This is a genomic window from Streptomyces sp. NPDC056987 (assembly GCF_042673865.1).
Taxonomy (GTDB): Bacteria; Actinomycetota; Actinomycetes; order Streptomycetales; family Streptomycetaceae; genus Streptomyces.
The window spans coordinates 1-57,671 of record NZ_JBHURV010000004.1 but is presented as its reverse complement, the minus strand read 5'-3'; the positions used below and the strand labels follow the sequence as shown (position 1 = coordinate 57,671).

Sequence of the window (57,671 nt, the reverse complement as noted above, 5' to 3'; positions counted from 1 at the left end):
ACCAGCGGCAGGATGTTGTACGACGCGTCCAGCTCCGACGAGAAGGCGTCGATCCCCGGGATGTTCCAGAGCTGGTCGATGAGCGGGTACGTCATCATGATCAGCAGGTTGTGCCAGAGATAGATCGTCACCGCGCGGTTGTTGGCCAGGGTGATCGTCGAGTCGAACTGCTTCAGCTTCCCGGGCAGTTCCCGCCAGGACGGCGAGTACTGGAGCAGGATCACCACGAACCCCAGCGACCAGGTCGCCTGCGCCAGCGGGATCTCGTCCAGGTTCCAGCCCTCGTCCGTGAGATGGCCCGAGGCCCACCACAGGCCGAACGCCATCGTCATGGCGGCCACCGAGACCGTCAGATAGCGCGGCACCTTCTGGAACATGCCGTCGTTGTGCGCGAAGCCGAGCACCCAGCAGGCCCCGTACACCGCGAAGTCCGTGAGGGCCTCCCCGAACTCCCCGGGGATCTCGACCAGTCCCGTACCGATGACCGCCGTCAGCACGACGGGGAAGACCAGCGTCGCCCACGGGGCGCGGCGGAACGCCCGTACCAGCAGCGGCGAGAGGAGGACGAACCACAGGTAGGCGCGGATGTACCAGAGCGGGCCCGCCGAGTCCTCGGCCCATGTCGTGTCCAGCAGGCCGCTGCCGTCACCGCTCTCGAACGGGTACGGCGGGGCGCCGATCGGCAGGAAGTAGTTGAGCAGCTTGACGATGCCCCACGCCCCCTCCTCCCGCATCGGCTGCCAGCCCATCAGGAACATCACCGGCACGATGACCAGGGCCAGCGCCCACATCGGCGGCAGCAGCCTGCGCAGCCGGCCCCGCAGGACGCTCCACGGGGGCCGCTTCTCCAGGGATCTGGCCATGAGCGAGCCGGCCAGCGCGAACATCACGCCCATGGAGGGGAAGAGGATCGTCAGCCACGCCCAGCCGAAGATGTGGAAGACGACGACACGGACCAGCGCGATCGCCCGCAGCAGGTCCAGATAGCGGTCCCGGCCCGAGGGACGTACGGGCGCGGGCTGCCCGGCGGACTTCCCGGCAGCCCCGGCGGGCTCGGCCGGTTGCGGGGCCGCTTCGGGTGACCACCCGGCGGGTCCGTCCGGTCTCGTGGCGTCCATGGAGTGGCGGCTCATCCGACAGGCCTCCGGTCCGCGCCCTGCCCGGCGCCCTGCTCGGTTCCGTGCTGCGCGCCCCGGCCACGTTGGCTGGGAATCGACCCCGGCGCCTCCACCGCGCCGGTGCGGCGCAGTTTCTGCCAGCGCAGCCGGCCGCCGGTGAGGGCGGTGATCCAGGACTGGAGGAGCACGACGTACATGAGTTGCCGGTAGAGGATCTGCTGGAGGGGCAGCGAGATGAGATGGGTCATGCGTTCCCCGTCGAGCCGGAAGGCGTACGCGGCACACACCGCCTGGACGAGCAGAACGCCCAGCCACGCGCCGATCGTCTTCTGCGTGGGGCCGAAGACCAGGCCGTACACGAGGAAGACGTCGATCAGCGGGGCCAGCAGCGGCGCCAGCACCATGAAGAGGGAGACCAGCGGCAGGCCGACGCGGCCGAACCGGCCGGAGGGGCCGCGTTCGACGACGGCGCGGCGGTGCTTCCAGATCGCCTGCATCGTGCCGTAGCTCCAGCGGTAGCGCTGGGACCAGAGCTGCTGCACGGACTCCGGGGCCTCGGTCCAGGCGCGGGCGCGCTCGGCGTAGACGACGCGCCAGCCGTCCCGGTGCATGGCCATGGTGATGTCGGTGTCCTCGGCGAGGGTGTCCTCGCTCATGCCGCCGACGCGTTCCAGCGCCTGGCGGCGGAAGGCGCCGATGGCGCCGGGGATGGTGGGCATGCAGCCCAGGACGTCGTACATCCGGCGGTCGAGGTTGAAGCCCATCACGTACTCGATGTGCTGCCAGGCCCCGATGAGGGTGTCGCGGTTGCCGACCTTGGCGTTGCCCGCGACCGCGCCGACGCGCGGGTCGCCGAAGGGCTGCACCAACTCCCCCACGGTGGACGGCTCGAAGACGGTGTCGCCGTCCATCATCACGACGATGTCATGACTGGCGTGCGCGATGCCGTTGTTGAGGGCGGCCGGTTTGCCGCCGTTCTGCTGGCGTACGACATGGACGTTGGGGAGCCAGAGCGCCTCGACGATGTCGGCGGTCCCGTCGGTCGAGCCGTCGTCGACGACGATGACCTCGATCGGATGGTCGCTGGCCATCAGGGAGTTCACCGTATTGGCGATGCACTCGCGTTCGTTGTACGCGGGGACGAGGACGGTGACCGGTTCGGTGACCTCCGGACCCCAGCTGAAGTCGCGCCGGCGCACCTTGCGGGAGTGCGCGAAGGAGAGCACCAGCATCAGCCCGAACCGCGAGATGACCAGGACGCCGATCACGGCGAGCCCGGAGACCAGGACGGCGGTGAGGTTGTCGGAGAGGGTGACGGCGGCGACCCACGCCTTGCCCTTCCACAGCTCGAAGCCGGTGACCGGGGTGTGGGCGCTGGGCGCGCCGAGCGCCTCGGTGAGGTTGGCGAAGGTGAAGCCGCGCTGCTGCATCTCCGGCAGATAGCGGCCGAGCGCCGCGACGGTCTGGGAGCGGTCGCCGCCGGAGTCGTGCATCAGGACGAGGGCGCCCTTGTCGCCCTTGGGGGTGGCCCTCTTGATGATCTCCTCGACGCCGGGGCGCTTCCAGTCCTCGCTGTCGCGGTCGTTGAGGACGGTGATGTAGCCGCGGCTGCCGATGTACTGGGTGACCGGCCACGACTTGTTGTCCATGGCGTCGGCGAAGGAGGAGTACGGGGGCCGGAAGAGCGAGGAGCGGACCCCGGCGGCGCCCGCGAGCGCGAGCTGGTTCTGCGTCAGCTCCCAGTTGATGCGGGACCGGGTCTGGAAGGAGAGGTCGGGGTGGTTGAAGGTGTGCAGGCCGATCTCGTGGCCCTCGTCGACCATGCGCTTGACGAGGTCGGGGTGGCGGGAGGCCATGGTGCCGGTGATGAAGAAGACGCCGTGGGCGTTGTACTTCCTGAGTTCGTCGAGGACCTTGGGGGTCCACTCGGGGTCCGGGCCGTCGTCGAAGGTGAGGACGAGCTGCCGGTCGGGTATGTCGATCGACTTGGCGGCGTCCGTGCCGCGCGCGTCGATGACGGGGCCGCCCTTGAGGATGGACTCGGGGACCTGGTCGGTGGCGTCCGGGGGGCGGACGCGGTGGTCGGCGAGGATCTCGCTGTGCACATAGCCGCGGAGCATGAGCATGGCGGCGAGGGCGACGAGGACGAGCGAGGGCAGCAGGTAGCGCATGGGCAGTCTGCGCCGCCGGACGGGCCGGGAGTTCTTACGGGGCTTGGCTCTGCTCGGCCCGGTGCTGCCGTGGTGGGTGCTGCCGCGACCGTTCTTCGGAGCCTGGGCGTTGCGAGCCTGGGCCTTGCGCGGCTGGGCGTTGCGAGGCTGGGCCCGCCTGCCGGAGGACATCATCTACTGCGCGCCTTCCACGACCCGCGGGCCGCCGTCGTCGCCCGGCGGTGATTCGACGGACGTGCTGGGATCGGGGGACTGCGAGGTCCCGTCGCCGGCCGGGGCCGAGGCGCTCTCACCGCCGGGGCCGGCGGAGCCCGCGCCGGCGGCGGTGCCGGGATCGGGGTCGGGATCGCCGGGTGTGTCGGGGTCAACGTCGGGGCCGACGGGGGAGTTGGAGACGACGGGCGCCTTCGCGGAACCGGAGACGCCCGGTGCCGGGTCGCCCGACGTGCCGGTGGTCACCGTCTCCGAGGTACGGGGGCCGGCGCCGCCGGTGCCGGTCTCGGTGGGCGACGCGCTGGGATCGCCGCCGGCGGCCGTCTCGGACGGGGAGCCCGAGGGGGCCGGCTGTATCTGGACGGTGTCCGGCTTCTTCTTGTCCGCGAGGCCCGGTATCTGGAGCCAGGGGGCCGAGGAGTCGCCTCCGACGAGCGCGGCGACCACGGTGACGGCGTAACAGGCGCAGGCGATGGCGACGACCCAGCCGGCCCGGCGGAGCTTCTTGCTGCGGCGGCCGCTCTCGTCGACGAAGACGGGACCCTCGGGCGCTTCGGCCCCGTCGCTGCCGTCGACGCCGTTGACGCCGCCGCTGTTCGCGGCCCTGTCCTCCGGGCCGGGGGCCCTGAAGGCAATCGTGTCCCCGCCGGTACCGGTGCCCGTGCCGGGCCTCGCCTCGGGCCGTGTCCCGGCGGGCAGTTCGGAGAGCTGACGGCCCAGACCGTCCAGCTCCACGGTGACGTCGTTCGGCTCGTACATGTGCCCCGTTCGGGCATCTTCGCGCCATTGGTCCACTGAAGTACGCACATCCCCCACCACAGAACGATTTGGGTGCATACATAGAACTGGCTGATTTTGTCGGCCGGGTCCCCGTCCCGAACCGCGCGCCCCTATCACACCGCACCCGGGTCATGAATGTAGCGCACCGAGAGAGTGTGTGGATCCGGTTCACAAGTTGTGATGCATCAATGCAATGAGAGTGGTAGGAGGAGGCCGCGGGGGTCCGGATCGAGCCATCCTTCTTCGGCTCCCAGCTCGGCAGCAGCAGCTCGGAGCGCCTCAACCCCCGGATGACGCAGCCCTTTGCGCCACACCAGCGAGAGCGGTGACAGCGGTACGGGATCGACGAGCGGTCGCAGCACTGTGTCCGGCATCACCGGGAAATCTACGACGGCCAGGACCGGGTTGCGATGTTTGGCCATGACTCGCCGGAACTCTTCCGCGCCGACGGCCATCGGCGCGGGCGCGGCGACCTCGATGGAGCGGCCCGCGAAGAGCCGCCGCGCCAGCCCGGTCCACTCCCCCGTCCCGGGATTGCCGGCCCCCGCGTACACGCTCTCCCCCGCGAGCGCGTCGAGCGGCACCTCGGGGAGGCGGGCCAGCGGGTGGTCGGCCGGCAGGAGCACGGCCATCGGCTCGTACCGTACGAGCTGGTGGGAGAGCGCGTCGCGCAGAACGGGCGCGAGCCCTCCCGCGTAGCCGAAGGAGGCGTCGAGCCGGCCCGCGAGGATCTCGGTCGCCGCCCCGGTGAGACCGCTCTGGAAGCGGGCCATCAGCTCGTGGCGCGGGGCGAGTTCACGGGCCCGCGCCAGCACCCGTCCGGAGACCATGCCTTCGGTGTTGAGGTCCACGAGCAGCGGCGGCGCCCCGCCCGCACAGGCGGCGAGCAGCTCGTCCTGGGCCGCCAGCACCCGCCGGGCGTACGGGAGGAGCCGCTCGCCGTCGGGTGTCAGGGTCACCTGGCGGGTGGTGCGCAGAAACAGCTCTACGCCCAACTCCCGCTCCAGCCGCCGCACATCACGACTGAGGGCCTGCTGGGCGACGTAGAGCCGGGCGGCGGCCCGGGTGAAGTGCAGCTCTTCGGCGGTAGTAGTGAAGGCGCGCAGCAGCCGGGGGTCGATGTCCTGGGGCACACCGCATTCAACCGCCCACCCGCGGCATTGACAACGCGATGGCGTGAATGGCCGTTCATCAGGTGTTGGACCGGGTACGGAGCGGGCGGCGAAGGTGAGGCCATGCCGCAACCACACTTCTCCCGTACGGGAACGCACACCGCCCCCTTTGACAGAACTGACAGAACTGACAGAACTGACGGAACTGACGGAACAGACAGACCAGCCCGACCGGACGGCAGGAACCGGCGGAACACACCACTGATGGCGACGACCGGCTCCACACTGGTCCTGGCCGCGCGCGACGAGGCGTACGGGGACGGCCGCGGCGGGATACGCCGCCCCACCCCGCGCCGGAGCGTACGGGAGCGAGGGCGGCGGCGCATGCGGCGGCGTGTGCGGGACTTCACCGCCCCGTACGCACGCCTGTTCGCGCCGCCGAGCGCCCGCGCGTTCACCGCCGGGAATCTCCTCGCGCGCCTCCCCATGGGGATGTTCAGCGTGGCCGCCGTGATCGTGATCGCCGGGTCGCGCGGCTCGTACGCCCTGGCCGGCGCCGTCACCGCCACCGGCCTCGCGGCCACGGCGCTGGTAGGGCCGTGGACGGCGCGCCTCGTCGACCGGTACGGGCAGGCCCGGGTCGCCGTTCCCGCCACCGCGATCGCCGTACTCGGCTCGCTCGCCCTGCTGCTCTGCGTACGGTACGGAGCCCCCGACTGGACGCTCTTCGCCGCGTACGCCGCGACCGCCACCACCCCCAACACGGGCGGCATGTCCCGGGCGCGCTGGGCCCATCTGCACCGGGGCGACGCCACCGCCCTGCACACCGCCAACTCGTTCGAACAGGCCGCCGACGAGCTGTGCTTCATGCTGGGGCCGGTGGTGGCCGCCCTCCTGTGCACCGCGCTCTTCCCGGAGGCGGGCACCCTGACCGGCGCGGTCCTGCTGCTGACCGGCATCCTGGTCTTCGCGGCGCAGCGTGCCACGGAGCCGCCCGCCGCCGGCCGGGGAGCGGGTTCGCCGGCCCGGGCCCCGCTGTACTCCCCCGCGCTGGCCGCCCTCCTCGCCGTCTTCCTCGCCACGGGCGCGGTCTTCGGCGCCACGGAGGTCGTCACCCTCGCCTACGCGGACGACCGGGGACACCAGGCGTGGGCCGGTGCCGTACTGGCGCTCCAGGCCGCCGGTTCCTGCGTCGCGGGCCTGCTGCTGGGCTCCCTGGGCCCGGCCCGCCACCCGCGCGCCCGGCTGCCGCGCTGTGTGGCCGCGATGGCGGCGCTGCTGTTCCTGCCGCTGCTCGCGGCGCGCGCGGGATCGCTGCCGCTGCTGGCCGGCGCGCTGCTGCTGGCGGGCGCGGCGACGGCGCCGACGATGGTGACGGGCATGACGCTCGTCCAGCGCCTCACTCCCGAGACGCGGCTGAACGAGGGGATGACCCTCGCGGTGACCGCACTGCTCGCCGGCATCGCGGCGGGCGCGGCCACGGGCGGCTGGGCGGCGGAACACACCACTCCGGCGCTCGCCTATGTGATCCCGCCCGCCGCGGCGCTGTCGGCACTGCTGCTCGCCTGCGCGGGCGCCCGGGGGCCGCGGCCCGAGCGGGCGCGGCGCATACGAAAGCGGCACCCCCGCGAGGGAGGTGCCGCTTTCAACAAACATGGGTGGAGATGGTGGTGAGTGGAGATGGCGGGAATCGAACCCGCGTCCAACGGTGCGGAACCAGGGCTTCTCCGAGCGCAGTCCGCTGCGATTTTCTCGGCCCCGGAGATCACACGGACAAGTCTCCGACGGGCTCAGTCACTGTTTGATTTCCTTCTGTGCCCCGTGACCGGGCTCAGAAGTTTAGTCCCCTAGTTGATGCCAGGATCCGGGTCGGGAACAGCCCCGGGCTGACACTCCGCAGAGTCTTCGCTAGCTGCTAATTAGGCAGCGAGGGCGAAGGCGGAGGAATCGCGCTTGGAATTGGCGATTATTGTTTGCGACATATGGTTAACGAGATCATTGCCGCTTCCTCGGCTCGCTTCCCCTGCTTCGACATCCGCTGTCGAAACCGATCATCCCCATGTTTATTTTTCAAACGTGCACCCTCTGTGGGGTACGTGCTCCATCGTACGTGACCAACGCGTCCGGGGGCCAGTCCATTCCCGCCGCCACGGCGCCCCGCCGCCCGGTCGGGCCGTACGGGCCGAGTCGGTCAGTCCGGTCAGGCCCGCTGGCGCCGCTTGACCGCCGCGATCGCCCGGTCCGTCTCGCGCCGGTCCTGCTTCTCGCGGAGCGTCTGGCGCTTGTCGTACTCCTTCTTGCCCTTCGCGAGCGCGATCTCGACCTTCGCCCGGCCGTCCTTGAAGTACAGGGCGAGCGGCACGATCGTGTGCCCCGTCTCCTGCGACTTCGACTCCAGCTTGTCGATCTCGGCCCGGTGCATCAGCAGCTTCCGCTTACGGCGGGCGCTGTGATTGGTCCAGGTCCCCTGCGTGTACTCAGGGACGTGCACGTGGTGCAGCCACGCCTCGTGCCCGTCGATCTGCACGAAGCCGTCCACCAGCGAGGCCCGTCCCTGGCGGAGTGACTTCACCTCGGTACCGGTGAGCACGAGACCGCACTCATAGGTGTCGAGAATGAGGTAGTCGTGCCGCGCCTTCTTGTTCTGCGCAATGATTTTGCGCCCTTTTTCCTTAGCCATGGTCTCCCCATTTTCGCACCCCCGCGCAACTCCTTTACGCGGCGGCCCGGCCCCGGGCGGCCGTTACTCCGTCTCCGTACCGCCGAGGCCGCTCAGCACCGTCCTGGCCCGCTCCTGGGCGCCCTCGCCGACCTGGAGGTCGGGGGTGACGCCCTGGCCGTCCACGCCGTGGCCGGCCGGGGTGCGGTAGTGGCCCACGGTCAGCTCGGCCACCGAGCCGTCGGGAAGCTTGCTGGGCATCTGGACGGAGCCCTTGCCGAAGGTCCGCGAGCCGACCGTGACGGACCTGCCGCGGTCCTTGAGCGCCCCGGTGACCAGCTCCGCCGCGCTCATCGTGCCGCCGTCGACCACCACGACCACCGGCCGCTCCGTGTCGCCGCCGGGATCCGCGTACAGCGCGCGCTGCTCGCCCCGTATGTCGTACGTGGCGACCAGCCCGCCGTCCAGGAACGCGGAGGTGGCCCGGACGGCCTCACTGACCAGCCCGCCCGCGTTGCCCCGGAGGTCGAGCAGGACACCGGCGCCCTTCGGCGCCTCCAGGACCGCTTCCCGTACGCGCTCGCCCGTGCCCTTCGTGAACGCGCCGACCTTGATCCGCAGCGCGCCGCCCTCGATCGTGTCGACGGTGACGGACTCGGTGGTGAGCCGAGCCCGGCTCAGGTTCTCCGTCCAGCGCCGGCCCTCGCGCTCCAGACCGAGCGCCACGCGGGTCCCGACGGCGCTCTCACCGGACGCGTCGGGCCGGTCGGGAGCTCCGGGGGCGCCGGGAGCGCCGGGAGCGTCGTCGGGGGAGTTCTGCGCGTCCGCGGTGTCCTCCGCCGCCGCGGATCGGGTGTCGCCGCGCAGCAGCGCCATGACCTCCGTCACGGGGCGCTTCGCGACACCGCGGCCGTCGACCTCCCGGATGATGTCCCCGGCGCCGATCCCGGCCTTCTGCGCGGGCCCGCCGGGCTGTACGCGGGTGACCTCGACCAGGCCGCCCGCCGTACGTCTCGCCCAGAGCCCGACGCCGGTGTACTCACCGTCGAGGGCCTGCCGGAACTCCTCGTACTCCCGCTTGTCGTAGACCGCGCCCCAGCGGTCCCCGCTGCGGCTGACGACCTCCTCCGCGGCGTCCGTGGCCGAGGTGCCGTTGGCCATGGCGTCGGCCGCGGCCCGCGCGACCTCGTCCCGGTCGGCCGTCGAGGAGACGGGCCGGGCCCGCTCCGCCGGGGCCTCGTCGCCGGTGCGCGGCAGCGAGTTCGTCGCCGCGGCCGTGGCGAGCACGGTCGCGAACACCAATGTCAGGGCCGCCCCGCGGCGTAAACCGCGGGGCCTCTCAAACGACTCGGAACCCGACATGGCGTTGAGTCTAGGACAACACGACCCGACCGGACGGTGCTTGCCGCCACCGTGCCAGGGGCGCTTGTCACACCCGGAGGTACTTGCGCAGCGCGATGAAAGCGGCCACGGCGGGCATCAGCAGACCGATCGCGATCACCAGCGGAAGCTTGGCGAGCACCGCGTCCCAGCCGATGAAGTTGACCAACTGCATCTTGTCGGCGAGGGCGAGACCGTGGTCGATCAGGAAGTACCGGCCGAGGAGCAGCATCACGCACGCGACCCCACCGCCGATCAGTCCCGCGAACGCGGCCTCCATGATGAACGGCATCTGGATGTAGAAACTGGACGCGCCGACGAGCCGCATGATCCCGGTCTCCCGGCGCCGGCTGAACGCCGATACGCGCACGGTGTTCACGATCAGCATCAACGCGATGACCAGCATCAGCGCCATCACACAGAGTGCGGCGATGTTCATGCCGTTCATCAGGTCGAAGAGGTTCTGCAGGATGTTCCGCTGGTCCTGGACGGACTCCACCCCGTCCCGGCCGGCGAACGCGGTCGCGACCACCTGGTACTTCTCCGGGTCCTTCAGCTTCACCCGGAAGGATTCCGGCATCTGGTCCGGAGTGATGGTCGCGGCGATGGGGGTGTCGCCGTACCGCTCCTTGTAGTGCTTGTACGCCTCGTCCGACGTCTCGTAGTGGACGGTCTCGACGATGCTGTCCATCTTGGCCAGGTCGGCCTTGATCTGGTCCTTCTGCTGACCCGTGGCCGCGCCCTTGGCGCACTTGGGCGCGGTCGCCGCGTCGTTCTTGTTGCAGAGGAAGATGGAGACGTTGACCTTGTCGTACCAGTAGTCCTTCATCACGCCGACCTGCTCGCGCAGGAGGAGCGCGCCGCCGAACAGGGCGAGCGAGAGGGCTACGGAGACGATGACCGCGAAGGTCATCGTGAGATTGCGACGGAGACCGACGCCGATCTCCGACAGGACGAACTGGGCGCGCATGGCGTCCTTTCAGCTTTCGTTTCTCAATGCTCGGTGACGCGGTGGGGAGCCGGTGGTCAGTGCTGGTATCCGTAGACGCCGCGTGCCTGGTCACGCACGAGACGGCCCTTCTCCAGCTCGATCACGCGCTTGCGCATCTGGTCGACGATGTTCTGGTCGTGGGTCGCCATCACGACAGTCGTACCGGTGCGGTTGATGCGGTCCAGCAGCTTCATGATGCCGACGGAGGTCTGCGGGTCGAGGTTGCCGGTGGGCTCGTCCGCGATCAGCAGCATGGGGCGGTTGACGAAGGCGCGCGCGATCGCCACGCGCTGCTGCTCACCACCGGACAGCTCGCCGGGCATCCGGTCCTCCTTGCCGCCGAGACCGACGAGGTCGAGGACCTGGGGGACGGCCTTGCGGGTCTCACCGCGCGGCTTGCCGATGACCTCCTGCGCGAAGGCCACGTTCTGCGCGACGGTCTTGTTGGGCAGCAGCCGGAAGTCCTGGAAGACCGTGCCCAGTTGACGGCGCATCTGCGGCACTTTCCAGTTGGACAGGCGGGCGAGGTCCTTGCCGAGGACATGCACCATGCCGTGGCTGGTGCGCTCCTCGCGCAGGAGCAGTCGGAGGAAGGTCGACTTTCCGGAGCCGGACGAGCCGACGAGGAAGACGAACTCGCCCTTCTCGATTTCGAGGGAGACATCGCGGAGGGCGGGACTGTTCTGTTTCGGGTAGGTCTTGGTGACGTTGTCGAATCGGATCACGGGTGCACCACGGTCGGCCGGGAGTAGGTGAGCGTGACCTTACGCGAACCCGACTGGCGCGCGCAGTCCGCGTCCGAAGTCGGCCCGCCCGCGGAGGTGCTCGGCCGGCCGTTCCGGGACGGGTTTGGGGTCGGCTTGGGTGGTTTAGCACGGATACGGAGCCACCGCCACCGGGAAGGGTCCGGCCGGAATCCGTCCGGCCGCGCCGAACCGGCCGGAAACTGGCACAGTGGGGGTGGGGAACGGTCGTGTTCCCCCGAGCGTTGGGCGGAGAGACACTTTTTGCGGCTCCGCCGCGCGGTGAGGAGGAATGCGCATGACCTACGACCGATTGGTGTGCGCCAACTGCGCGGGACCGGTCACCGAGGGCAGATGCCGGGTGTGCCGTGCTCACCGGGAGCGCCTGGAGCAGCAGGGCCCGCTGGGGGCGCTGAGCCCGGTGGCACTGCTGACGCTGGTGGTGCTGCTGCTGGCGGCGGTGGCGCTCGTCGCGACGCATCAGCCGGCGTGAGGCATCACCCGGAGTGACATCTCGCACACACGTGTGCATGACGAAGGGCCCGGACGCGGAGAACGCGTCCGGGCCCTTCACTGTGATCAGGCGACGGTACGACCGCCGCTGACCAGGCGGGGCAGCATACGGAAGCCGATGCCACCCGCGATCATGGTCGCGGCGCCGATCAGCAGGAACGTGGTCTCGGCGGCGCCGGTCTCCGCCAGCTCCTCCTTGGCCTCACCCTGCTGCACCGGCTTGGAGCCGGCATTGTCGGTCTCGGTGTTGTCGGTGCACGCGGCGCCGTCGAGGTCGACGGTGCAGGTGCCCGCGCCGTTGTCGCCACCGGTGGTCGAGCCGCCGGTCGCACCCTCGGAACCGCCGGACGCACCCTCCGAGCCGCCGGTCGCGCCGCCGTCGGTCGAACCACCGTCGGTGGTGCCGCCGTCGGTCGTGCCACCGTCCGTGGTCCCGCCGTCCGTGGTCCCGCCGTCCGTGGTGCCACCGTCGGTGGTCCCGCCGTCCGTCGTGCCACCGTCGGTCGTACCACCGTCCGTGGTCCCACCGTCCGTGGTCCCACCATCGGTGGTCCCGCCATCGGTCGTGCCACCATCGGTGGTCCCGCCGTCCGTGGTGCCACCGTCCGTGGTCCCGCCGTCCGTCGTACCACCGTCGGTCGTACCACCGTCCGTGGTGCCACCGTCCGTGGTCCCACCATCGGTGGTCCCGCCGTCGGTCGTGCCACCATCGGTGGTCCCGCCGTCCGTGGTCCCGCCGTCGGTCGTGCCGCCGTCGGAGGTGCCGCCGCTGTCGACGCCACCCGGGTCGCCGCCGCCGTCCGTCGCACCCTCGGTGGTGTTGCCGATGCCGAGGCCGACATCGACGACGCCCGTCTCCACGGACACGCCGATACCGGCGGCCTGAGCGGCGCCCGCGATGGTCAGCGAGGCACCCGCGGCGATAACCGCACCGGCCGCCACGCGTGCCACGCGGATCCGCGTCTTTTTGGTCATCTGCTTGCTACCCCCAGTAGCTGATACGTCAGTGGTGCAGCGTCCGGGGCCGCGGCCGCTGGGGGTCCGTGCTCGCCGCCCCCGGTCTCACGCGCCCCGGATATACGCATGCCAAGCGTCAGAGTTCCCGGTTTTCATATACGCGTCAAGGTCGTTGCGCGTGCGATGACCGATATCGCGGGAGTTGTCCGGCGTGCGGGGATGCAACTGTGACGTAAAAGGGAACTGCCGCCCACCGGACGGCAGTTCCCTTGTCGACAAAGCGCGAATTTACTTGTCCTGCTGCTTGCGCCAGCGAATTCCCGCCTCCAGGAATCCGTCGATCTCCCCGTCCAGCACACCCTGCGGATTCCCGACCTCGAACTCCGTCCGCAGGTCCTTGACCATCTGGTACGGGTGAAGGACGTAGGAACGCATCTGGTTGCCCCAGGAGTTGCCGCCGTCGCCCTTCAGGGCGTCCATCCTGGCCTGCTCCTCCTGCCTGCGGCGCTCCAGCAGCTTCGCCTGGAGGACGTTCATCGCGCTCGCCTTGTTCTGGATCTGCGAGCGCTCGTTCTGGCAGGAGACCACGATGCCGGTCGGGAGGTGCGTGATACGGACCGCGGAGTCCGTGGTGTTGACGCCCTGACCGCCGGGGCCCGACGCGCGGTACACGTCCACGCGCAGCTCGGACTCGTCGATCTCGACATGGTCGCTGGACTCCACGACCGGCAGCACCTCGACGCCCGCGAAGGACGTCTGGCGGCGGCCCTGGTTGTCGAACGGCGAGATACGGACCAGGCGATGGGTGCCCTGCTCCACGGAGAGCGTCCCGTACGCGTACGGCGCCTTCACGACGAAGGTGGTCGACTTGATGCCGGCCTCCTCCGCGTACGACGTCTCGTAGACCTCGGTGCCGTAGCCGTGCCGCTCCGCCCAGCGCAGATACATCCGCTGCAACTGCTCGGCGAAGTCGGCGGCGTCCACGCCACCCGCCTCGGCGCGGATGTTGACCAGCGCCTCGCGCTCGTCGTACTCGCCGGACAGGAGCGTACGGACCTCCATCTCGTCCAGCGCCTTGCGCACCGACTCCAGCTCGGTCTCCGCCTCGGCGCGCGCCTCCGCGTCGTCCTCGGACTCGGCCAGCTCGAACATCACTTCCAGGTCGTCGATGCGCCCGCGCAGCGCCTCCGTCTTGCGGACCTCGGCCTGGAGGTGCGACAGCTTGCTGGTGATCTTCTGCGCCGCCTCGGGGTCGTCCCAGAGGGACGGCACCGCGGCCTGCTCCTCAAGCACGGCGATGTCGGCCCTCAGCCTGTCGAGGTCCAGGACGGCCTCGATCGACCCCATGGTCGAGGAGAGGGACTTCAGCTCTTCGGATACATCGACGACTGCCACGGCACCAGCCTAACGCGTATTTTTTCGGGGCTCGGTTCGCCTCCGGGGCGCTGCAAGTCGGCGCCGACGGTCGACCGTGCTCGGTTCGCTCGTTCCTCACGAACCTGCGCGCGCTCTCTCTTACGGCGCCGACGCGCCCCTTCGGCTCACTCGCCGGCGGCGGTGAAAGCCGACGGAAGAACCTGGTATCGGGCATCGGACGGCCATCCGGCGAGGCCCGGTCACCCCGTGTCCAGGGACTAGGGCACCGGGGACGTGGTCTGTTTCGAGTCCTGCGGGGTGCTGTCCGTGCCGTCGCCGCCCAGGGTCAGCCAGCCGCCCACGCCCAGCGCCGCGATCAGCAGGACCGCCGCCGCGCCCAGCGCGATCCGGCGCTTACGGACCGCCTCCGCCTTGTGCCGGGCGCTGCCGGGGCGGCGCTGGCCCGGGGAGCGGGGCGCGCGGGCGGTGCCCCGGGCGCCGCCCGCCAGCTCGTCCGGGGCCGGGACGCGCATGCTCGTATGGGTGTCCCGGTTGGAGTCCGGGGCCGCGCCGGGCACCAGCGGGACCGAGCCCCTGCGGCGCGGCTCCTCGGCGGCGGTGCCGGGAGCCGATTCCCAGGGGCGCGGCTGCTCCGTGGGCTCCGCGTCCGGCTCGTCCACGTCCAGCGGCGGGATGCCCGCGAGGAGCGGCAGCTGCTCGCGCAGCCGCGCGGCCAGTTCCGAGGCGCGCAGCCGGGACGCGGGGCCCTTCGCCAGGCACTGGACGAGGAGCTGCCACAGCTCCTCGGGGATACCGGGCAGCGGGACGACGGTCTCGGTGACATGGCGGCGCAGTACGGCCCCGGGGTGGCCGCCCCCGAACGGGGTGAACCCGGCGAGCAGCTCGTACAGGACCGTGGCCAGCGCGTAGATGTCGACGGCCGCGCGCGGCGGCAGCCCCTCGACGATCTCGGGCGCCAGATAGTCGGGGGTGCCGATGATCTTGCTGGCCTTGGTGCGCCGGGGGGTGTCGATCAGCTTGGCGACGCCGAAGTCGGTGAGCAGCGCGGGGTGCGCGCCGCCCGGGCCGAGCGGGCCCTCCATGTCGAGCAGGATGTTCTCCGGCTTGACGTCGCGGTGGACGACCCCGGCCGCGTGCGCGGCGGCAAGCCCGTCCGCGACGTCGGCGACGATCGCGACCGCCGCCTCGGGGGCGAGCCTGCGCTCGCGGTCGAGGCGGGTGCGCAGGTCGGTACCGCGGATCAGATCCATCACGAGCGCGAGGTCGTTGCCGTCCACGACGAGGTCATGGACGGCGACCACCCGGGGGTGGTCGAGCCCGAGCAGGGCGGTGCGCTCCTGGACGAAGCGTCCGACCAGCTCCTGGTCGGACGCGAGGTCCTCGCGCAGCAGCTTGATGGCGACCGGGCCGTCGGGCCCCTCGCCGAGCCACACCGTGCCGGCGCTGCCCCGCCCCAGGATCTGATGGGCGGTGTACCGGCTGCCGATATTCCGTGCCAAGACTGCTCCCTCAGCGGCTGGCGTTGCCCATCAAAGTACGCGGAAGTCGGGGCGCTCCGTGCCCCGGTCGGCGCCAACTCCCGCCGCCGACAGGGGTAATGAGGCGATCCGAGCGGATATGTCCCCTCGGATCGCCGGGGACTACGGCGATCCGTACAGCTACCGGCCGCTAGTTGCCCGAGGCGCTGTCGCCGCCGAACTGGGAGAACCAGTCCGTCACCGTGGAGATCCCGTCGCCGATCGCCTCCCAGTAGCCCTTGCCCTCGTCGATCCAGCCCTGGAGCGGGGTCAGCTCCCAGATGAGCCAGCCCGCGATGACGAGCAGGACGATCGTGAAGAGACAGCCCTTGAGGCAGCCGAGGCCCGGGATGTGCATGGGGTTGGCGCTGCGCTGCCGGGGCGGGCGCGGCTCGCGCGGCTGACGGGGCGCGGGCTGCTGGGGCGGCGGCGCCTGGGGCGGCGCGTACTGCTGTTGCTGCGGGGCGTAATGCTGCTGCTGTTGCTGCGGGGGCGGCGGAGGCGGCGCGTACCGCTGCTGCGGCTGACGCTGCTGGGGCGGCGGAGGCTGCTGCCGGGGGCCCTGCGACCGCTGCGGGCGGCGGCGCAGCGGGTCCTGGCTGGGGTCGAGGTACTGGACCTGGGTCTGCTCGTTGCGGTCCCGCGCGGCCTGGAGCTGGCCCTGCCAGGGGTGCGGCCCCTCGGGGTCCTGCGGTACGGGCGGCATCATCGCGGTCGGGTCCGCCGCGCCGGGGCCGCGCCCGGCGCCCGGTCCGGTGGAGGGCATGACGCTGGTGGGCGCGGCCGGGTCGTACGAGGCGGCGTTGCTCGGCAGGACCTGCGTCGGCTCGGCGTCGCCGCCCGCCGTGCCGGGTACGGGCGCGGGCGACGGGTCGGGCGCGAGCAGCGCGGCGACCCCCAGCGCGGCGTCGACCTGGGCGGGCGTGGAGTGCACCCCGACCCCGGCGGCGACGGTCCGCAGGGCGCGGGCCAGGTTCTCGGCGCTGGGCCGCTGGTCCGGCTCCTTGCGCAGGCAGCGCTCGATGACGGTCCACAGCGGCTCGGGCACGGTGGTGGGGCGGCGGGGCTCCTCGCTGAGGTGCCGGTGGAGCACTTCGAGGGCGGTCGCGCCGGCGAACGGCGGCTGCCCCGTGACCAGTTCGTACAGCAGGATGCCCGCGCCGTAGATGTCCACGGCGGAGGTCTGCGGGCGGCCCTCGGCGGACTCCGGCGCGACATAGGCCGGGGTGCCGACGAACTCGTGGGTGCGGGTCAGCCCCGGGGAGTCCGCGAGGCGCGCGATGCCGAAGTCGGTGAGCATCGGGTGCAGCCGCTCGCCGTCGTTCCTCAGCAGGACGTTGGCGGGCTTGAGGTCCCGGTGGACGACGCCGTCGGCGTGGCTGGCGGCGAGGGCGTCCGCGATCTGGGCGGTCAGCAGCGCGGCGGCGACCGGGGTGAACGGGCCGTTCTCGCGCAGATACCGGTGCAGGTCGGGGCCGTCCACCAGGTCCATGACGAGCGCGAGGAGATCGCCCTCGACCACCAGGTCACGGGTGCGGACGATGTTGGGGTGGGTCAGGCGGAGCAGGACGGAGCGCTCGCGCAGGAAGCGCATCACCACGTCCGCGTCGTTCGCCAGCTCCTCCTTGAGGACCTTGATCGCGACGGTCTCGCCGGGCTGGCCGGCGACGGCCGCCTCGGCCCCCGCCGTCTCCCGCTGACTCGCTCGCCAGACGGTGCCCGTGGCGCCGCGTCCGATCGGCTCATCGAGCAGGTACTTGCTGCCTACGGGCCGCACGTCATGGCTCCCTGCTGATCGTGGTCGTCTCGCTGGTCGTGATCATCATCGCCCGGCGGGGCCGGGCCTCGGACCCACTTTAAACCGGCCGGTCGGCTCCCTGGTCAGGACGCCGGTCGGAGGCCTGGTCAGGGGGTGGCCGAGGCTTGGCCAAGAGGTGGCCGGGGAGGTGGCCGTCGGGCTGGATGCTGCTTCTTGATCGGGTCGGACCGGGTCGGATCGTGTTCGAAAGGAAGACGCACGCATCGTACGGCTGGTTGCCGCACCGCGCGGCCGAGGACATCACACCCGGTCCCAACCCGCCGTGAAGAAGCGCCCAAGCAGGCACTTTTACGCCAACAGCCGACTATTCAAGATCACTTGTTGCCGGTACCCGGGCGTGTTGTCAGTGGCAGGTGCGAAGATGCCCTCAAGCACGTGACGTGTGGAGTGGGGGATTCTCGCCGCCCCGTGCCGACCTGTACCGGACGACGCGTCCGTGCGTGGCGTGGGGGGAGATCACCGTGCTTCCCCCTCTGCCGGGCACCCCGCGCAGAAGGGACCGCTGACGGCGATGCAGATCCGGCTGACCGTCCTCGCGCCGCGTGGCGGCCATGCCGCCGGGCGCTCCTGTGACGTGCTCGTCACCGCCCCGGCGGGCACGGCGCTGGCCGCCGTCGCCGCCGCCCTCGCCACGGCCGTCTCGGGCCCCGACGCGCCCGGCACCGTCGTCCTCTACTCCGGCCGCGAGCGGCTCGACGCGCAGCGCTGCGCGCTGGGAGAGCCGCCGCTGATCGACGGCGCGGTGCTCTCGCTCCAGGTCCCGGGCGAGACGGAGGTCCCGACGGAGGACGCGCCCGCCCAGCTCCATGTGGTCGCGGGCCCGGACGCGGGCGGGGTCCATCTGCTGCACGGCGGACAGATCAGGATCGGCCGCTCCGCCGACGCCGATGTGCCGCTGGACGACCCGGACGTCTCGCGGCTGCACTGCGCGGTGACGGTCGCGGAGGACGGCGGGGTCACGGTCGCGGACCTCCAGTCGACGAACGGGACGACGCTGGAGGGCGTCCGGGTGGGCGCCCGCCCGGTCCGGCTGGCGCCCGGCGCGCTGCTGCGGCTCGGCGAGTCCGCGCTCCGCCTCACGGGCGGGCGGCGCACGGCCGCGCTGGCGACGGCGGCGGACGGCGAGGGCCATCTGCGGATCACCCGCCCGGAGACCCGTCGCACTGACGGCGCGGACGGCGCTGACAGCGCCAACGGCACTGCCGGCACCGACCGCACCGCCGACACCGGCCGGGATCCGTACCCCACCGGGGGCCGCGCCGCGGGCTCCCCTCCGGGAGCGCTCCCGTACGGCGACGCGACGGGCGCCCCCGACGACCGCGGCACGGCCGGCCGCGGCGGTCCGGGGCCGGACACCGCGCCCGGCGGCGGCACCCGCGGCCGCCACGCGGGCGGCGGCCGGGCACCCGGCGCGTACGACGCGGGGCAGGCGGGCGCGTCGACCCGGATCCCCGGAGCGCAGTACGACCGCGGGCGGTTCGAGCAGGCCGGGCACGACCGGCGGGACGGACGTGTCCCTCGCGACGGGCGTGACGGACACGACGGGCAGTACGACGCGGGGCGGTACGACGGCCACAGCGCCTCCCGCCCCGAGTACGGCGGCTCGCAGTACGGCAATCCGCCCGGCGCCCCGCGCGTGCCCGACACGCGCAGCGCCGACACGCACTACGGCCGCACCCCGCTGCCCGGGGTGGACTCCGAAGCGCCGGGCGCCACGCGGGACAGCGGGCACAGCAGGCCGGCGGCGGCCGACCCGGCCACCGACCCCGCGGCGTACGAAGAACCCCGGCCGCACAGCAGGACGCCCGGCTCCCGCCGCCAGGAGACGCCCCCGCGCGGCACCGAACCGCCCGACCTGGCGGCCCGCCGCCGCGGCGGCATAGGCGCCTGGGCGCGGCGGCTCGCGGGCAGCCGCGGCGACGAGCTGCCGGAGACGGCGCCCGGCCACGCCGGTCCCGCCACCGCCGCCGGACGCGGCCCCTCCCCCGAGACCTGGCCCGATCCGGCCACGGTGCTGCTGACCGCGCTCGGCCCGGGCCCCCGGCTGTGGGAGCGGGGCAGCCGGCACGCCGAGGCGCTCGCCGTCCGGATCGGCACCGCCGACCGCCCGTCCACCGACGGCACCCGGCCGTTGCCGCTCGTGCCGGTGACGGTCGGGCTGCGCGAGGCCGGATCGCTCGGCATCGCGGGCCCCCGGGAGCGGCTGACGGGGCTGGCCCGCTGGACGGTGGCCCAGCTCGCCGCGCTGCACGCGCCCGCCGATCTGGAGATCGTGCTGATCAGCGCGGACCGGGCTCGGAGCCTGGCGGAGCGCACGCGGGACTGGAGCTGGCTCGGCTGGCTCCCGCACGTCCGGCCGGCCCACGGCCAGGACTGCCGACTGCTCCTCGCGTACGACGCGGACCAGGCGGCCGCGCGGACGGACGAGCTGACGCGCCGGCTCGACGACGGGCCGCTCGGGCCCGGCTGGGCCTCGGCCGACCCGTGGACGGTCACGGAGGCCGCCGCCCGCCACGACGGCCCGTACACGCTGGTGATCGTGGACGGCGACCCCGGTTCCGCCGCGCTGCGCGAGACGACGGCACGGCTCGCGGGCGGCGGCGCCGCTGCGGGGATCCATCTGCTCTGTCTCGCCGAGACGGAGTCCGCCTCCCCGCTGTCGCCGATCGCCGCGACCTACGAGACGGCGTGCGCCGCCTCGCTGCCCTTCCGCGAGTGCGGGGCCGTCGCCCTGCTGAGCGGCGATGTGGCCACCACGCTGCGGCTGCTGCGTACGGCGGTGGGACAGCCCGCCGGCCACGGCACGCTCGCCGTGGTGGACGCGGTCTCGCCCGCCTGGGCCGAGCGGTTCGGCCGGGCGCTGGCGCCGCTGCGGGCCGCCGCGAGCGGCCGGAACAGACCCGCCGCCGCACTGCCGCGCTCGTCGAGACTGCTGGACGAGCTGGGGCTGGCCCGCGCCACCCCGGCCTCGCTGATGGCCCGTTGGGCGTCGGCCGCCGACCGCACCCTGGACTGCACGGCGGTCCTCGGGGCGGGGCCGCGCGGCCCGGTGAGCGTGGATCTGACGGAGGAGGGTCCGCATCTGCTGATCGAGGGCCCGGCGGGCAGCGGCCGTACGGAGCTGCTGCGCTCCATCGCCGCCTCCCTCGCCGCCGGGGCCCGCCCCGACCGGCTGGGGCTGCTGCTGGTCGACGGCGCCGGGGGCGAGCGCGGCGAGGGGCTCTCGGTCTGTACGGAGCTGCCGCACGTGACCGAGCACCTGGTGGCGTCGGACCCGGTCCGGATGCGGCAGTTCGCGCAGGCGCTGGGCGGCGAGCTGAAGCGCCGGTCGGAGCTGCTGGGCCGGCTGGACTTCACGGAGTGGCACAGCGGCGCGCGGGACGGCGTACGGGACCACCGGGACGCGCAGGATCCGCGCTCCCCACGCGAGCCGCAGGATCCGCGGGACCCGCGGGACCCGCAGCAGGTCCCGGAGCGGCTGATCAGCCAGCGCGGACCTAGCGCGGCCGAGCAGCGGGCGGGCGACACCCTGGGCGGCGGCACACTCAGGCTCCGCCACGCACAGACCAGGGAGCAAGGCCGGGACCAGCCCCGCGAACAGGGCCGGGACCAGGCCAGGGACCAGTCACGGGAGCAGACCCGGGAGCAGGACCGGAGCCGGCCCCGGGTTTCCGCCCGGAGCGCGGACGCCCCCCTCGGCGCGGACGCCCCCCTCCCCCGCCTCGTCGTGCTGGTCGACGACTACGAAGCACTGGTCGCGCCCTCCCTCGGCAGCCCCGGCCGGCCCTCGGCCGGTTCCGTCGTACGCGCCCTGGAAGCCGTCGCGCGGGACGGTGAGCGCCTGGGGGTCCATCTCGTGGCCGCCTCGGCCCGCCCCGAGCGTACGGTCGACACGGAACTGGCCCAGGGCGCGCGGCTGCGCGTCGTGCTCGACGCGCCCCCGGCCGCGCCCGCGCCCGACGACCCCGCGCCCGGCCGGGGCAGGCTCGGCCACCCGGACGGCCGGGTCACCCCGTTCCAGGGCGGCCGGGTCACCGGCCGCATCCCGCGCACCGCGACGCTGCGGCCGACGGTCGCGGTGGTGGAGTGGGAGCGGATGGGCGATCCGCCGGCCCGCCGGCCCGTCCGCGAGCTGGGCAACGGCCCCACTGACCTGGCGCTTCTCGCGAGCGCGCTGGAGCGGGCCGCCCGCTCCGTGGACGCCGTACCGCTGGCCCCACTGACCCCCGCTCACCCCTGAGTCGCGGGGACATCCCGAAAGATCATCAGACCGCCCGCTTTGGTCCGCGGGGCCACGTCACGAGCCCATCACGATAGAGACGTTCACCCCCCATCGGCTATTGCGGCCCCTCGTCACCCGACGTAGGACTGTGCCCACGGGACGAGAGCAGCGCCGCTACGTCATGTCGCGCTGCCCGGGTCCCCACGCGCGTAGATCCGTACGCATACGGGAGAGAAACGGGGCAGTGATGCGCACAACTCGCAGAGCATCCAAGGCGCTTGGCAACAGCGACCGCGGTGACCGCAGCGGCGGCCGGACCATCCCCGGCACCCGCCGGGCCGCCGTCGCGCTCGCCGCCGTCGGCGCCATGGCCCTCAGCGGCTGCGGCGGCGGTTCCGGAGACGGTGACGGCGACGGCAAGGGCTCGGGCGACAGCTCGGGCAAGCCGGCCGCGGTGACGGTCGAACTCCCCAAGCTGGACGGTGAGAAGATCCAGGTCGCCGCCGTCTGGACCGGTGCGGAACAGGCCAACTTCACCAAGGTCCTGACCGAGTTCGAGAAGCGGACCGGGGCGACGGTGACCTTCGTGCCCGCCCAGGACCCGATCGTCAACTTCCTCGGCACGAAGATCGCGGGCGGCAGCCCGCCCGATGTGGCGATGCTCCCGCAGGTCGGCGCCATCCAGCAGGCCGTGGAGAAGAAGTGGGCCAAGCCCGCCGGCCCGGAGACCAAGGCACAGCTCGCCAAGAACTACGGCAAGGGCTGGCAGGACCTCGGCGCGGTGGACGGCGAGCAGTACGGCGTGTACTTCAAGGCCGCCAACAAGTCGCTGGTCTGGTACAACAACGCGGCGTTCGAGAACGCGGGCGCCTCGGTCCCGAAGACCTGGAAGGAATTCCTCGCCACGGCCGAGACGATCTCCGCCTCCGGTGTCACCCCCGTCTCGGTGGGCGGCGCGGACGGCTGGACCCTCACCGACTGGTTCGAGAACATCTACCTCTCGCAGGCGGGCCCGGAGAAGTACGACCAGCTCGCCCAGCACGAGATCAAGTGGACCGACCCGTCCGTGAAGGACGCGCTCACCACGCTCGGCGAGCTGTTCGGCAAGCCGAACCTGATAGCGGGCGGCACGGACGGCGCGCTGCAGACGGAGTTCCCCGCCTCCGTCACGCAGACGTTCACCGGCGGCGACCAGCCCAAGGGCGCGATGGTCTTCGAAGGGGACTTCGTCGGCGTCAACATCGGGGAGACGGACGCGAAGATCGGTACGGACGCGAAGGTCTTCCCGTTCCCGGCGGTCGGCAGCGACTCGCCGGTGGTGACGGGCGGCGACGCGGCCGTGGCGCTGAAGGACACCAAGGGCGCGCAGGCGCTGCTGACCTTCCTGGCCTCCACGGACGCCGCGCAGATCTGGGCGGAGTCGGGCGGCTTCATCTCGCCGAACAAGTCGCTCGACGTCGCCTCGTACCCGAACGACGTGCAGCGCGACATCGCCAAGGCGCTGATCGCGGCGGGCGACGACTTCCGCTTCGACATGTCGGACCAGATGCCGCAGTCGTTCGGCGGTACGCCCGGCAAGGGCGAGTGGAAGTCCCTCCAGGACTTCCTGAAGAACCCGAAGGACGTGGCCGGGGTCCAGCAGGAGCTGGAAGCCGCCGCGGCCAAGGCGTACAAGAGCTGACGCGGTGACGACGGCGACCACGGGAGGCGGCACACCGCCTCCCGTGTCCACGACAGATCCGGCGGACCCGTCCGGTAAATCCCGTAAGTCCCGTAAGGGCGGCCCCAGGAGCGTCACCGGCACGCGCAAGCTCGTCGCGGCGGGCTTCCTGCTGCCCGCGCTGGTGCTGCTGGGCGCGCTCGTGGTGTATCCGATCGGTTTCTCGGTCTACCGGTCCTTCTTCGACAAGTCCGGCGCGAACTTCGCCGGGCTCGACAACTACGTGGAGCTGTTCACCGACACCTCCATCCTGACCGCCGTCAAGAACAACGCGATCTGGGTGGTGGTCGCCCCGACCGTCGCCACCGCGCTGGGTCTGATCTTCGCCGTACTCACCGAACGGGTGCGCTGGGGAACGGCGTTCAAGCTGATCGTCTTCATGCCGATGGCGATCTCGATGCTCGCGGCGGGCATCATCTTCCGGCTGGTGTACGAGCAGGACCCGGCCCGCGGCGTGGCCAACGCGGTCTGGGTCGGGGTCCACGACACGTTCAGCGAGTCGGCGGGGTATCCCAAGGCGCATCCGCTGCCCGTGCATCCGCTGAAGGCGGGGGGCGGTGGCTCGTTCGTCACCAAGGAACCCGTCTCGGCGGGTACGGAGGTGCTGCTGCCGCTGGTCGGCGTCGCCCCGGCGAAGATGCCCTCGGACGCGCAGCCCGCGAAGGCCGCGAAGGTCGAGGACGGCCGGGTCACCGGCACGGCGTGGCTGGACTTCACCCCGGGCGGCGGCGGGAAGCCGAACGTCATCGACCCGAAGGAACGGGGCCTCAGAAGCCTGAAGGTCGAGGCGGTCAAGGACGGCAAGGTCGTGGCCTCCGCGACCGCGGGCGCCGACGGCACGTTCAGCCTGCCGGCCGCGGCCGACGGGGCCCAGCTCCGGCTCCCCGCGGCCAACTTCAAGGAGCCGTACAACGGGGTGGAATGGCTCGGCCCCACCCTGGTCACACCGGCCATCATCGGCAGCTATCTGTGGATGTGGGCCGGGTTCGCGATGGTGCTGATCGCGGCGGGGCTCGCGAGCGTACCGCGGGAACTCATGGAAGCGGCCCGGGTGGACGGCGCGACGGAGTGGCAGGTCTTCCGCCGGATCACCGTGCCGCTGCTGGCCCCGGTCCTCGCGGTCGTCATGGTGACCCTGATGATCAACGTGCTGAAGATCTTCGACCTGGTCTTCATCATCCCGCCGGGGTCGTCCCAGGCCGACGCGAACGTGCTGGCGCTCCAGCTCTACCGCTCGTCGTTCGGCACGGACGCCGATCTCGGGGTCGGCAGCGCCATCGCCGTACTGCTGCTCCTGCTGGTGATCCCGGTGATGCTGTTCAACGTACGGCGGATGCGAAGGGAGACGCGACGATGACCACGACGACGGCGTCGGACGCGGCCCCCGGTCCCGGCGGCGGCCCGGCGAAGGCGGAGCCGGGCACGGCGGCGCGGACGGAGCCGGCGAAGGAGTCCCTGGGCAGCCGGATAGCGGCGCGCGCGGGCGGCGGCGCGGTACGGGTCTTCCTCGTCCTGGTCGGCCTGTTCTGGCTGATGCCGACGATCGGCCTGTTCCTCTCCTCGCTGCGCGACCCGGCGGACATCAACGCGAGCGGCTGGTGGCAGATCTTCACCGCGCCCGCGCAGCTGACCACCGAGAACTACACGCGGCTCCTCGACAACGACATCATCACCAACTCGCTGCTCTCCACGATCCTGATCACCGTCCCCTCGACGCTCCTGGTCGTGGTGATCGGCTCGCTCGCCGGATACGCCTTCGCGTGGATGGACTTCCCCGGCCGCGACTGGTGGTTCCTGGTGGTCGTGGGGCTGCTGGTGGTCCCGGTACAGGTCGCCCTCGTCCCGGTCGCCGAACTGTTCGGCGCCATCGGGATCTTCGAGACGACCTTCGGCGTGATCCTCTTCCATGTCGCCTTCGGCCTGCCCTTCGCGATCTTCCTGCTGCGCAACTTCTTCGCGGAGATCCCGAGGGAGCTGCTGGAGGCGGCGCGGCTCGACGGCGCGGGCGAGATACGGCTGTTCACCCGGGTCGTGATGCCGCTCGGCGGGCCCGCGATCGCCTCGCTCGGCATCTTCCAGTTCCTCTGGGTCTGGAACGACATGCTGGTGGCGCTGATCTTCGCGGACTCGAAGAACCCGCCGATCACGGTCGCGCTCCAGCAGCAGGTACGGCAGTTCGGCAACAACATCGACGTGCTGGCGCCCGGCGCGTTCGTCTCGATGGTGATCCCGCTGGCCGTGTTCTTCGCGTTCCAGCGGCAGTTCGTGCAGGGCGTGATGGCGGGAGCCGTCAAGTAGCACCGCGGCAACGGGTATTGCCAGGGCGAGGGGCCGGCCGTCATCCACGGGGATGGCGGCCGGCCCCTCGCCACGACGGGAACCGCCGGGCGCGGAGAGTGGCCCCGGGCGGCCGGGCGCGGGCCTCAGCGGCTGAGCGCGGCGACCGCCGAGGCGGCCAGGTCGTCCAGATACCCCGGGGGCAGTTCGCCGCGGACGACGACCAGCCGCCAGTAGAGCGGCCCGACGATCAGGTCGAGCGCCCGGTCGGCGTCCGCGCCCCCGGGCAGCTCCCCCCGCTCGACGGCCTCGCGGACGATCACGGCCGCGATGCCCCGCTGCTCGTCCAGCAGGGCCGCCTTGATCGCGTCGGAGATCTCGGGGTGACGCGCCGCCTCCACCAGAAGATCCGGGATGACCTGCGAGGCGACCGGGTGGCGCAGGGCGTGCGACGCGACTTCGAGCAGGGCACGCACATCGCCGTGGAGCGAGCCGGTCGAGGGGGCGGGCAGCCCCTGCTCGGCGAAGGCCGAGACCAGGTCGAGGACGAGCTCCAGCTTCGACTTCCAGCGGCGGTAGACGGCGGTCTTGCCGACGCCCGCGCGGCGCGCGATGCCCTCGATGGACATCCGGGCGAAGCCGACCGCCGCCAGTTCGTCGAAGACGGCGGCGCGGATGGCGTCGGTCACGTCCTCGCGGAGCACGGCGGCGCCAGCGGGCACGCGCCGGGGGGCGCGGGGGCCCGCCGGGGCTCCGGGGCCCGTGGTGGTACGGGGGTCGGTAGTCATCAGCCCCGAGCATAGCCGCGCACCGGCACCCTGGCTACGTAACGACGATACGGTTGCGTTGCGACGTACTCCGGCCTACCGTGGGCGTTGCGACGATACGACACCGTCCCGTCGTCGGGAGTGAGAGAACCGCCCCCGCCACCGTCGAAAGCGGCACCTGTGAGCCAGCGTCAGACGATCGCAGCGACCCCACCGAACTCATCGGCCTCTCCGTCCCCTCCGGCGGCCCCGCCCTCATCGGACTCCCCGGCCGGCGCCGCCGGCCCCGCGCGGGAAACCGAGCTCGGCGCCCTCGCCCGCCGGCACGGGCTGACCGTGAGCGGCGCCCGCCCCTCGCTCCCCGCCTACCTGCGGCAGCTCTGGTCACGGCGCCACTTCATCACCGCGTTCGCGACGGCGCGGCTGACCGCCCAGTACAGCCAGGCCAAGCTCGGCCAGATCTGGCAGGTCATGACCCCGCTGCTCAACGCGACGGTCTACTACTTCATCTTCGGGGTGCTGCTCGACACCAAGCACGACATCCCGGACTTCATCCCGTTCCTGGTGACGGGCGTCTTCATCTGGACCTTCACCTCGAACTCGATCATGGCGGGCACCCGCGCGATCTCCGGCAACCTCGGTCTCGTACGGGCCCTGCACTTCCCGCGCGCCGCCCTGCCGATCGGACTCGCCCTCCAGCAGCTCCAGCAACTGCTCTTCTCGCTGGGCGCGCTGGCGGTGATCCTGGTCTGCTTCGGCGAGTACCCGGGCCTCAGTTGGCTGCTCGCGGTGCCCGCCCTCGCCCTCCAGGCGGTGTTCAACACCGGGATCTCGATGGTGCTGGCCCGGCTGGCGGCCAGGACCCCGGACATCTCCCAGCTCATGCCCTTCCTGCTGCGCACCTGGATGTACGTCTCCGGTGTGATGTGGAGCGTGGACCGGGTGACGAAGGGCGAGCACGTGCCGCACCTCGTCACGGTGGCGCTCCAGTGCAATCCCGCCGCCGTCTACATCGACCTGATGCGCTTCGCGCTCGTCGAGAGCTTCACCTCCGCCCAGCTTCCCCCGCATGTCTGGGCCCTCGCCGCCGGCTGGGCGCTGGTGGCCGGTGTGGGCGGGTTCCTGTTCTTCTGGAAGGCCGAAGAGGAGTACGGACGTGGCTGATACGTTCACGGAACGCCCCCCGGCGCCGGGCGCCGCCCCCGAGCCGGTCCCCACCGTCGTCGTCGACGGCGTCCACATCACCTACACCGTCCACGGCACCAAGGGCGGCAAAGGCAGCGCCACCTCCGCCCTGAGCCGGATCCTCTCCCGGCGCTCCGCCCCCGGCGCGCGCGAGGTGCACGCCGTCCGGGGCGTCAGCTTCGCCGCGTACAAGGGCGAGGCGATCGGTCTCATCGGCTCCAACGGCTCCGGCAAGTCGACGCTGCTCAAAGCCGTCGCGGGCCTGCTGCCGCCCAGCCGGGGCCGGGTCTTCACCCGGGGCCAGCCCTCGCTGCTCGGCGTCAACGCGGCGCTGATGAACGACCTGACCGGCGAACGCAACGTCACTCTCGGCGGGCTGGCCATGGGCATGACGCGCGAGCAGGTCCGGGAGCGCTACGAGGACATCGTGGAGTTCTCCGGCATCAACGAGAAGGGCGACTTCATCTCGCTGCCGATGCGGACGTACTCCTCGGGCATGGGCGCCCGGCTGCGCTTCTCGATCGCCGCCGCCAAGAGCCATGACGTCCTCCTGATCGACGAGGCGCTCTCCACCGGCGACGCCCGGTTCCAGCGGCGCAGCCAGGAGCGCATCAGCGCGCTGCGCGAGGAGGCCGGCACGGTCTTCCTCGTCAGCCACAGCAACAAGTCCATCCTGGAGACCTGCGACCGGGCGCTGTGGCTGGAGTCGGGCACGCTGCGGATGGACGGCCCGGCGCGGGAGGTCGTCGCGGCGTACGAGGAGTTCACGAACGCCGGCAGGAACAAGAAGCAGTAGTCACGGCACGCGCGCGCCGAGGGGCGCCCGGCTCACCACGAGCCGGGCGCCCCTCGTCCGTCCTGTCCTCCCCGCGGTCAGCGGTGGGTGCGCAGCAGCGTCCGCATCGTGCGCATCGCGACCGACAGGTTCGCCAGGTCGAACGCGTCCGAGCCCTGGATCTCGTCGAGCGTGGCACGGGAGCGGCTCAGGATCGCGGCGTTCTTCCGCTCCCACGCCTCGAACCGCTCCTCGGGCGTCGCGCTGCCGTCACCCACCGTCAGGACGTCCGACGTCAGGCCGGCATGCGCCGCGTACAGGTCCTCGCGGATCGAGGCGCGAGCCATGGACTGCCAGCGGTCGGCCCGCGGCAGCTCCACGATCCGGTCCATGAGCCGGCTGATCCGCAGCCGGTCGCCGAGGTCGTAGTACACCTCGGCGACGGCCAGCGGGTCCTGCTCCGTACGGTCCGCGATGGCGACGATGTCGAGCGCCGGGAAGACGGACGAGAACCCGGCGACCCGCAGGGCCAGCTCCTCGGGGACCCCGGCATCGGTCAGCTCCGCGAGGATGGCCTGGTACCACTCCAGCTCCGGGCCGCGCAGCATCGTCGGGAGCTGGGCCCAGACCCGCTCGACGCCCGCCGCGAAGAACTCGATCGTCCCCGCGATCTCCAGCGGCTGCGGCCGGTTGCCCAGCAGCCAGCGTGTGCCGCGCTCGACGAGCCGGCGCGAGTGGAGCCTGATCCGGGTCTGGACGTCCGCCGGGACCTGGTTGTCCAGCGCCTCGACGGCGTCCCACACCCCGTTCAGCCCGAAGATCTCCCGGGCCGCGGCCTGCGCCCGTACGATCTCCTCGGTCGACGCGCCGGTCTCCTCGCGCAGCCGGTGCAGGAAGGTCGAACCGCCGGTGTTGACGGTGTCGTTGACCAGGACCGTCGTGATGATCTCGCGGCGCAGCGCGTGTGCCTCGATCTGTTCGGCGAACTGCTCCCGGAGCTGCTGCGGGAAGTACGCGTACAGCAGCGAGCGCAGGCTCGGGTCGTCCGGCAGCTCGGTGTGGATCAGCTCCTCCGCCGCCGTGATCTTGGTGTAGGCGAGCAGCACGGCGAGTTCGGGCTGGGAGAGGCCCTTGCCGGAGTTGAGGAGTTCCCGGATCTGGCGGTCGGCGGGGAGGAATTCCAGCGCCCGGTCGAGGTGTCCGTCGCGGACCAGCCGGCGCATGAAGCGCTGGTGGGCGTGGAGGAGGGAGGGCGCCTGCGCCTGGGCGTTGGCGAGCGCGGTGTTCTGCGCGTAGTTGTTGCGCAGGACGAGCGCGCCGACCTCGTCGGTCATCTCGGCGAGGAGCTTGTTGCGCTGCTTGACGGTCATGTCCCCTTCGGTGACGAGACCGTTGAGCAGGATCTTGATGTTCACCTCGTGGTCGGAGGTGTCCACGCCCGCGCTGTTGTCGATGGCGTCGGTGTTGACGTCGCCGCCCGCGCCGCCCGCGCCGCGCCGGGCGAACTCGATCCGGCCGAGCTGGGTCAGCCCCAGGTTGCCGCCCTCGCCGACGACCTTGACCCGCAGGTCCTCGCCGTTGACGCGGATCGCGTCGTTGGCCTTGTCGCCGACGTCCGCGTCCGTCTCGGTGGACGCCTTCACGTACGTACCGATCCCGCCGTTCCACAGCAGGTCGACCGGGGCCTGGAGGATCGTCCTCATCAGCTCGGCGGGGGTCAGCTTGGTGATGCCGGGCTCGATGCCGAGGGCCTCGCGGACATGCGCGTTGACGGGGATCGACTTGGCCGTACGGGGGTGGATCCCGCCGCCCGGGGAGAGCAGCCCCTTGTCGTAGTCGGCCCAGGAGGAGCGCGGCAGCTCGAAGAGCCGGCGGCGCTCGGCGTACGAGGTGGCCGCGTCGGGGCGCGGGTCGAGGAAGATGTGCCGGTGGTCGAAGGCCGCGACCAGCCGGATGTGCTCGGAGAGCAGCATGCCGTTGCCGAAGACGTCACCGGACATGTCGCCGACGCCGACGACGGTGAAGTCCTCGGTCTGGGTGTCGTGGCCGTGCTCGCGGAAGTGCCGCTTCACGGACTCCCAGGCACCGCGGGCCGTGATGCCCATGCCCTTGTGGTCGTAGCCCGCGCTGCCGCCGGAGGCGAACGCGTCCCCGAGCCAGAAATCGTAGGAGACCGCGACGTCGTTGGCGATGTCGGAGAAGCTGGCGGTGCCCTTGTCGGCGGCGACGACGAGATACGTGTCGTCCCCGTCGTGGCGTACGACATCGGCGGGCGGCACGACCTCGCCGGCGACCATGTTGTCCGTGATGTCGAGCAGCGCCGAGATGAAGACCTTGTACGAGGCGATGCCCTCGGCGAGCCAGGCGTCCCGGTCGGCGGCCGGGTCGGGCAGCTGCTTGGCGACGAAGCCGCCCTTGGCGCCGACCGGCACGATCACGGTGTTCTTGACCATCTGCGCCTTGACCAGGCCGAGGATCTCCGTACGGAAGTCCTCCCGCCGGTCCGACCAGCGCAGCCCGCCGCGGGCGACCTTGCCGAAGCGCAGGTGGACCCCCTCGACGCGCGGGGAGTAGACCCAGATCTCGTAGGCGGGGCGGGGCGCGGGGAGGTCGGGGATGGCCTGCGGGTCGAACTTCATCGACACGTAGCGGTGCTGCTCGCCGCTGCTGGTCCGCTGGAAGAAGTTGGTCCGCAGCGTGGCCTTGATGAGGGTGAGGAAGGAGCGCAGGATCCGGTCCTCGTCCAGGCTCGCGACCTGGTCGAGGGCGCCGTCCAGCTCCTCCAGCATGGCCTCCGTCAGCTCCGTGCCGGCGCGCTGGCGGCCGGGCGACATGCGGGCCTCGAAGAGGGAGATCAGCAGCCGGGTGGTGTGCACGTTGGAGCGGAGGGTGTCCTCCATGTACTCCTGGCTGAAGGTCGATCCCGACTGGCGCAGGTACTTGGCGTAGGCGCGCAGCACCATCGCCTGGCGCCAGTCCAGACCGGCCCGCAGGACGAGGGAGTTGAAGCCGTCGTTCTCCGCGGCTCCGGTCCACACCGCGGCGAAGGCGTGCTGGAAGCGCTCGCGGTCGTCCTCGGTGAGGTAGTCGCCGCCGCCGGTGCCGCCCTGGGGCAGCCGCAGGCCGAAGTCGTAGATCCAGGCGTGGGTACGGTCCGTGCAGCGCAGCTCGTACGGCCGCTCGTCGACGACCTCGACACCGAGCCGCTGGAGCACGGGGAGGACGGCGGAGAGGGAGACCTGCTCGCCGGTGCGGTAGATCTTGAAGCGCCGCTCGCCGGGGCCCGCGCCGACCGGCTCGTACAGGGAGAGGGAGAAGTCCTTCTCCTTCTGGTCGAGCGCTTCGAGGTGGACCAGGTCGGCGACCGCGGCCCGCGGGGAGTGGTCGGCCTTGTAGCCCTCGGGGAAGGCGCTGCCGTACTTGCGGAGCAGTTCGGCGGCGCGCTCCTCGCCGCATTCGGCGTTCAGCGCCTCGCCGAACGCGTCGGCCCAGGAGCGGGCCGCGGCCACGAGGCGGGCCTCGATCCGGTCCGTGTCGGCGTCGGTGAGCTTGGCCAGCTCGGTGCCCCGGGGGACCCGGACGACGAAGTGCAGCCGGGAGAGGATCGATTCTGTGTTCCACGCGGTGAAGTCGACGCTGGTGCCGCCCAGCTCCTCCTTGAGGATGTCGACCAGCCGCAGCCGGACCCCGGTGGTGTAGCGGTCGCGGGGCAGGTAGACGAGGGCGGAGTAGTAGCGCCCGTACTCGTCCTGGCGGAGGTAGAGCCGCAGCCTGCGGCGCTCCTGGAGGTAGAGCACGCTGGTGACGATGGAGCGCAGTTCGTCGACGGGCGTCTGGAACAGCTCGTCGCGCGGGTAGGTCTCCAGGATCTGGAGCAGGTCGCGGCCGTCGTGGCTGTTGGGCGAGAAGCCGGCGCCCTCCAGGACCTCGGCGACCTTGCGCCGGATCACCGGGACCCGGCGGACGGACTCGGTGTACGCGGCCGAGGAGAACAGCCCGAGGAAGCGGCGCTCACCGACGACGTTGCCCTTGTCGTCGAACTTCTTCACCCCGACGTAGTCGAGATAGCTGGGCCGGTGGACCGTGGCGCGGCTGTTGGCCTTGGTGAGGATCAGCAGCTTGTGCTCGCGGGCCTTGGCCCGGGCGTCGGCGGGCAGCCGGCTGAAGGAGGGACTGACCGGGTGGTCGTCGTCGGCGCCGTGGTGCGGGTCGGAGCGCAGCACGCCGAGTCCGGTGCCGGGGACGGCGGACAGGGCGTCGCTGTCCGTCAGTTGGTACTCGCGGTAGCCGAGGAAGGTGAAGTGGTCGGCGGCGAGCCAGCGCAGCAGCTCGCGGGCCTCCTCGACCTCCTGTTCGCGCAGGTCGTCCGCGGTCGGCTCGCCGGGCAGCTCCTCGGCGATGCGCAGCGCGGCCTCGCGCATCTTCTCCCAGTCCTCGACGGTCTCGCGGACGTCGGACAGGATGCGCAGCAGGTCGGCGGTCATCTGCCGGAGGTCGGCGCGGTCGCTCTCGCGGTCCACCTCGACATGGATCCAGGACTCGGTGAGCGCGTCGTGGGGGCGCTCGGCCGAGGCGCCGATCCCTTCGGGGAGCACCTCGATCAGCTTGCCGGTGACATCACGGCGCACGGTGATCTGAGGGTGGATCACGACGTGGATGCCGCGGCCCTGCCGGGAGAGTTCGTTGGTGACGGAGTCCACGAGGAAGGGCATGTCGTCGGTGACGACCTCCACCACGGAGTGGCTGCACGTCCAGCCGTTCTCCTCGACCGTGGGGGTGTGGACCCGTACGCTCGCCGTTCCCTGCGGGCGGTTCCCGGCGAGCCGGTAGTGCGAGAGCGCGGCGCCGAGGACATCGGTGGAGTCGCGGCCCGCGAGGTCCTCCGGGGCCGTGTGCAGGTAGTAGCGCTGGAGGTACGCGAGAACCGCGGCGCGGTCGGCGCCGTCCCCGTCCCCGTGCCGGGCGTCACCTGGACCGCCGCTTGGCCCGGTGCCGTCGGGCCCGGCGGCGTCCGCGTCCTTCCGGAGGCCGCCCCCCAGCCCCCCGGCACCTCCCACCGGGCTGTTCTCAGCGGCCCGGGCCGCCTGTTCGAGCAGCTCGGCCTTGGCTTCGTCCAGCTTGGTCTGCATGTCCTCTGGCTCCTGTCGCGCGCCGTTGCGTGACGTAGGTGAAGGAAGCGACACAACGCCACGACGCGGGGTTTCCGGTCTGGGTCGACGTTATGCCGCGATGAGAGATGTCCGGGGCCTTATTGACCAATTCTGGCAGTCGTCCCGCGTCCGCTGCCGCGACCGGCGGACGACGCCGACGTGGTTCATGTCCCGGGTGAGCGGCGGTCGCCCGGGCGCGCTGGCGCTCCGGGCGCAGGCCGGGGGCTTCGCTGCCCCCACGGCGTATCGCGCTGATCACGGGCACAAGGCTATCGCCCTCCACCCAGGCTCCGTCATGAGCCGCTTGTGTACAAATGCAAGGCTCCGAATTGGCCACTTCGGACAGGCCCAGGGGGTGGCCCGGGGGGACACGGGCGGCCCTCTCGCGCGGTCTCACGGACGGGGACGACACGGATGGGCAGACTGGTCGAGAGGTGGACAGACCGCCCCATCCTTCCCGGGAGCAGCCATGGCAGCCAAGGTCCTGATCGTCACCGGCGACGCCGCCGAGTCCCTCGAAGTCCTCTATCCGTACCAGCGCCTGCGCGAGGAGGGGTACGAGGTCCATATCGCCGCTCCTTCCCGGAAGAAGCTCCGGTTCGTGGTCCATGACTTCGAACCGGGCTTCGACACCTACACCGAGAAGCCCGGTTACACCTTCCCCGCCGACCTGGCGTTCTCCGAGGTCGACCCGACGGAGTACGCGGCCCTGGTCGTCCCGGGCGGCCGGGCCCCCGAATACCTGCGCGGCGACGCGGAGCTGCGCAAGATCCTCAAGTCCTTCTTCGACGCGGACAAACCGGTGGCGCAGATCTGCCACGGCCCGCTGCTCACGGCGGCGATCGGTGAACTCGCCGGCCGCAGGGTCACGGCCTATCCGGCGCTGGAGATCGACATGCAGTCGGCGGGAGCGACCTTCCAGGACGCGGAGGCGGTGGTGGACGGCACCCTGATCTCCTCCCGCGCCTGGCCCGACCACCCGGCCTGGATGCGCGCGTTCCTCACCGTGCTGCGCGCGAAGGCCCCGGTGGCCTGAGGCCAGTCGTTCGGATCAGGCCGGATCGGGCCCTGGACAGGCTGCCGCGAAGTCCCGTGGGCGGGCCCGGGAGGGCTATGCCGACTCCCGGGCGAGCGCCACCGCTTCCTCCAGGGTGTCCACGACCGGGACGCCCACCGCCTCCAGAGTGGCCCGGCTGTTGCAGCCGCCGGTGTAGAGCACGGCGCGTGCCCCCACATGCGCCGCCGCCACCGCGTCGTCGACCGCGTCGCCGATCACCACCGTACGGTCGGCGGATATCCTTCCGGACCCCACGCCCGCCCCGGACCCCACGCCCACCCCTGCCCCCACGCCCGACCGGGCCAGTGCGGCCAGATGGCGCTCCAGATGCAGGGCCTTGCTGCCGCCCGACGGGCCCCTGCGGCCGTCGACCCGCAGGAAGTGGCGCTCGATCCCGAAGCCCCGCACCGTCGGGACGAGGTGTTCGTGCCCGTACATACTCAGCAGCGACTGGCTGCCGCCCGCGAGCGCCCACCCCGCGAGCAGTTCCTCGACGCCGCGCGTCAGCCCGCATGCGTCGCGCCGCTCCGTGTAGTGGCGGTGGAACGTCTCGTCCATGACGACCCACTCGGCGTCGCTCGGCAGGCGCCCCATGAGCCGCTCGTAGAAGCGCGGGATGGGCACGCAGTACAGCTCCCGGTAGCGGTCGAGCGTGATCGGCGCCAGCCCTATCTCCGCGAAGGCCGCGTTGGTCGCCCCGATGACCGCGCGCATGTCGTCGAGGATCGTGCCGTTCCAGTCCCACACCAGGTGCGTGTTCTGCTTCCCCATGCCCAGAACCGTACCGGGCGGGTCTGACAACGCCCCTCGGCAGTCAGGCGGTCAGGCACTCAGGCGATCAGGTTCGGGATCTCCTGGATCCCGAACCAGAGCAGTTCGTGGTCCTCCGCGCCGTCGACCGTGAACCGCGCGTCGTCGTCCCCGTGGTCCGCGGCGCCCAGCGCCGCCGCCGCTGCCGTCACATCGGCGTCCGCGTCGTCGGAGTCCACATGCACCGCCGCCGCCTTCGTCAGCGCGATCGCCGCCGCGATCCGCACCTCGCCGAGCGAGGAGGCGTCCAGCCGGAGGTCGGGGTCGGAGACGGCCTCCCGGTCCGGTACGTCCGCCGCGACGACCACCCGGCGGCGGGCCGCGGCCGGATCCGCGGCGATCAGCCGCAGCGAGGCGGCGGCGGCCCGGTTGAGCGCGGCGTACTCCAGTTCCTCGATGTCGTCCGAGACGTACCACTCCCGCAGCCCCGGCGTGACCGCGTACGCCGTCAGCGGTCCGGGCCCCAGCTCACCCGTCTTGTGCGCCTCTGCGAGACCGGGCAGCGTCAGGGGGACGTAGACACGCATGGCATGGCCGCTTTCGTCGACGGGAGAACACCTAAGGATACGTGGACCCGTCCCTCTTCGGGGTGACGCTGATGGGGCTCCCAGACGTCCACCGGGAACCGTGCGCACCCGCGCCACCAGGCCCCGCGCCGCCCGGCGATCACCCGGATAGGTGATTTCACCGCCTCGTGTCCCGCCCGCGCCCCCTCCTTGCGGCGTTACCCCAAGGGCCCGTAAAAGGTCCCCCAACAGAAGTTACCGACCGGTATCCGACCGGGCGGGCAGAACGGGGGCGATCTGCGTGAACAGGACCACTTCCTCCACTCCCTCCAGCGCCATCACCACCGGGTCCAGGCCGCCGGGCCGCCGCGATCCGCGCAGGCCCGGCGCCGTACGTCCGCAGCGGCGCCGGCACGTCCCGCCGCACGAGCTGTTCGCGGAGCGACTGCTCGCCGTCCTCAGCGGCCACCGGCCCGTGCACTGGATGCTCGGCCAGACCGTCGGCGAGGCGTACGAACAGCTCGTCCGGCTCGCGCCGGGCACCCCACTCAGGGCCAGGGGCGTCCGCCCGGTGATCCGCACCTGCCGCTACTCCCAGCCGAGGCCCGGCGTGCTTGAGGCATCCGCCAGTATCGCCGCGGGCGAGCAGGTCCGCGCCCTGGCCTTCCGGCTGGAGCGGAGCACCGATCTGCGCTGGCGCTGCGCCGCGGTCGAGGTCGGCGGAGAACGTGTCACCACCGACGCGTGATCCCCGGCCCATGACCACCCGCCCCATGACCACCCACCCCGCGACCGCCCGGCCCTCCCGCGACGGCGAAGGGCCGGGGCGCGCACCACGTGTGTGCGCGCCCCGGCCCCTGCGGCGGTGGGCGGTCCGGGCGGCGGCCCGGCCCCTCGCCCTACTTCTTGCGGCGGCGTCCGCTGGGCGCGCTCTTCTGCGCCTTGCGGCGCTCGGCCCGCGTCATCCCGTCCGACGTGGAGCGCGTCGGACCCTCCGCGCTCTGGAAGTCACCCTCGACGATGCCGCCCTCGCCGTCCACCGTGGGGGCCGAGAAGTGCAGCCGGTCGGGCCGCTGCGGCGCTTCGAGCCCCTTCGCGCGGATCTCCGGACGCGCGGTGCCCGCGGGGACCGCGTCCTCCTTCTTGTCGAGCGACGTGCGCTCGGCGGAGTCCTGCACCGGGACCTCCTCGACCTGCTGCTCGACCTGGACCTCCAGGTTGAACAGGTAGCCGACGGACTCCTCCTTGATGCCCTCCATCATGGCGTTGAACATGTCGAAGCCCTCGCGCTGGTACTCAACCAGCGGGTCCTTCTGGGCCATCGCCCGCAGGCCGATGCCCTCCTGGAGGTAGTCCATCTCGTAGAGGTGCTCACGCCACTTGCGGTCCAGGACGGAGAGCACCACGCGGCGCTCCAGCTCACGCATGATGTCCGAGCCGAGCTGGTTCTCCCGCTCCTCGTACTGGGCGTAGATGTCGTCCTTGATGGACTCCGAGATGAACTCGGCGGTGATCCCGGCGCGGTCGCCCGCCGCGTCCTCCAGCTCGTCGACGGTGACCTTCGTCGGGTAGAGCTGCTTGAAGGCGCCCCACAGCCGGTCCAGGTCCCACTCCTCGGCGAAGCCCTCGACGGTCTCCGCCTGGATGTACGCGTCGATCGTGTCGTCCATGAAGTGGCGCACCTGCTCCTGCAGGTCCTCACCCTCCAGGACGCGGCGGCGCTCGCCGTAGATGACCTCGCGCTGCCGGCTCAGGACCTCGTCGTACTTCAGGACGTTCTTACGGGTCTCGAAGTTCTGCTGCTCGACCTGGGACTGCGCGGAGGCGATGGCGCGCGTCACCATCTTGTTCTCGATGGGGACGTCGTCCGGCACGTTCGCCATGGACATCACACGCTCGACCATCTGGGCCTTGAAGAGCCGCATCAGGTCGTCGCCGAGCGACAGGTAGAAGCGGGACTCGCCCGGGTCGCCCTGACGGCCGGAGCGGCCGCGGAGCTGGTTGTCGATACGGCGCGACTCGTGGCGCTCGGTGCCCAGGACGTAGAGCCCGCCCAGCTCCTTGACCTCCTCGAACTCCGCCTTGACGGCCTGCTCGGCCTTCTCCAGCGCGGCGGGCAGCGCCGCCGACCACTCCTCGACGTGCTCGACGGGGTCCAGGCCGCGCTGCCGCAGCTCCGCCTCCGCCAGGTCGTCGGGGTTGCCGCCGAGCTTGATGTCCGTACCACGGCCGGCCATGTTCGTCGCGACGGTGACGGCGCCCTTGCGGCCCGCCTGGGCGACGATCGTCGCCTCGCGGTCGTTCTGCTTGGCGTTCAGCACCTCGTGCTGCACACCGCGCTTGCTGAGCTGCTGCGAGAGGTACTCGGACTTCTCGACGGAGGTCGTGCCGACCAGGATGGGCTGGCCCTTCTCGTGCTTCTCCGCGATGTCGTCCACGACCGCCGCGAACTTGGCGACCTCGGTGCGGTAGATCAGGTCGGACTGGTCCATGCGGACCATCGGCCGGTTCGTCGGGATCGGCACGACGCCCAGCTTGTAGATCTGGTGGAACTCGGCGGCCTCGGTCATGGCCGTACCGGTCATACCGGAGAGCTTGCCGTAGAGGCGGAAGAAGTTCTGCAGTGTGATCGTGGCGAGGGTCTGGTTCTCGTCCTTGATGTCCACCCCTTCCTTCGCCTCGATCGCCTGGTGCATGCCCTCGTTGTAGCGGCGGCCGGCGAGGATACGGCCGGTGTGCTCGTCGACGATCATGACTTCGCCGTCCATGACGACGTAGTCCTTGTCGTTCTTGAACAGCTCCTTGGCCTTGATCGCGTTGTTCAGATAACCGACGAGCGGGGTGTTCACCGACTCGTACAGGTTGTCGATGCCGAGCCAGTCCTCGACCTTGGCGACCCCGGGCTCGTGGATCGCGACCGTGCGCTTCTTCTCGTCGACCTCGTAGTCGCCGGTCTCCTCGATGCCCTTGAGCGGGTTGCCCGCCTCACCCCTGGTGAGGCGCCTGACCAGCTTGGCGAAGTCGCCGTACCACTTCGTGGCCTGGTCCGCGGGGCCGGAGATGATCAGCGGCGTACGGGCCTCGTCGACCAGGATCGAGTCGACCTCGTCGACCACGGCGAAGTTGTGGCCGCGCTGGACCAGCTCGTCCTTGGACCACGCCATGTTGTCGCGCAGGTAGTCGAAGCCGAACTCGTTGTTCGTGCCGTACGTGATGTCGCACGCGTACTGCTCACGGCGCTGCGCGGGCGACATGTTCGCCATGATGCAGCCGACCTTGAGGCCCAGGAAGTTGTGGACGCGGCCCATCAGCTCGGAGTCGCGCTCGGCCAGGTAGTCGTTCACCGTGATCAGGTGGACGCCCTTGCCGGACAGCGCGTTCAGATACGCGGGCAGCGTGCCGACGAGGGTCTTGCCCTCACCGGTCTTCATCTCCGCGACATAGCCGAGGTGCAGCGCGGCGCCACCCATGAGCTGTACGTCGTAGTGACGCTGGCCGAGGACGCGCTTGGCCGCCTCACGGACGGTCGCGAACGCCTCGGGAAGCAGGTCGTCCAGGCTCTCTCCATCGGCGTACCGCTCTTTGTACTCGGCGGTGAGCGCCCGCAACTCGGCGTCGGAGAGGCTGACGAAGTCCTCTTCGATAGAGTTGACCTGGTCCGCGATGCGGTGCAGTTTGCGCAGGATCTTGCCTTCGCCTGCACGCATGAGCTTGTTGAAGACGGACACTGAGGCTGGTCTCCTTGCCGGTCGGGCCTGGCACGTGGGTCGGAATCGGACACGGGCGCGGGCACGGCAGGCGGGCCCCACCGCAACGGCCATCGTAAGCGAGGACTCGGCCACGCCGGGAGGCCGCCGCCACGCGGGTCTGCCGCCGCCCGCATATATGAACGCGCGGGACCCGCGGAAGGTGCCGGTGCGACCGGAAAAGCATTCGTCCCGGATCTCCCGGATCAGCAGAATCCGCCCATGGAACCCGTCACGCTCACCACCGAGCGCCTGCTGCTGCGCGCCCTCACACCCGACGACATCGACGCCGTGCACGCGATCTGCCAGGACCCCGGCATACAGCGCTGGATCTCCCTCCCCACCCCGTACGAACGCGAGCACGCCGAACACTTCGTCGAGCGGCTGGCGGCGGACGGCTGGCGCTCCGGGACCATCTGCACCTTCGGCGTCCTGCCCCTCGGCGGCGGTCCCCTCCTGGGCGCCGTCAACACACACCGCCAGACCGGCACCTGGGAGATCGGCTACTGGACGGCGAAGGAACACCGCGGACGCGGCTACACCACGGAAGCCGTGGCGGCCGTGGCCCGCTGGGCCTTCACCGCCCTGGGCGCGCAGCGGCTGGAGTGGCGCGCCGAGGTCGGCAACGGGGGCTCACGGGCCGTCGCCGAGAAGGCCGGTTTCGTGATGGAGGGCGTGCTCCGCGCGGCCCTCCTCCAGCGGGACACCCTGCGGGACGCCTGGGTCGGCTCCCTCCTCCCCTCGGACCTGCGGCTGCCCGGCACCCACCCGTACCTGCCCGCGCGGAGCTGAGCCTCCGGCCTCCCGGGCCCGTTGTCAGTGCCGCCGTCTATCGTGCGGACCATGACGACTGTGCCGCCCGCCACCGCCGAGCTGTCCGCCGACGAGGCCCGCCGTATCGCGCTGCGCGCCCAGGGATTCCTCGGCGCGCCCGACCGGCGCGGCGGCGTCCGGGGGGTGCTGCGCCATCTCGGCGCCGTCCAGCTGGACACGATCTCGGTGCTCGCCCGGTCGCACGAGCTGATTCCGTACGCACGGCTGGGCGGGGTGGGCCGCAGGACGGTCGAGGACGCCTACTGGACGCCGCCCGCGCCCGGCGGAGGGTCGCCGGCCGAGCCGCACGCCTTCGAGTACTGGTCCCACGCGGCCTGCGTGCTGCCCATCGAGGAGTGGCCGCACTTCGCCTTCCGCCGCCGCGCCTACCGCGCCCGCCCGCAGTGGTACCACGAGCTGGCGGACGGGGCGTACGACGCGGTGATCAAGCAGCTGCGCACGGAGGGCCCGCTGACCGCCACGGAGCTGGGCGGCGCCAAGAACGGCGGGCCGTGGTGGGACTGGTCCGAGGCGAAGGTCGCCGTGGAGCGCGCGCTGATGTACGGCGAGGTGGTGTGCACCGGCCGGCGGAGCTGGAAGCGGGTGTACGACCTCGCGGAGCGCGCCGTCCCCGCCGCCCTCCTCCATGACGACCTGGACGACACGGAGTGCCTGCGCCGCCTGGTGGCGCTCGCGGGGCAGTCGCTGGGGGTGGGGACGCGCGCCGACATCGCGGACTACCACCGCCTCAAGGGCGAGCAGGTCGACGCGGTGATCGCGGATTCGGGGCTGGTGCCGGTGAGCGTCGAGGGCTGGGCGAAGCCCGCCTGGGCGGACCCGGCGGCGCTAGCCACCACCCCGCGCGGCCGGCACCGTACGACGCTGCTGTCGCCGTTCGACTCCCTCATCTGGGAGCGGGCCCGCACCGAGCGGATCTTCGGCTTCACCCACCGGCTGGAGGCGTACGTCCCCAAGCCGAAGCGGATATACGGGTACTTCGCGATGCCGCTGCTCTCCGGTGGCCGGCTGCTCGGCCGCGTCGACCCGGCGCGCGAGGGGAAGACACTGGTGGCCAAGCAGGTCTCCCTGGACACCCCGAAGGGCGTCTCCCCCATGGCGACGGCGCTGCGGGAGGCGGCGGAATGGGTCGGCTGCTCGGACGTACGGGTGGAGCGCGTCGACCCGCCCGAGCTGCGCGGCCCGCTGGCCCGGGCGCTCACCGACGCGGCGTGACGGGCGGGCGCGGACGCAGGGTCAGCGGATTTCGAGGATCTTCTCGCGCATCGCGTAGACCACGGCCTCCATCCTGGAGTGGAGCTGGAGCTTCTCCAGGATGTTGCGGACGTGGTTCTTCACGGTGTTCTCCGAGATGAACAGCTCCTTGGCGATGTCCCGGTTGTTCATGCCCGTGGCCACCAGCTTCAGGACCTCCAGCTCGCGCTCGGTCAGCCGGGGCGCCGGCACGAGCCTGCGCTCGTCGGTGCGCTGGATCATCGACTTGAACTCGGTGAGCAGCTTGGACGCCATGGACGGGCTGATCTGCGACTGGCCGTCGGCCACGGCGCGGATCGCGGTGGCGACCTCGTCGGTGGAGATCTCCTTGAGGAGATAGCCGGTGGCGCCCGCCTTGATCGCGTCGTAGAGGTCGGCCTCCTCGTCGCTGATCGTCAGCATGATGATCTTGGCGCTGGGGGCCACCTCCTTGATGGAGGTGCACGCCTCGATGCCGCCGCGCTTGGGCATCCTGACGTCCATCAGCACGATGTCGGGCAGCAGGTCCGCGGCCTTGTCGACGGCCTCGGCTCCGTCACCGGCCTCCCCGACGACCTGGATGTCCTCCTCCTGCGCGAGAACGATCTCCAGCCCGCGGCGGAAGAGCGCATGGTCGTCCACGACGAGGACCCGGATCGGCTCCGGCCGCGAGCCTCCCCGCTCCGCGTCGGCGTCGGACGCGGCGCCGCCGAGCGCGCCCCCGGCCCCACCGGCGTGATGCACCGGTCCGAAGCTGTCCGCCATCGTTCCCTCCCCCTGAAGGCCGGGGCCCGCATTCATGAGAGCCGGCCAACCGCAGTTCGCAGACCACTTGTTGGCGTGCGCCTCCATGATTTCATGCCCGCGCGGCCGAGGGGTCGTCCTCGGGACGCGCCGAGGCGCCCCCAGGGGCTCTACGAGCGCCCGGGGACACCATCGGGCGTAGGATTCCGGCCTCTTTTCCGGCTGAATTCCAGCGGTCCGACCGGTGTGCCGGCCGTACCGCCAGGTGTATCCGCCGCTCCGGCCGCCGGTGTCGGCCGCTCAGGAGGGTGTCATCCGTTCGGGACGTCTCGGCCGCCCAGGACGGTCTCAGCCGTTCGGGACGGTCTCAGCCGCCGAGTGCGCCACCGGCGCCGCCCGCCTCCGAGCCGGCCAGCGGGTCCGTCCTGAGATGAATGACGCCGTAGTCGTAGGCGTGGCGCCGGTAGACGACGCTGGGTTCCTTGGTGTCGGAATCGACGAAGAGATAGAAGTCGTGACCGACCAGCTCCATCTCGTAGAGCGCCTGATCGAGGGTCATCGGTGCGGCGACATGGGTCTTCTCACGAACCACCAGGGGGCCTTCGCCCTGCACCTCAAGCGTGCCGATCATGGTGGTCGGCACGGCGTCCCGGGCCTCCTGCGCCGCGGTCGCGCCGTTCGCGTTCAACTGGGCCACGCCAGGAACGACATCGACGACTTCGGCTGCCGACAACCGGCCGTTGCCCCGCCGGTTGTGACGCTTCTCGTGCTGTTTGCGCAGCCGCGCCTCCAACTTGCCCGTGGCCAGGTCGAGCGCCGCGTACGGATCGGCGGCCGCCGCCTCCGCACGGATCACGGGGCCCCGCGAATGAAGGGTGATCTCCACCCGGTCACTGCGATCGGCCTGCCGCGGATTCGGCTCCTTGGACACCTCGACATCGAGGCTGATCACCTTGGCGTCCAGCTTCTGGATCTTCTCCAGCTTCAGCTTCTCCGCCACGTGCTTGCGGAACCGCTCGGGCACCTCTGTCTTGCGGCCCTTGACGACGATGTCCACGCAGAACTCCGTTCCCGGATCACTCCGCCTCGCTGCGGAGTCACTCCTTGTTGCACCAGACCCCGGTAGTCACCGGAGCCTCGGACTTGGCGACTTCACCTCCTCCTCCCCCAGCGGCGAGATCCCCACTCCCCAAAACTTCCGGGGGTCTGAAAAGCGCCGGAGCACACCAGTGCATTCAACGAGTCATGGCTCGCGCCATTCCTCATAACCGAACATAGACCTCCCGGACGGGTGTCGGCACCCGCTACCGGCACGTACCTCTGTTCAGGTTTTTCCTGCCCTGTTCACCTGCAACGATGCACGGTCGCCGTCAGTTCCGATTTATTTCGAAAGACAGTGGCGGAGCGGCTACGACAGCGGCACTCACCGGTACGAATCCGGGAATGCCGGGGCCCATGGCGGCACGCAGTGCCCTCGCCCCTTCCGCGAGCGACGCACCGGTTGTCATGAGGTCGTCGACCAGTACCACCCGGCCGCCCTCCAGCAGCCGCGTACCCCCGACGGCGACCTCCAATGCCCCCGAAAGGTTCGCCTGTCTCTGCCGGGCGCCGAGGCCCGCCTGATCGGCGACCGGCCGGCGCTGCCGCAGCACCGGCAGGACCCGGCACTCGCGCCCCGTACGCCGCAGCTCTCCCGCGGCGGCCAGCGCGACCCTGCGGCCCGCGTCGTGCCCCCGCGCCCCGACCGCGCGCCGCGTGGACGGCACCGGCACGAGCAGCAGCGGCCCCACCCCCGTGCCGGGCGGCGCCGCTGCCCGCACAGCGCCCGCCAGGGCCTGCCCCAGCGGCGCGGCGAGCCCCAGCGCCCCGCGCTCCTTGTGGGCCAGCAGAACCGCCCGTACGGCGTCCTCGTAGGGAGCCGCGGCATGGACGGCCGGGAGCCCCGGCGGCTCCGGCACCGGCCGCACCCGGCACGGCCAGGTGCCGTACAGCGCCCGGCCGCACGGCTCGCACAAAGGAGTCCTGGGGCTTCCGCACCCGCCACAGGCGACCGGCAGCACCAGGCCGGTGATCTCCCGCCACCACGCCCGCATGAGACACACTGTGCCAACCTCGGAGGCACGGGACCACCCCTGTGGACAACTCGGTCCCGCAAACCCCGCAACCAGCCGTTTCCACCTCGTCGGCCGACCGTTTCCAGCCCCTCGCACGAGCCCGGCACGATCCGGACGAAAGACCCTGGACGTCAGCCCGGATAGACGGGCGACGACCCCACTTCGACCATCGTCTGCCAGTTCGCCCCCGTGGGCAGCCGTACGATCCCCGCGTCCTCGGAGTCGGCCACCACCGGCTGCTGGTCGTCGTCCGCGGCGGCGATCGCCGTCACCTGGTTGAGCCCGGGCAGCACGCTCGACGCCGAGGTCGACCCGTCGGTCTGCAGGTAGCGGACCTGCTGCACGCCTCCCTGCTCCTTGCCGACCACCACGAGCCTGCTCGGACCGGCCCAGGAGACCGCCGTGACCGTCTCCAGCTGCGGGGCCGCCGACTGGAGTTCCGCCACGGACACCACCGGATCGGCCCCGGCGCCGTGCCGCTCCACCCGGCCGATCTGCAGCGTGGTCCTGCCGTCCTTCGCCAGCAGCAGCGCGATCCGTACCCCGTCCGCCGACACCCGCAGCCCCTCGATGCGCGCGCCGCCCAGACCGTCGACCGTGACCGTCTGCGGCTCACCCGCACCGTCCGCGAACCGCAGCAGACGCGGCTGTGCCGGGTCCCGGTCGGCGACCCACAGATCACCGCGCCCGTCCCAGCTCGGCGCCGAGAGCCGGTGCCGGTCGTCCGGCCCCTTGCTGGTCAGCAGCGGGTCGCCCGGCTCGCTGTCCGCGAGGATCGACGACACGTACAACGACTGGGCGTCCTTCGTGACACCGGCCGCGTGCTTCTCGTCGCGCGCCACCCCGACCCAGCCCAGCTTCAGATCGCCCTTGCCCAGCGGCCCGATGACCTGCGACCGGTCCACGCTCTCGCCTCCGCCCGCCTGGAGCAGCGACAGCCGCCCCCGGTCGTCGACGTAGTACGGGTTGTCGGGCCGGCCGGTGGTGCGGTCCGGCGCGAACTCCTCCGCCTGGTCACCACTGAGCACACAGAGCGAGGAACCGTCGGCCAGCAGCTCGACCTGCCCCACCCGTGTCGCCGTGAGGTCCCGCAGCGTGAACAGCAGCTGCGCGGCCATCTTCCGGCACTGCGTGCGTCCTGCCTTGGCCGCCTTCTCGTTGAGCGGCACCTTCAGCGCGTTCCGGTCGTCGAACTCCAGCGACGTGGTGCCCTTCTGCAGCGCCGTACCGGTGGGGAACGGGGAGTCGACGACCCTCTTCAGCCAGTTCGTCGGCCCGTCGAGCAGCACTTTGACCGCCTGCGTGACCGGATCCATCCGGGTCGTGGGGTCTATGCGCTGCCGGATGTAGACCGGATCGGCGACCAGCCAGTTCTCCCCGGAGGCGAAGTAGTACTTGTTGACCGACCGGTAGTTGCGCTGGAAGTCCGACTCGCCGAGCACCAGCCCCTGCGGCAGACCGTCGATCCGCCACTCCTTGGTACCGCCGATGTTCTGCCGCACCAGGTGGATGCTGCCGTTGTACGCGGTGGGCTCCAGCGGCTGATAGGCGTGCGAGGAGTCCACGTCGGCGATCCGGTCGCCGTACAGCGGATAGGTCAGACCACCGCTCTCCGAGCCGGACGCCTCCTGCGGAACCGCGGGATCCGGCGCGGCGCGCAGCACCGTCGTACCGGCACCCGGCTGCCAGGAGCGGGACGCCGTCGGCGTCAGATACTTCCTGGCCATCGCGAAATCCGGATCGTCACTGGTCATCGCCTCCAGGAAACCGTCGACGATCTCGGCGGGCCCCGCCTTCTCGCGCGGCGGCACGGCGTACACCCGGACCTGGGACTCACCGGGCGGGGATGCCTTGACCGGCTCCACGTCCCCGCTGTCCGGGATCGACGCGCACCCGGCCAGCAGCACGGCGAGCACGCCGAACGCGGCCGGCGTCCGCACCCTCCCCAGTCCGAACCGACGGCGGTCAGCGCCCACGTATCGTGTCCTCCCGCTGCGGAGCCGACGGTGCGGATCCTTCGGATTCTTCGGTGGTCCGGGTACCGCTCTCAGGGGCCCGCTCCCCCGCGGGCCGTGACACCACCCGGGCGCCGCTGCCCGGCAGCGCCGCGGGATCCACCGCGGCGGTCGCCCGGAGCGGCGTGGGCGGCCCCGCCGCCTGGAGCGGTGGGCGGTCCACCCGCGGCTGTGTCGGCACGCTCGCCAGTCGGTGCGCGCTCTCCTTCAGCTCCTGTGCCCCGCCGCTCTCCCGGTTGCGCCGCGAGTCCTCGGGCTCCAGCGGTATGGGGGAGCCGCGCAGCGCCTCGTCGGCCGTACGCGGCAGCGTCAGCCGGAACTGCGAGCCCCCGCCGGGCTCGCCCCACGCCTGGAGCCAGCCGCCGTGCAGCCGCGCGTCCTCGACGGCGATCGACAGCCCGAGCCCGGTGCCGCCCGTGGTCCGGGCACGGGCCGGGTCCGCCCGCCAGAAACGGTTGAACACGCGGGTCGCCTCGCCCGGCTTGAGCCCCACCCCGTAGTCGCGCACCGCGACCGCGACGGCACCGCCCGCCGCCCCGAGCCGTACGACGACATCGCGGCCCTCGCCGTGCTCGACGGCGTTGACGACCAGATTGCGCAGCACCCGCTCCACCCGGCGGGCGTCCGCCTCGGCGACCACGGGCTGCTCGTCCCCGAGCACCCGGATCCGGGTGCCCTTGCGCTCGGCCAGCGGCTCGGCGCCGCCGATCACCCGGCGTACCACCTCGCGCAGGTCTATCGGCTCGGCTTCCAGGGCCGCCGCGCCCGCGTCGAAGCGGCTGATCTCCAGCAGGTCGGAGAGCAGCGACTCGAAGCGGTCGAGCTGGTCCCCGAGCAGTTCGGCGGAGCGCGCGGTCACCGGATCGAAGTCGGCGCGCGCCTCGTGGATGACGTCGGCGGCCATCCGTACGGTCGTCAGCGGGGTGCGCAGTTCGTGCGAGACGTCGGAGACGAAGCGCCGCTGCATCCGGGAGAGTTCCTCCAGCTGCTGGATCTTGAGCTGGAGATTCTGCGCCATCTTGTTGAAGGCCTCACCGAGCCGGGCGATGTCGTCCTCGCCGGTGACCTTCATACGTTCCTGGAGCCGGCCCGTGGAGAGCCGCTCGGCGATCCCCGCGGCCATCCGTACGGGGGTCACGACCTGCCGCACCACCAGCCAGGCGATGGCGCCCAGCAGGACGACCACGAAGAGCCCGGCCGTGGCGAGCGTGCCCTTGACCAGATTGAGGGACTGCTCCTCCTGCGTCAGCGGGAAGAGGTAATACAGCTCGTACGCGTTGCCGTTGGCGTCGTTCAGCCGCTTGCCGACGATCAGCCCCGGCTCCGGATCCCGGTCCTCGGTGGCCCGGGTGTACCGGATCTGCGCGTACGTCTCGTACGTCCCGGTGCCCTGCGCGACCGCGGTCCGCAGATCGGCGGGAACACTGGAGAAGTCGACCCCGCCGGAGACCCGGGGCGCCCGGCTGGTGGACGCCGCGTCCTGGCCGTCGGGGCTCAGCGCGACCACGTTGAAGGCCCCGGGACCGCCACTGGCGAGCTGTTCGACCAGGTCCGACCGCCAGTTGACGGAGTTCCGGCCCGACCGGCCGCTCTCCCCGTCGCCGTCCCGGCCGCCGAGCGCCGCCGGGGAGTCTGCCTTCTCCTTGGCCACGGTGAAGCCGCCGGCCGCCTGGCTCTGCGCGGCCTTCTCCTTGGCTTCGAGCAGCCCGTTGCGGACCTGCCCGATGACCACGAACCCGAGCAGCAGCACCACACCCAGCGACATCAGCAGCGTCGCCGCGACGACCCGGAGCTGGATGTTGCGCCGCCACAGCCGCACGGCGGGCAGCAGCGGACGCCGCACCCAGCGCACCAGCAGCCGCAGCACGGGACCGCCCGGCGAGCCGTCCTGGAGCAGCCGGCCGCTCTGGAACAGCCGGCTCACCCCCGCGAAGGCACGCCCGGGCCCGGCAGCCCGCCCCGCACGGACTCCCGGCTCACCGGGCTTCGGAGCAGCGCTGCCGCCGGACATGTCAGCTCGGCCCTGCCTTGTAACCGACACCACGGACGGTCACCACGATCTCCGGACGCTCGGGATCCTGCTCGACCTTGGAGCGCAGCCGCTGCACATGCACATTCACCAACCGGGTGTCCGCGGCATGCCGATAACCCCACACCTGTTCGAGAAGTACTTCCCGGGTGAACACCTGCCACGGCTTACGGGCCAGCGCGACCAGCAGATCGAACTCCAGCGGGGTCAGGGCGATCGACTGCCCGTCCCGCTTCACGGAGTGCCCCGCCACATCGATGACCAGGTCACCGATGGTCAACTGCTCCGGCGCCGGCTCCTCCGACCTGCGCAGCCGCGCCCGGATGCGGGCCACCAGCTCCTTGGGCTTGAACGGCTTGACGATGTAGTCGTCGGCCCCCGACTCCAGCCCCACCACCACATCGACCGTGTCGCTCTTGGCCGTGAGCATGACGATGGGCACCCCGGACTCGGCCCTGATGAGCCGGCACACCTCGATACCGTCCCGTCCGGGCAGCATGAGGTCGAGCAGCACCAGATCCGGCTTGGCCTCCCGGAAGGCCGCGAGTGCCTTGTCACCGTCCGCTACGAACGACGGCTCGAAACCTTCACCACGCAGCACAATCCCGAGCATCTCGGCCAGTGCGGTGTCGTCATCGACGACAAGGACGCGTCCCTTCATATCGACATCATCCCATTTTCATTTCCGTTGCGTAGACACGCGTGACCTGTCTCACTGACCGGCGCCGACGTGCGCCGATGCCTCTGTGTGACCGTCGCCGTCCCTCGACGCTGATGTCAAGCATTGATGTCAAACCCATTGCGGTGGACCCGAGCCCTGGCCGACCGCCACGACATCCCCCACCCGCATCCCGCCTCCCATCGCCCCCACACGGTAGTGGAGCGGACGACGATTCCCGGACGGTCCGTCCACTCCCTCAGGAGCCTGCCGTGTTGCGCCACCCCGTGAGGTCCACGCCGACGAACCGCCTCGGGGAATCCTTCGGCGCGAAACCCATGCCCTTCAAAATCGACGCGGTGCAACAGGAGTTGGCGCGGCAGCCGACCGTCCGGACGGCGAGGAACGCGATCCGGCCGAGCCCCAAGATGTCGGTCGCCACCGTGCAACCCGTCCCCGCCGACCGCCCGGGCGCCATGAAGGCCTACGCCCTCGCCCGCCAGGCCCTGGCGCACAGCTCCTCGATCCCCTCCCCCGTCACCGGGGACAGCGCACCGCGTTCGGTGACGATCGCCGTCACCAGTTCCGGAGGGGTGACATCGAAGGCCGGGTTGAACGCCTGGGTTCCCAGCGGGGCCACCGGCATCCCACCACCGCTCTCCACCCCCGCCACCACCACCTGCGGGGCTGTGACCTCCGTCACCTCCTGCCCGGGCCGCTGCTCGACCTCTATCGACGCCCCGTCCGCCGTCTCCAGATCGATCGTCGTCGTGGGAGCGACCACGATGAACGGGACATGGTGGTACTTGGCGAGCACGGCGAGCGGATAGCTCCCCACCTTGTTCGCCACCGAACCGTCGGCGGCGATCCGGTCCGCCCCGATCAGCACGGCGTCCACCTCCCCCGCGGCGAAGAGCGAACCCGCCGCGTTGTCCGTCAGCAGCGTGTACGCCATCCCGTTGCGCGCCGCCTCGTACGCCGTCAGCCGCGCCCCCTGGAGGAGCGGACGGGTCTCGTCCACCCACAGACGTCGCAACCGACCCGCACGGTGGGCCGACCGGACCACCGCGAACGCGGTGCCCTCCCCACCCGAGACGAGCGCCCCGGTGTTGCAGTGGGTCAGGATCCGGTGACCGCCACCCGGCAACAGCTCATCGAGAAGCGCGAGCCCGAACGCCGCCATCTCCGCACTGGCCTGCGCGTCCTCCCGGTGCAGCAGCTTCGCCTCGGTGAGCGCGGCAGCCGCCGCCTCCATCGGATCCGCCCCCCGGTCGACCGCCGCACGGTACGCGTCACGGGCCCGGCGCACCCCGTACCCCAGATTCACCGCGGTGGGCCGCGCCCCCGCCAACTGCTCCGCCGCGTCCTCGACGTCAAAACCGCGCGCCGCCGCCAGCGCCACCCCGTACGCACCCGCGATCCCCAGCAGCGGCGCGCCCCGGACCGCCAGCGTCCTGATCGCCACCACCAGCGCCGGCACATCCGTACAGACCAGCTCCGCCTCCTCGACCGGCAGCCGCGTCTGGTCCAGGAGGACCAGTACGGGCCCTTCGGGCGGCTCGTCCCAACGGAGGGAAGGGAGCATCGGCGGCTCCGCGCCGACCGAGGTGTGTGCGTACTGATCAGCCATCCGCCCAGTCTGCCCGCTGCGGCACACACTATGAAGGCAGGAACGGAAGCGATAAGGAGACACAGCCCCCGGTCCGTCCTGACGCGACGCGTGGCACGATGGCTGCCAGGCCCTGTTTCCCGGAACTCCGTGGGACCGGAACTCCCGGCACGGCACCACGCCACCGCCGATCCACGGAGATCCGGGAAACAGGACCCAGGTCGTGTCCGGCGGATCTTCACAGGCCCGCGACGCCCCGCACCGCAACCCGCAGGGGTGCCGGTGTCACCCCGGTACCCCAGGTCCGTCGACGACACCGGTCCGCCACCACGCGGCGCACGCCACCGGCGGCGGCTCCCGCCACCGGTGCGGCGGACGGAGTCCGGGCCGCGCAGCTCCACCGGACCCGACCTGGCCCGCCGCCCCGCTCCGCGGACGGGCACCGTCGAAGCGCCGACTCGCCGAGCCGGCCTCTCAACCAATCCACGAGGTGGACGACCGTGAACGACACTCCGGGCTGGGCCTCGCCCGGATCCGCCCCGTCCGACGGCCAGGACACCACGGTGCCACGGCCCGCAGCGCCCGCCGACGACACCGGCTCCACCTCGAAGTGGTCCACGGCCCAGCCACCGGCCGGACAGTGGTCCCCGCCGAGCGCCCCCGACCCCGGCCCCGCCGCCCCCGGACCCACGCGGGGCTGGGGCGGCCCGCCCCCGGGCGGCGGCCCCGGCTGGGGCAGACCGCCGGCCGCCAAACCAGGCGTCATCCCGCTCCGCCCGCTCAGCGTCGGCGAAATCCTCGACGGCGCCGTATCGACCCTGCGCGCCCACTGGCGCACGGTACTGAGCGTCAGCCTCGCCGTCTCCGTGGTCTCCCAGATCGGCGACATCCTCCTCCGGCGTTACCTGCTGCCCGAACCGGTCGTGCTCGACCCGAACGCGACCCCGTCGGAACTCCTCAGCCAGACCACCGAATCGGCGCAGTCGCAGCTCGCCGCTGACATTCCCTCGCTCGCCATCATGGTGATCTGCACACTCTTCACCACCGCGATACTCACCGTGGTGATCAGCCGCTCCGTGCTGGGCCGTCCCGTCACCCTCGCGGACGCCTGGCAAGAGGCCCGCCCCCGCCTCCCCAAGCTGCTCGGCTTCACTCTGCTGCTGCCGCTCATGAGCGCCCTCGTACTGGTCGTCGGCATGCTGCCCGGCCTGCTGATCGGATCCACTGCCGGAGCCGCGCTCTCCCTGCTCGGCGCGATGGCGGCCTTCGTCGTCGTCATCTGGCTGATGGTCCGCTTCAGCCTCACCTCCCCCGCGCTGATGCTGGAACGCCGCGGAATCATCCCGTCGATGCGCCGCTCCGCCAAGCTCGTGTCGGGCGCCTGGTGGCGCACCTTCGGCATCCTGGCCCTGACTCTGCTCCTCTCCTTCCTGCTCTCGCTCGTCATCGCCATACCGTTCGCGATCATCGGCACGGCAGTGGACGGCGACGGCCTCACCGGCTGGCCCTTCCTCATCGTCACCGGCATCGGTGCCGTGATCGCCTCCACGATCACCTACCCGATCTCCGCCGGGGTGACGGTCCTCCTCTACGTGGACCAGCGCATCCGGCGCGAGGCCCTCGACCTCGAACTCGCACGCGCCGCGGGCGTACCGGGCTACGGCACCCAACAGCCGGGCCGAGACCTCGCCGGGAGCTGATGCGGTGTCCATCGTGGGGGGAACGACGACACACCCGCTGATACGCACGAGCAGCAACCTGCCGGTGGACACCTCCCGCATCCCCGCCCGCGAGGCGGCGGAGCGGGAGCTGTCCAAGCCGATGTACCACGAGAACGACCCCAACCTGCTGGAACGCGCCCTCGACCGCATCAGGCAGTGGATCGGCTCACTCCTCGACGCCGCCTCCGGCGCCGCGCCCGGCGGACCGCTCGGACTCGTCGTGATCATCCTCGTCGTCGTGACGCTCTGCGCCGCCCTGTGGTGGCGGCTGGGCGCCCCCGGCCGTACGGCCGCCACCACGGGCACCCTCTTCGACGACGGCCCCCGCAGCGCCGCGGAACACCGCACCACGGCGGAGACACACGCGGCGGCCCACCGCTGGACGGAGGCCGTCCAGGAACGGATGCGCGCCATCGTCCGCTCCCTGGAGGAACGGGCCCTGCTCGACCCCCGCCCCGGCCGCACCGCCGACGAAGCTGCATCCGAAGCGGGGGGCGCGCTCCCGGACCACGCCGCCCGACTGCGCACCGCCGCCCGGGAGTTCGACGACGTCACATACGGGGGCCGCACCGCCGACGAACGGGCATATCTGCGGCTGCGCGACCTCGACACCGACCTCGAACGGACAAAGCCGCACCTGAGCACCGTCACCGGAGGAACAGCCGAGTGACCACCACCAGCAGCCCCACCTCGCTCGCCCCCAGCACCCGCCAGCTCTGGACACGCGGCCGCGGGCTCCTCCTCGCCCTCCTCGTCCTCCTGACGGCGGGCATCACCATGGCCGCCCTGCGCTCCGGCGACCAGCACGGCCGCCTCGACCCGCGCTCCGCGGACCGGTACGGCAGCCGCGCCACCGCGGAGCTGCTCAAGGACCGCGGGGTCTCCGTCACCGTCCACACCACACTGCGCGAGGCCACGGCCGCCGCCGGCCCCGACACCACCCTGCTGGTCACCAACCCCGACCTGCTGACACTTACCCAGCAGCACACCCTGCGCGCCCGGACCACCGCTGCGGGCGGCCGCACCGTCCTGCTCGGCCCGGGCCCGCACTCCCTCGGCGTCCTGGCACCCGGAGTCCGTACGAACACCCCCGCACCGGTCGCGGCACACGCCCCCCGGTGCTCGCTGCCCGCCGCCGTCCGCGCGGGCACCGTCGACACCGGCGGGCAGCGGTACGAGACGGACACACCCGGCACCGACTCCTGCTACCCGAGCGACGGCGCGCCGACCCTCCTCAGGCTCCCGGACCCGATGACCGGCTCCACGGGCATGGCGTCCACCGACACCACGGCCGGCGACACCGTCCTGCTCGGATCCCCCGACATCCTGTACAACGACCGCCTCGACCAGCAGGGCAACGCCTCGCTGGCTCTTCAACTCCTCGGCTCCCGGCCTCATCTCGTCTGGTACCTCCCTTCCCTCAGTGACGATTCCGCCTCCGGTGCCGACGGTGGCGAGGACAACGCCGGCACGACCTTCCTCGAACTGATCCCTTCCGGCTGGCTCTGGGGCGCCTTCCAGCTCTTCCTTGCCGCGCTGCTCGCCGCCGTCTGGCGCGCCCGCAGGCTCGGTCCGCTCGTGACCGAACACCTCCCCGTAGCCATCCGCGCCTCCGAGTCCACCGAGGGACGCGCCGGCCTCTACCGCAAGGCGAACGCGCGCGACCATGCCGCGTCAACTCTGCGCGCGGCCACCCGTGACCGCCTCGCCCCCCTTCTCGGCGTCCCTCCCACCAAGACGCACAGCGCCGACACACTGATCCCCGCGGTCTCCGCCCGTCTCCCGGACACGGACCACGACCCGGCCGCCCTCCTCTTCGGCCCGGCCCCGCGCAGCGACGCCGCTCTCATCCGCCTGGCGGACCAACTCGACGCCCTCGAAAGAGAGGTACGCACCTCATGAGTGCCCCGACCGCACAGAACGCCGGGTCCCCCGGGCCCGCCGGGAACACGGAGAACGCCCGCGCGGCCCTGGAAGCCCTGCGCGCCGAGATAGCGAAGGCAGTGGTCGGCCAGGACCCCGCCGTCACCGGTCTCGTAGTAGCTCTGCTCTGCCGCGGCCACGTCCTCCTCGAAGGAGTCCCCGGCGTCGCGAAGACCCTGCTCGTCCGGGCCCTCGCCGCCTCCCTCGAACTCGACACGAAGCGCGTTCAGTTCACCCCCGACCTGATGCCGAGCGACATCACCGGCTCACTCGTCTACGACTCCCGCACCTCGGAGTTCTCCTTTCAACCCGGCCCGGTCTTCACGCATCTGCTGCTGGCTGACGAGATCAACCGCACCCCGCCCAAGACCCAGTCGTCCCTCCTGGAAGCCATGGAGGAACGCCAGGTCACAGTCGACGGTGTCGCACGCCCGCTGCCCGACCCGTTCCTGGTCGCCGCGACCCAGAACCCGGTCGAGTACGAGGGCACCTACCCTCTGCCCGAAGCCCAGCTCGACCGCTTCCTGCTCAAACTGACGGTTCCGCTGCCCTCACGGGACGACGAGATCAACGTGCTGACCCGCCATGCGGAAGGCTTCGATCCACGCGATCTCCAGGCCGCGGGGGTGCGGCCCGTCGCGGGACCCGCCGACCTGGCAGCGGCGCGCGACGCGGTCGCCAAGACGTCTGTCTCACCCGAGATCGCGGGCTATGTCGTCGATATCTGCCGTACCACGCGTGAATCCCCCTCGCTCTCCCTCGGCGTCTCCCCACGAGGAGCCACCGCCCTGCTCTCCACCGCCCGTGCCTGGGCCTGGCTCACCGGCCGTGACTACGTCATCCCCGACGACGTAAAGGCCCTGGCTCTTCCCACACTGCGCCATCGCGTCCAACTCCGGCCCGAAGCAGAGATGGAGGGAGTCACTGCCGACTCCGTCATTACCGCGATCCTCGCCCATGTCCCCGTACCCCGATGAGGCGGTAAAACCGTGGCCCTCACCGGACGGAGCGCTCTCCTCGCGGCTCTCGGCTCGCTCCCCGTCGGTGTCTTCGCCCCCAGCTGGGCGGGGATACTCGCCGTCAATGCGCCGCTCTCGATCGCCATTCTGTGCGACTACGCGCTGGCGACGCCAGTGCGAACGCTCCAATTCACTCGAAGCGGTGATACCTCGGTTCGACTCGGCGAGAGCGCCGAGGTCCATCTGACCGTCACCAACTCCTCCCGGCGCCGCCTGCGCGCCCAGCTCCGCGACGCCTGGCCGCCCAGCAGCTGGCCCGCGGGAGCCGACCAGTCGAGCTCACGGCACGCGACGACCGTCCCACCGGGCGAACGCCGCCGGCTCACCACCCTCCTCCGCCCCACTCGACGCGGCGACCGGCACACGGAACGAGTGACCGTGCGCTCGTTCGGGCCACTGGGTCTGGCCTCGCGCCAGGGCAGCCACAGCGTCCCCTGGACCGTGCGCGTGCTTCCGCCCTTCACCAGCCGGAAGCACCTCCCGTCCAGACTCGCGCGGCTGCGAGAGCTCGACGGCCGCACCAGCGTGCTGACCCGCGGCGAGGGCACCGAGTTCGACAGCCTCCGGGAGTACGTGACGGGCGACGACACCCGCTCCATCGACTGGCGGGCCACCGCGCGCCAGTCGACCGTCACCGTACGCACATGGCGCCCCGAACGGGACCGGCACCTCCTCATCGTCCTCGACACCGGCCGCACCTCGGCGGGCCGTGTCGGCGACGTTCCGCGCCTTGACGCAGCCATGGACGCCACGCTCCTCCTCACAGCCCTCGCCTCACGGGCGGGGGACCGAGTTGATCTCCTCGCCTACGACCGGCGCACACGCGCTCAGGTCCAGGGCCGTTCGTCAGGCGACGTCCTTCCGGCCATGGTGAACGCGCTGGCACCACTGGAACCGGAGCTGGTCGAAACAGACGCACGCGGTCTCAGCGCGGCAACATTGAAGAGCGCCCCGCGCCGCTCACTCATCGTCCTGCTCACGAGCCTCGACACGGCGCCCGTGGAGGAAGGCCTTCTCCCTGTCCTGCCGCAGCTCACCCGGCGCCACACCGTCATCGTCGCCTCGGTCGCCGATCCTCATATCGAGAAGATGAGCAGGGCACGCGGCACAGTGGACGCGGTGTACGAGGCCGCCGCCGGCGCCCAGGCGCAGGCCCAGAGACGACGTACGGCAGACCTGCTCCAGAGCAAGGGAGTCACGGTCGTGGATGCCACCCCCGAGAAACTGGCGCCGGCTCTGGCCGACGCATATCTCGCGCTCAAAACAACCGGACGCCTCTAAGAACTCGTCTTCGATAGATCAACGCCCACGACCGGCATCATGCCGCACGAACGTCACGTCACGTGAGACAACCTCTAAGCCTTGGTCGGTTCGGCCGACCTGGCGGCCTGCTCGATCTTCGCGCAGTAGGCCGCGCGGGCTTCCTCGTCGATCTGCTTCTCGTGTCCGGGGCGCAACCCGGTCCGGCCGTCGAGACCCTCGCGCAGGATATCTGCGTGCCCGGCATGCCGGATGGACTCGCCGAGGACATGGACCATAACTGCGAACAGGTTCGTGTCGGCATAGGGCTCCGGCCACCACGGCACGTGGCCGGGGGCGTCGAGGGCAAGCTCGTCGATCGTCACGTCCGAGTGTTCCCACGTGCGCCGATAGAACCCGATGATCTGATCGCGGGTCTCATCCTCGGTCGCCCACAGATCGCCGCCGTCGGAGTCCTGCCACCGGGGCAGCAGTTCCGGGGAAGTGCGGTCGAAGACCTCGCCGAAGTATCTGGCCTCGACGGTGGCCACGTGTTTGACCAGGCCGAGGAGGTTGGTCCCGGTCGCTGTCAAAGGTCGGCGGGCGTCGTACTCGGACAAGCCATCGAGTTTCCAGAGCAGCGCCTGGCGGTCCCGCCGCAGTCTCCCGTGCAGATTGCCTTTCGCGAATTCATCGATCATGCGGCATGAGCCTGCCATGGGCTGCTCGTGGTCTCAAGATCCCGTACGTGGCCCGCAAAGACTGGCAGAGCCGAAGCCCGGCCCTGAAAGCGCCCCGCCCCGTCGATACCGCCCCTGAATGACCCCTGAACGCAGGAATGCCCCGCACCATACGGTGCGGGGCATTCCCACAATAATTGTTCGGCGGCGTCCTACTCTCCCACAGGGTCCCCCCTGCAGTACCATCGGCGCTGTGAGGCTTAGCTTCCGGGTTCGGAATGTAACCGGGCG

43 protein-coding genes, 1 rRNA gene and 1 other RNA gene (1 of these 45 running past the window's edge) are annotated in these 57,671 nt (G+C 71.4%); 17 read left to right on the top strand and 28 right to left on the bottom strand.

All coding sequences use genetic code 11. The features are described 5' to 3' along the window. From ACFTZC_RS06285 to ACFTZC_RS06270, 4 genes are all read right to left on the bottom strand, one after another. A protein-coding gene (locus ACFTZC_RS06285) for an acyltransferase (protein WP_382887359.1) crosses the window boundary here: on the bottom strand, positions 1–1,118 show its 5' portion. Its footprint begins 166 nt before the window's first position; only the first 1,118 of its 1,284 coding nucleotides appear in the window; the start codon lies at positions 1,116–1,118; its stop codon lies beyond the left edge, outside the window. 11 nt (positions 1,119–1,129) lie between these two features. Next, entirely contained in the window at positions 1,130–3,289 is a 2,160-nt protein-coding gene (locus ACFTZC_RS06280) for a bifunctional polysaccharide deacetylase/glycosyltransferase family 2 protein (protein WP_382887770.1), read from the bottom strand. A gap of 174 nt (positions 3,290–3,463) precedes the next feature. After that, complete coding sequence (locus ACFTZC_RS06275) at positions 3,464–4,261, bottom strand: hypothetical protein (RefSeq protein ID WP_382887357.1); 798 nt, start codon at positions 4,259–4,261, stop codon at positions 3,464–3,466. A 206-nt stretch (positions 4,262–4,467) separates the two neighbouring features. Beyond that, positions 4,468–5,415, bottom strand: a complete 948-nt coding sequence (locus ACFTZC_RS06270) for a LysR family transcriptional regulator (protein ID WP_382887355.1) — start codon at positions 5,413–5,415, stop codon at positions 4,468–4,470. A gap of 363 nt (positions 5,416–5,778) precedes the next feature. Here ACFTZC_RS06270 and ACFTZC_RS06265 point away from each other — a divergent pair, with 363 nt between their 5' ends. Further along, positions 5,779–7,068: an MFS transporter gene (locus ACFTZC_RS06265; protein ID WP_382887768.1), complete on the top strand. Its 1,290-nt coding sequence runs from the start codon at positions 5,779–5,781 to the stop codon at positions 7,066–7,068. Here ACFTZC_RS06265 and ssrA read toward each other — a convergent pair. From ssrA to ftsE, 5 genes are all read right to left on the bottom strand, one after another. Further along, positions 7,067–7,453: a transfer-messenger RNA gene (gene ssrA, locus ACFTZC_RS06260) on the bottom strand. The two genes, ACFTZC_RS06265 and ssrA, sit on opposite strands and share 2 nt — an antisense overlap. 141 nt (positions 7,454–7,594) lie before the next feature. Continuing rightward, positions 7,595–8,074, bottom strand: coding sequence for an SsrA-binding protein SmpB (gene smpB, locus ACFTZC_RS06255; protein ID WP_365816140.1), 480 nt, complete (start codon positions 8,072–8,074; stop codon positions 7,595–7,597). A gap of 63 nt (positions 8,075–8,137) precedes the next feature. Next, positions 8,138–9,415, bottom strand: a complete 1,278-nt coding sequence (locus ACFTZC_RS06250) for a S41 family peptidase (protein ID WP_382887353.1) — start codon at positions 9,413–9,415, stop codon at positions 8,138–8,140. Positions 9,416–9,482: 67 nt separating this feature from the next. Continuing rightward, entirely contained in the window at positions 9,483–10,403 is a 921-nt protein-coding gene (ftsX, locus tag ACFTZC_RS06245) for a permease-like cell division protein FtsX (protein ID WP_382887351.1), read from the bottom strand. A gap of 56 nt (positions 10,404–10,459) precedes the next feature. After that, positions 10,460–11,149, bottom strand: a complete 690-nt coding sequence (gene ftsE, locus ACFTZC_RS06240) for a cell division ATP-binding protein FtsE (RefSeq protein WP_382887349.1) — start codon at positions 11,147–11,149, stop codon at positions 10,460–10,462. 316 nt (positions 11,150–11,465) lie between these two features. Between ftsE and ACFTZC_RS06235 the strand changes: the two genes are divergently transcribed. Further along, entirely contained in the window at positions 11,466–11,660 is a 195-nt protein-coding gene (locus tag ACFTZC_RS06235) for a hypothetical protein (protein ID WP_365816134.1), read from the top strand. An 86-nt stretch (positions 11,661–11,746) separates the two neighbouring features. On the opposite strand, the gene ACFTZC_RS06230 is transcribed toward ACFTZC_RS06235, so the two are convergent. The 4 genes from ACFTZC_RS06230 to ACFTZC_RS06215 all read right to left on the bottom strand — a co-directional run bounded on the left by ACFTZC_RS06230 (position 11,747) and on the right by ACFTZC_RS06215 (position 17,308). After that, the gene (locus ACFTZC_RS06230) at positions 11,747–12,655 is read right to left on the bottom strand and encodes a hypothetical protein (RefSeq protein WP_382887346.1); all 909 of its coding nucleotides are present in this window, start codon (positions 12,653–12,655) and stop codon (positions 11,747–11,749) included. Between the two features lie 270 nt (positions 12,656–12,925). Next, positions 12,926–14,032, bottom strand: coding sequence for a peptide chain release factor 2 (gene prfB, locus ACFTZC_RS06225; protein WP_382887344.1), 1,107 nt, complete (start codon positions 14,030–14,032; stop codon positions 12,926–12,928). Between the two features lie 239 nt (positions 14,033–14,271). Further along, on the bottom strand, positions 14,272–15,513 hold the full coding sequence (locus ACFTZC_RS06220) for a serine/threonine-protein kinase (protein WP_382887342.1): 1,242 nt from the start codon (positions 15,511–15,513) through the stop codon (positions 14,272–14,274). A gap of 169 nt (positions 15,514–15,682) precedes the next feature. Next, the gene (locus ACFTZC_RS06215) at positions 15,683–17,308 is read right to left on the bottom strand and encodes a protein kinase (RefSeq protein ID WP_382887340.1); all 1,626 of its coding nucleotides are present in this window, start codon (positions 17,306–17,308) and stop codon (positions 15,683–15,685) included. Between the two features lie 553 nt (positions 17,309–17,861). On the opposite strand from ACFTZC_RS06215, the gene ACFTZC_RS06210 reads away from it, so the two are divergent. The 4 genes from ACFTZC_RS06210 to ACFTZC_RS06195 all read left to right on the top strand — a co-directional run bounded on the left by ACFTZC_RS06210 (position 17,862) and on the right by ACFTZC_RS06195 (position 25,590). Further along, positions 17,862–21,590: an FHA domain-containing protein gene (locus ACFTZC_RS06210; RefSeq protein ID WP_382887339.1), complete on the top strand. Its 3,729-nt coding sequence runs from the start codon at positions 17,862–17,864 to the stop codon at positions 21,588–21,590. A gap of 349 nt (positions 21,591–21,939) precedes the next feature. Continuing rightward, on the top strand, positions 21,940–23,253 hold the full coding sequence (locus ACFTZC_RS06205; RefSeq protein WP_382887767.1) for an ABC transporter substrate-binding protein: 1,314 nt from the start codon (positions 21,940–21,942) through the stop codon (positions 23,251–23,253). 4 nt (positions 23,254–23,257) lie between these two features. Next, entirely contained in the window at positions 23,258–24,649 is a 1,392-nt protein-coding gene (locus ACFTZC_RS06200) for a carbohydrate ABC transporter permease (RefSeq protein ID WP_382887337.1), read from the top strand. Beyond that, a complete protein-coding gene (locus ACFTZC_RS06195) occupies positions 24,646–25,590 on the top strand; it encodes a carbohydrate ABC transporter permease (RefSeq protein ID WP_382887335.1) in 945 nt (314 codons plus the stop codon). The genes ACFTZC_RS06200 and ACFTZC_RS06195 overlap by 4 nt, the downstream gene beginning before the upstream one ends. 125 nt (positions 25,591–25,715) lie before the next feature. Here the strand turns inward: ACFTZC_RS06195 and ACFTZC_RS06190 are convergent, their stop codons facing one another. Next, positions 25,716–26,357, bottom strand: coding sequence for a TetR/AcrR family transcriptional regulator (locus ACFTZC_RS06190; protein WP_382887333.1), 642 nt, complete (start codon positions 26,355–26,357; stop codon positions 25,716–25,718). A gap of 177 nt (positions 26,358–26,534) precedes the next feature. Between ACFTZC_RS06190 and ACFTZC_RS06185 the strand changes: the two genes are divergently transcribed. Together ACFTZC_RS06185 and ACFTZC_RS06180 are read left to right on the top strand one after the other, a co-directional pair. Then, complete coding sequence (locus ACFTZC_RS06185; RefSeq protein ID WP_382887766.1) at positions 26,535–27,500, top strand: ABC transporter permease; 966 nt, start codon at positions 26,535–26,537, stop codon at positions 27,498–27,500. Further along, on the top strand, positions 27,493–28,317 hold the full coding sequence (locus ACFTZC_RS06180; RefSeq protein WP_382887331.1) for an ABC transporter ATP-binding protein: 825 nt from the start codon (positions 27,493–27,495) through the stop codon (positions 28,315–28,317). Before ACFTZC_RS06185 ends, ACFTZC_RS06180 begins: the two co-directional genes overlap by 8 nt. A 77-nt stretch (positions 28,318–28,394) precedes the next feature. Here ACFTZC_RS06180 and ACFTZC_RS06175 read toward each other — a convergent pair whose 3' ends face one another. Next, on the bottom strand, positions 28,395–33,425 hold the full coding sequence (locus tag ACFTZC_RS06175) for an NAD-glutamate dehydrogenase (protein ID WP_382887329.1): 5,031 nt from the start codon (positions 33,423–33,425) through the stop codon (positions 28,395–28,397). A 490-nt stretch (positions 33,426–33,915) separates the two neighbouring features. Between ACFTZC_RS06175 and ACFTZC_RS06170 the strand changes: the two genes are divergently transcribed. Next, positions 33,916–34,482 carry a DJ-1/PfpI family protein gene (locus ACFTZC_RS06170; RefSeq protein ID WP_382887327.1) on the top strand — a complete coding sequence of 189 codons (567 nt, stop codon included), beginning with the start codon at positions 33,916–33,918 and terminating at the stop codon, positions 34,480–34,482. A 75-nt stretch (positions 34,483–34,557) separates the two neighbouring features. Here ACFTZC_RS06170 and ACFTZC_RS06165 read toward each other — a convergent pair whose 3' ends face one another. Both ACFTZC_RS06165 and ACFTZC_RS06160 read right to left on the bottom strand, forming a co-directional pair. Then, on the bottom strand, positions 34,558–35,274 hold the full coding sequence (locus ACFTZC_RS06165) for an HAD family hydrolase (RefSeq protein ID WP_382887325.1): 717 nt from the start codon (positions 35,272–35,274) through the stop codon (positions 34,558–34,560). Positions 35,275–35,333: 59 nt separating this feature from the next. Then, on the bottom strand, positions 35,334–35,840 hold the full coding sequence (locus ACFTZC_RS06160) for a DUF6912 family protein (RefSeq protein ID WP_382887322.1): 507 nt from the start codon (positions 35,838–35,840) through the stop codon (positions 35,334–35,336). Between the two features lie 280 nt (positions 35,841–36,120). Here ACFTZC_RS06160 and ACFTZC_RS06155 point away from each other — a divergent pair, with 280 nt between their 5' ends. Next, positions 36,121–36,567, top strand: coding sequence for an Rv3235 family protein (locus ACFTZC_RS06155; RefSeq protein WP_382887321.1), 447 nt, complete (start codon positions 36,121–36,123; stop codon positions 36,565–36,567). A 151-nt stretch (positions 36,568–36,718) separates the two neighbouring features. Here ACFTZC_RS06155 and secA read toward each other — a convergent pair whose 3' ends face one another. Next, positions 36,719–39,547 (bottom strand): preprotein translocase subunit SecA, encoded by a 2,829-nt coding sequence (secA, locus tag ACFTZC_RS06150; RefSeq protein WP_382887320.1) that lies wholly within the window; start codon positions 39,545–39,547, stop codon positions 36,719–36,721. 240 nt (positions 39,548–39,787) lie between these two features. Between secA and ACFTZC_RS06145 the strand changes: the two genes are divergently transcribed. Further along, a complete protein-coding gene (locus ACFTZC_RS06145; protein ID WP_382887318.1) occupies positions 39,788–40,357 on the top strand; it encodes a GNAT family N-acetyltransferase in 570 nt (189 codons plus the stop codon). A 51-nt stretch (positions 40,358–40,408) separates the two neighbouring features. Then, entirely contained in the window at positions 40,409–41,611 is a 1,203-nt protein-coding gene (locus ACFTZC_RS06140; protein ID WP_382887316.1) for a winged helix-turn-helix domain-containing protein, read from the top strand. Positions 41,612–41,632: 21 nt separating this feature from the next. On the opposite strand, the gene ACFTZC_RS06135 is transcribed toward ACFTZC_RS06140, so the two are convergent. From ACFTZC_RS06135 to mtnA, 8 genes are all read right to left on the bottom strand, one after another. Further along, on the bottom strand, positions 41,633–42,394 hold the full coding sequence (locus ACFTZC_RS06135; RefSeq protein ID WP_382887314.1) for a response regulator: 762 nt from the start codon (positions 42,392–42,394) through the stop codon (positions 41,633–41,635). A gap of 346 nt (positions 42,395–42,740) precedes the next feature. Next, positions 42,741–43,430: a ribosome hibernation-promoting factor, HPF/YfiA family gene (hpf, locus tag ACFTZC_RS06130; protein ID WP_382887312.1), complete on the bottom strand. Its 690-nt coding sequence runs from the start codon at positions 43,428–43,430 to the stop codon at positions 42,741–42,743. Positions 43,431–43,743: 313 nt separating this feature from the next. Beyond that, complete coding sequence (locus ACFTZC_RS06125) at positions 43,744–44,466, bottom strand: ComF family protein (RefSeq protein WP_382887310.1); 723 nt, start codon at positions 44,464–44,466, stop codon at positions 43,744–43,746. A gap of 152 nt (positions 44,467–44,618) precedes the next feature. After that, positions 44,619–46,463 carry an LpqB family beta-propeller domain-containing protein gene (locus ACFTZC_RS06120; protein WP_382887308.1) on the bottom strand — a complete coding sequence of 615 codons (1,845 nt, stop codon included), beginning with the start codon at positions 46,461–46,463 and terminating at the stop codon, positions 44,619–44,621. Next, positions 46,453–48,513 carry an MtrAB system histidine kinase MtrB gene (gene mtrB / locus ACFTZC_RS06115; RefSeq protein WP_382887306.1) on the bottom strand — a complete coding sequence of 687 codons (2,061 nt, stop codon included), beginning with the start codon at positions 48,511–48,513 and terminating at the stop codon, positions 46,453–46,455. Before mtrB ends, ACFTZC_RS06120 begins: the two co-directional genes overlap by 11 nt. Position 48,514: 1 nt before the next feature. Beyond that, complete coding sequence (mtrA, locus tag ACFTZC_RS06110) at positions 48,515–49,192, bottom strand: two-component system response regulator MtrA (RefSeq protein ID WP_329826349.1); 678 nt, start codon at positions 49,190–49,192, stop codon at positions 48,515–48,517. Positions 49,193–49,448: 256 nt separating this feature from the next. Next, the gene (locus ACFTZC_RS06105) at positions 49,449–49,631 is read right to left on the bottom strand and encodes a hypothetical protein (protein ID WP_382887303.1); all 183 of its coding nucleotides are present in this window, start codon (positions 49,629–49,631) and stop codon (positions 49,449–49,451) included. Between the two features lie 42 nt (positions 49,632–49,673). After that, on the bottom strand, positions 49,674–50,819 hold the full coding sequence (gene mtnA / locus ACFTZC_RS06100; RefSeq protein WP_382887301.1) for an S-methyl-5-thioribose-1-phosphate isomerase: 1,146 nt from the start codon (positions 50,817–50,819) through the stop codon (positions 49,674–49,676). A gap of 479 nt (positions 50,820–51,298) precedes the next feature. Between mtnA and ACFTZC_RS06095 the strand changes: the two genes are divergently transcribed. The 5 genes from ACFTZC_RS06095 to ACFTZC_RS06075 are packed head-to-tail and all read left to right on the top strand — an operon-like array spanning position 51,299 to position 56,742. Beyond that, positions 51,299–52,498, top strand: coding sequence for a hypothetical protein (locus tag ACFTZC_RS06095; RefSeq protein WP_382887300.1), 1,200 nt, complete (start codon positions 51,299–51,301; stop codon positions 52,496–52,498). A 4-nt stretch (positions 52,499–52,502) separates the two neighbouring features. Beyond that, on the top strand, positions 52,503–53,189 hold the full coding sequence (locus ACFTZC_RS06090) for a DUF4129 domain-containing protein (protein ID WP_382887298.1): 687 nt from the start codon (positions 52,503–52,505) through the stop codon (positions 53,187–53,189). Beyond that, entirely contained in the window at positions 53,186–54,421 is a 1,236-nt protein-coding gene (locus ACFTZC_RS06085) for a DUF4350 domain-containing protein (RefSeq protein WP_382887296.1), read from the top strand. The genes ACFTZC_RS06090 and ACFTZC_RS06085 overlap by 4 nt, the downstream gene beginning before the upstream one ends. Beyond that, entirely contained in the window at positions 54,418–55,419 is a 1,002-nt protein-coding gene (locus ACFTZC_RS06080) for an AAA family ATPase (RefSeq protein ID WP_382887294.1), read from the top strand. Before ACFTZC_RS06085 ends, ACFTZC_RS06080 begins: the two co-directional genes overlap by 4 nt. 12 nt (positions 55,420–55,431) lie before the next feature. Continuing rightward, positions 55,432–56,742 (top strand): DUF58 domain-containing protein, encoded by a 1,311-nt coding sequence (locus ACFTZC_RS06075; protein WP_382887292.1) that lies wholly within the window; start codon positions 55,432–55,434, stop codon positions 56,740–56,742. Positions 56,743–56,816: 74 nt separating this feature from the next. Here ACFTZC_RS06075 and ACFTZC_RS06070 read toward each other — a convergent pair whose 3' ends face one another. Both ACFTZC_RS06070 and rrf read right to left on the bottom strand, forming a co-directional pair. Beyond that, on the bottom strand, positions 56,817–57,401 hold the full coding sequence (locus ACFTZC_RS06070; RefSeq protein ID WP_382887291.1) for a DinB family protein: 585 nt from the start codon (positions 57,399–57,401) through the stop codon (positions 56,817–56,819). Positions 57,402–57,579: 178 nt separating this feature from the next. After that, positions 57,580–57,671, bottom strand: a 5S ribosomal RNA gene (gene rrf, locus ACFTZC_RS06065); the annotation flags it as partial.

Bases quoted from the DNA above. Each gene is read 5' to 3' on its own strand.
- ACFTZC_RS06280 (WP_382887770.1), bottom strand. From the start codon at position 3,289: ATGCGCTACCTGCTGCCCTCGCTCGTCCTCGTCGCCCTCGCCGCCATG.
- ACFTZC_RS06275 (WP_382887357.1), bottom strand. From the start codon at position 4,261: ATGTACGAGCCGAACGACGTCACCGTGGAGCTGGACGGTCTGGGCCGT.
- ACFTZC_RS06265 (WP_382887768.1), top strand. From the start codon at position 5,779: ATGCGGCGGCGTGTGCGGGACTTCACCGCCCCGTACGCACGCCTGTTC.
- smpB (WP_365816140.1), bottom strand. From the start codon at position 8,074: ATGGCTAAGGAAAAAGGGCGCAAAATCATTGCGCAGAACAAGAAGGCG.
- ACFTZC_RS06250 (WP_382887353.1), bottom strand. From the start codon at position 9,415: ATGTCGGGTTCCGAGTCGTTTGAGAGGCCCCGCGGTTTACGCCGCGGG.
- ftsX (WP_382887351.1), bottom strand. From the start codon at position 10,403: ATGCGCGCCCAGTTCGTCCTGTCGGAGATCGGCGTCGGTCTCCGTCGC.
- ACFTZC_RS06235 (WP_365816134.1), top strand. From the start codon at position 11,466: ATGACCTACGACCGATTGGTGTGCGCCAACTGCGCGGGACCGGTCACC.
- ACFTZC_RS06230 (WP_382887346.1), bottom strand. From the start codon at position 12,655: ATGACCAAAAAGACGCGGATCCGCGTGGCACGCGTGGCGGCCGGTGCG.
- ACFTZC_RS06210 (WP_382887339.1), top strand. From the start codon at position 17,862: ATGCAGATCCGGCTGACCGTCCTCGCGCCGCGTGGCGGCCATGCCGCC.
- ACFTZC_RS06205 (WP_382887767.1), top strand. From the start codon at position 21,940: ATGGCCCTCAGCGGCTGCGGCGGCGGTTCCGGAGACGGTGACGGCGAC.
- ACFTZC_RS06195 (WP_382887335.1), top strand. From the start codon at position 24,646: ATGACCACGACGACGGCGTCGGACGCGGCCCCCGGTCCCGGCGGCGGC.
- ACFTZC_RS06190 (WP_382887333.1), bottom strand. From the start codon at position 26,357: ATGACTACCGACCCCCGTACCACCACGGGCCCCGGAGCCCCGGCGGGC.
- ACFTZC_RS06175 (WP_382887329.1), bottom strand. From the start codon at position 33,425: ATGCAGACCAAGCTGGACGAAGCCAAGGCCGAGCTGCTCGAACAGGCG.
- ACFTZC_RS06170 (WP_382887327.1), top strand. From the start codon at position 33,916: ATGGCAGCCAAGGTCCTGATCGTCACCGGCGACGCCGCCGAGTCCCTC.
- ACFTZC_RS06165 (WP_382887325.1), bottom strand. From the start codon at position 35,274: ATGGGGAAGCAGAACACGCACCTGGTGTGGGACTGGAACGGCACGATC.
- ACFTZC_RS06160 (WP_382887322.1), bottom strand. From the start codon at position 35,840: ATGCGTGTCTACGTCCCCCTGACGCTGCCCGGTCTCGCAGAGGCGCAC.
- ACFTZC_RS06145 (WP_382887318.1), top strand. From the start codon at position 39,788: ATGGAACCCGTCACGCTCACCACCGAGCGCCTGCTGCTGCGCGCCCTC.
- ACFTZC_RS06140 (WP_382887316.1), top strand. From the start codon at position 40,409: ATGACGACTGTGCCGCCCGCCACCGCCGAGCTGTCCGCCGACGAGGCC.
- ACFTZC_RS06135 (WP_382887314.1), bottom strand. From the start codon at position 42,394: ATGGCGGACAGCTTCGGACCGGTGCATCACGCCGGTGGGGCCGGGGGC.
- ACFTZC_RS06125 (WP_382887310.1), bottom strand. From the start codon at position 44,466: ATGCGGGCGTGGTGGCGGGAGATCACCGGCCTGGTGCTGCCGGTCGCC.
- mtrB (WP_382887306.1), bottom strand. From the start codon at position 48,513: ATGTCCGGCGGCAGCGCTGCTCCGAAGCCCGGTGAGCCGGGAGTCCGT.
- mtrA (WP_329826349.1), bottom strand. From the start codon at position 49,192: ATGAAGGGACGCGTCCTTGTCGTCGATGACGACACCGCACTGGCCGAG.
- mtnA (WP_382887301.1), bottom strand. From the start codon at position 50,819: ATGGCTGATCAGTACGCACACACCTCGGTCGGCGCGGAGCCGCCGATG.
- ACFTZC_RS06080 (WP_382887294.1), top strand. From the start codon at position 54,418: ATGAGTGCCCCGACCGCACAGAACGCCGGGTCCCCCGGGCCCGCCGGG.
- ACFTZC_RS06070 (WP_382887291.1), bottom strand. From the start codon at position 57,401: ATGATCGATGAATTCGCGAAAGGCAATCTGCACGGGAGACTGCGGCGG.